General features: G+C 39.9%; 52 protein-coding genes and 1 other annotated feature (1 of these 53 only partly in view). Of the genes, 13 read left to right on the top strand and 39 right to left on the bottom strand.

Going from position 1 to position 56,116, the window contains the following annotated elements; genetic code table 11:
* Positions 1-101: 101 nt before the first annotated feature.
* From uvrA to ACTJJQ_RS12760, 3 genes are all read right to left on the bottom strand, one after another.
* On the bottom strand, positions 102-2,978 hold the full coding sequence (uvrA, locus tag ACTJJQ_RS12770) for an excinuclease ABC subunit UvrA (protein WP_135009642.1): 2,877 nt from the start codon (positions 2,976-2,978) through the stop codon (positions 102-104).
* Positions 2,979-2,985: 7 nt separating this feature from the next.
* Positions 2,986-4,971 (bottom strand): excinuclease ABC subunit UvrB, encoded by a 1,986-nt coding sequence (gene uvrB / locus ACTJJQ_RS12765; protein ID WP_058336968.1) that lies wholly within the window; start codon positions 4,969-4,971, stop codon positions 2,986-2,988.
* Positions 4,972-5,260: 289 nt separating this feature from the next.
* The gene (locus tag ACTJJQ_RS12760; RefSeq protein ID WP_008348197.1) at positions 5,261-5,506 is read right to left on the bottom strand and encodes a CsbA family protein; all 246 of its coding nucleotides are present in this window, start codon (positions 5,504-5,506) and stop codon (positions 5,261-5,263) included.
* Between the two features lie 284 nt (positions 5,507-5,790).
* On the opposite strand from ACTJJQ_RS12760, the gene ACTJJQ_RS12755 reads away from it, so the two are divergent.
* The 8 genes from ACTJJQ_RS12755 (at position 5,791) to ACTJJQ_RS12720 (ending at position 16,991) form a co-directional block, all read left to right on the top strand.
* Positions 5,791-8,316 (top strand): PEP/pyruvate-binding domain-containing protein, encoded by a 2,526-nt coding sequence (locus ACTJJQ_RS12755; RefSeq protein ID WP_440600250.1) that lies wholly within the window; start codon positions 5,791-5,793, stop codon positions 8,314-8,316.
* A gap of 90 nt (positions 8,317-8,406) precedes the next feature.
* On the top strand, positions 8,407-8,979 hold the full coding sequence (locus ACTJJQ_RS12750; protein ID WP_008348201.1) for a TetR/AcrR family transcriptional regulator: 573 nt from the start codon (positions 8,407-8,409) through the stop codon (positions 8,977-8,979).
* 40 nt (positions 8,980-9,019) lie between these two features.
* The gene (locus ACTJJQ_RS12745; RefSeq protein WP_212359823.1) at positions 9,020-10,354 is read left to right on the top strand and encodes an MFS transporter; all 1,335 of its coding nucleotides are present in this window, start codon (positions 9,020-9,022) and stop codon (positions 10,352-10,354) included.
* Positions 10,355-10,622: 268 nt separating this feature from the next.
* Positions 10,623-11,606 carry a YncE family protein gene (locus ACTJJQ_RS12740; protein ID WP_045033991.1) on the top strand — a complete coding sequence of 328 codons (984 nt, stop codon included), beginning with the start codon at positions 10,623-10,625 and terminating at the stop codon, positions 11,604-11,606.
* Complete coding sequence (locus tag ACTJJQ_RS12735; RefSeq protein ID WP_025208049.1) at positions 11,603-12,289, top strand: response regulator transcription factor; 687 nt, start codon at positions 11,603-11,605, stop codon at positions 12,287-12,289. Before ACTJJQ_RS12740 ends, ACTJJQ_RS12735 begins: the two co-directional genes overlap by 4 nt.
* A complete protein-coding gene (locus ACTJJQ_RS12730) occupies positions 12,286-13,704 on the top strand; it encodes a HAMP domain-containing sensor histidine kinase (RefSeq protein WP_058336972.1) in 1,419 nt (472 codons plus the stop codon). The genes ACTJJQ_RS12735 and ACTJJQ_RS12730 overlap by 4 nt, the downstream gene beginning before the upstream one ends.
* Positions 13,705-13,852: 148 nt before the next feature.
* Positions 13,853-15,967 carry an ArnT family glycosyltransferase gene (locus ACTJJQ_RS12725; RefSeq protein ID WP_440600249.1) on the top strand — a complete coding sequence of 705 codons (2,115 nt, stop codon included), beginning with the start codon at positions 13,853-13,855 and terminating at the stop codon, positions 15,965-15,967.
* Positions 15,968-15,998: 31 nt separating this feature from the next.
* Entirely contained in the window at positions 15,999-16,991 is a 993-nt protein-coding gene (locus tag ACTJJQ_RS12720; RefSeq protein ID WP_203143724.1) for a glycosyltransferase family 2 protein, read from the top strand.
* 48 nt (positions 16,992-17,039) lie between these two features.
* Here the strand turns inward: ACTJJQ_RS12720 and ACTJJQ_RS12715 are convergent, their stop codons facing one another.
* A complete protein-coding gene (locus ACTJJQ_RS12715; protein WP_217967799.1) occupies positions 17,040-18,389 on the bottom strand; it encodes an amino acid permease in 1,350 nt (449 codons plus the stop codon).
* A 75-nt stretch (positions 18,390-18,464) separates the two neighbouring features.
* Positions 18,465-18,689: a binding site (T-box leader), on the bottom strand.
* 91 nt (positions 18,690-18,780) lie between these two features.
* On the bottom strand, positions 18,781-19,455 hold the full coding sequence (locus ACTJJQ_RS12710; RefSeq protein WP_160757971.1) for an NAD(P)H-dependent oxidoreductase: 675 nt from the start codon (positions 19,453-19,455) through the stop codon (positions 18,781-18,783).
* A 220-nt stretch (positions 19,456-19,675) separates the two neighbouring features.
* Between ACTJJQ_RS12710 and ACTJJQ_RS12705 the strand changes: the two genes are divergently transcribed.
* Positions 19,676-20,041, top strand: a complete 366-nt coding sequence (locus tag ACTJJQ_RS12705) for a winged helix-turn-helix transcriptional regulator (RefSeq protein WP_045033986.1) — start codon at positions 19,676-19,678, stop codon at positions 20,039-20,041.
* 9 nt (positions 20,042-20,050) lie between these two features.
* On the opposite strand, the gene ACTJJQ_RS12700 is transcribed toward ACTJJQ_RS12705, so the two are convergent.
* The 3 genes from ACTJJQ_RS12700 to ctpB all read right to left on the bottom strand — a co-directional run bounded on the left by ACTJJQ_RS12700 (position 20,051) and on the right by ctpB (position 23,453).
* Positions 20,051-21,238: a PDZ domain-containing protein gene (locus ACTJJQ_RS12700; protein ID WP_440600248.1), complete on the bottom strand. Its 1,188-nt coding sequence runs from the start codon at positions 21,236-21,238 to the stop codon at positions 20,051-20,053.
* A gap of 68 nt (positions 21,239-21,306) precedes the next feature.
* Positions 21,307-21,660: a swarming motility protein SwrAA gene (locus tag ACTJJQ_RS12695; RefSeq protein ID WP_007500014.1), complete on the bottom strand. Its 354-nt coding sequence runs from the start codon at positions 21,658-21,660 to the stop codon at positions 21,307-21,309.
* A gap of 344 nt (positions 21,661-22,004) precedes the next feature.
* Complete coding sequence (gene ctpB / locus ACTJJQ_RS12690; RefSeq protein WP_072367409.1) at positions 22,005-23,453, bottom strand: carboxy-terminal processing protease CtpB; 1,449 nt, start codon at positions 23,451-23,453, stop codon at positions 22,005-22,007.
* A 153-nt stretch (positions 23,454-23,606) separates the two neighbouring features.
* Here ctpB and ACTJJQ_RS12685 point away from each other — a divergent pair, with 153 nt between their 5' ends.
* Positions 23,607-24,347, top strand: a complete 741-nt coding sequence (locus tag ACTJJQ_RS12685) for a sulfite exporter TauE/SafE family protein (RefSeq protein WP_008348223.1) — start codon at positions 23,607-23,609, stop codon at positions 24,345-24,347.
* Between the two features lie 48 nt (positions 24,348-24,395).
* Here the strand turns inward: ACTJJQ_RS12685 and ACTJJQ_RS12680 are convergent, their stop codons facing one another.
* The 5 genes from ACTJJQ_RS12680 to ACTJJQ_RS12660 form a co-directional block, all read right to left on the bottom strand.
* Positions 24,396-25,658, bottom strand: coding sequence for a murein hydrolase activator EnvC family protein (locus ACTJJQ_RS12680; protein ID WP_046344577.1), 1,263 nt, complete (start codon positions 25,656-25,658; stop codon positions 24,396-24,398).
* A 114-nt stretch (positions 25,659-25,772) separates the two neighbouring features.
* On the bottom strand, positions 25,773-26,663 hold the full coding sequence (gene ftsX / locus ACTJJQ_RS12675) for a permease-like cell division protein FtsX (protein ID WP_024719915.1): 891 nt from the start codon (positions 26,661-26,663) through the stop codon (positions 25,773-25,775).
* Positions 26,656-27,342 (bottom strand): cell division ATP-binding protein FtsE, encoded by a 687-nt coding sequence (gene ftsE, locus ACTJJQ_RS12670; protein WP_008348229.1) that lies wholly within the window; start codon positions 27,340-27,342, stop codon positions 26,656-26,658. The genes ftsX and ftsE overlap by 8 nt, the downstream gene beginning before the upstream one ends.
* A gap of 382 nt (positions 27,343-27,724) precedes the next feature.
* Positions 27,725-28,054: a cytochrome c551 gene (gene cccB, locus ACTJJQ_RS12665; protein WP_008348231.1), complete on the bottom strand. Its 330-nt coding sequence runs from the start codon at positions 28,052-28,054 to the stop codon at positions 27,725-27,727.
* A 48-nt stretch (positions 28,055-28,102) separates the two neighbouring features.
* Positions 28,103-28,951 carry a YitT family protein gene (locus ACTJJQ_RS12660; protein WP_035389657.1) on the bottom strand — a complete coding sequence of 283 codons (849 nt, stop codon included), beginning with the start codon at positions 28,949-28,951 and terminating at the stop codon, positions 28,103-28,105.
* A gap of 189 nt (positions 28,952-29,140) precedes the next feature.
* On the opposite strand from ACTJJQ_RS12660, the gene ACTJJQ_RS12655 reads away from it, so the two are divergent.
* Positions 29,141-29,875: an alpha/beta family hydrolase gene (locus ACTJJQ_RS12655; RefSeq protein WP_440600247.1), complete on the top strand. Its 735-nt coding sequence runs from the start codon at positions 29,141-29,143 to the stop codon at positions 29,873-29,875.
* Between the two features lie 215 nt (positions 29,876-30,090).
* On the opposite strand, the gene ACTJJQ_RS12650 is transcribed toward ACTJJQ_RS12655, so the two are convergent.
* The 24 genes from ACTJJQ_RS12650 to ACTJJQ_RS12535 all read right to left on the bottom strand — a co-directional run bounded on the left by ACTJJQ_RS12650 (position 30,091) and on the right by ACTJJQ_RS12535 (position 52,163).
* The gene (locus tag ACTJJQ_RS12650; RefSeq protein WP_440600246.1) at positions 30,091-31,884 is read right to left on the bottom strand and encodes a M3 family oligoendopeptidase; all 1,794 of its coding nucleotides are present in this window, start codon (positions 31,882-31,884) and stop codon (positions 30,091-30,093) included.
* A gap of 124 nt (positions 31,885-32,008) precedes the next feature.
* Positions 32,009-33,110 (bottom strand): peptide chain release factor 2 gene (prfB, locus tag ACTJJQ_RS12645; protein ID WP_098680723.1). Its coding sequence is split into 2 segments (ribosomal slippage): positions 32,009-33,037 and positions 33,039-33,110, totalling 1,101 coding nucleotides; the frame shifts between segments, so codons are not numbered across the junction.
* A gap of 67 nt (positions 33,111-33,177) precedes the next feature.
* Complete coding sequence (secA, locus tag ACTJJQ_RS12640; protein WP_008348240.1) at positions 33,178-35,703, bottom strand: preprotein translocase subunit SecA; 2,526 nt, start codon at positions 35,701-35,703, stop codon at positions 33,178-33,180.
* A gap of 198 nt (positions 35,704-35,901) precedes the next feature.
* Positions 35,902-36,465, bottom strand: coding sequence for a ribosome hibernation-promoting factor, HPF/YfiA family (hpf, locus tag ACTJJQ_RS12635; protein ID WP_007499992.1), 564 nt, complete (start codon positions 36,463-36,465; stop codon positions 35,902-35,904).
* A 189-nt stretch (positions 36,466-36,654) separates the two neighbouring features.
* Positions 36,655-38,340 (bottom strand): methyl-accepting chemotaxis protein, encoded by a 1,686-nt coding sequence (locus ACTJJQ_RS12630; RefSeq protein ID WP_440600245.1) that lies wholly within the window; start codon positions 38,338-38,340, stop codon positions 36,655-36,657.
* A 33-nt stretch (positions 38,341-38,373) separates the two neighbouring features.
* Positions 38,374-38,754, bottom strand: a complete 381-nt coding sequence (locus ACTJJQ_RS12625; protein ID WP_008348244.1) for a hypothetical protein — start codon at positions 38,752-38,754, stop codon at positions 38,374-38,376.
* A 13-nt stretch (positions 38,755-38,767) separates the two neighbouring features.
* A complete protein-coding gene (locus tag ACTJJQ_RS12620; protein WP_142156119.1) occupies positions 38,768-39,109 on the bottom strand; it encodes a flagellar protein FliT in 342 nt (113 codons plus the stop codon).
* Positions 39,106-39,510, bottom strand: coding sequence for a flagellar export chaperone FliS (fliS, locus tag ACTJJQ_RS12615; RefSeq protein ID WP_008348247.1), 405 nt, complete (start codon positions 39,508-39,510; stop codon positions 39,106-39,108). Before fliS ends, ACTJJQ_RS12620 begins: the two co-directional genes overlap by 4 nt.
* Before the next feature lie 17 nt (positions 39,511-39,527).
* Positions 39,528-41,042, bottom strand: coding sequence for a flagellar hook-associated protein 2 (locus ACTJJQ_RS12610; protein WP_440600244.1), 1,515 nt, complete (start codon positions 41,040-41,042; stop codon positions 39,528-39,530).
* A gap of 20 nt (positions 41,043-41,062) precedes the next feature.
* On the bottom strand, positions 41,063-41,404 hold the full coding sequence (gene flaG / locus ACTJJQ_RS12605; protein ID WP_007499987.1) for a flagellar protein FlaG: 342 nt from the start codon (positions 41,402-41,404) through the stop codon (positions 41,063-41,065).
* Positions 41,405-41,557: 153 nt separating this feature from the next.
* Positions 41,558-41,782, bottom strand: coding sequence for a carbon storage regulator CsrA (csrA, locus tag ACTJJQ_RS12600; protein ID WP_008348252.1), 225 nt, complete (start codon positions 41,780-41,782; stop codon positions 41,558-41,560).
* Positions 41,776-42,210, bottom strand: a complete 435-nt coding sequence (gene fliW / locus ACTJJQ_RS12595) for a flagellar assembly protein FliW (RefSeq protein WP_041091474.1) — start codon at positions 42,208-42,210, stop codon at positions 41,776-41,778. Before fliW ends, csrA begins: the two co-directional genes overlap by 7 nt.
* 28 nt (positions 42,211-42,238) lie before the next feature.
* On the bottom strand, positions 42,239-42,817 hold the full coding sequence (locus tag ACTJJQ_RS12590) for a DUF6470 family protein (protein WP_039963694.1): 579 nt from the start codon (positions 42,815-42,817) through the stop codon (positions 42,239-42,241).
* 46 nt (positions 42,818-42,863) lie between these two features.
* Entirely contained in the window at positions 42,864-43,775 is a 912-nt protein-coding gene (flgL, locus tag ACTJJQ_RS12585; protein ID WP_039169789.1) for a flagellar hook-associated protein FlgL, read from the bottom strand.
* An 8-nt stretch (positions 43,776-43,783) separates the two neighbouring features.
* Positions 43,784-45,304: a flagellar hook-associated protein FlgK gene (gene flgK / locus ACTJJQ_RS12580; RefSeq protein WP_368774673.1), complete on the bottom strand. Its 1,521-nt coding sequence runs from the start codon at positions 45,302-45,304 to the stop codon at positions 43,784-43,786.
* Between the two features lie 15 nt (positions 45,305-45,319).
* Positions 45,320-45,802 carry a flagellar protein FlgN gene (locus ACTJJQ_RS12575; RefSeq protein WP_440600243.1) on the bottom strand — a complete coding sequence of 161 codons (483 nt, stop codon included), beginning with the start codon at positions 45,800-45,802 and terminating at the stop codon, positions 45,320-45,322.
* 18 nt (positions 45,803-45,820) lie between these two features.
* A complete protein-coding gene (gene flgM, locus ACTJJQ_RS12570; RefSeq protein WP_003213252.1) occupies positions 45,821-46,084 on the bottom strand; it encodes a flagellar biosynthesis anti-sigma factor FlgM in 264 nt (87 codons plus the stop codon).
* Between the two features lie 79 nt (positions 46,085-46,163).
* A complete protein-coding gene (locus tag ACTJJQ_RS12565; protein ID WP_017357864.1) occupies positions 46,164-46,583 on the bottom strand; it encodes a TIGR03826 family flagellar region protein in 420 nt (139 codons plus the stop codon).
* Between the two features lie 56 nt (positions 46,584-46,639).
* Positions 46,640-47,326 carry a ComF family protein gene (locus ACTJJQ_RS12560; protein WP_368774675.1) on the bottom strand — a complete coding sequence of 229 codons (687 nt, stop codon included), beginning with the start codon at positions 47,324-47,326 and terminating at the stop codon, positions 46,640-46,642.
* Complete coding sequence (locus ACTJJQ_RS12555) at positions 47,323-47,616, bottom strand: late competence development ComFB family protein (protein ID WP_008348267.1); 294 nt, start codon at positions 47,614-47,616, stop codon at positions 47,323-47,325. The genes ACTJJQ_RS12560 and ACTJJQ_RS12555 overlap by 4 nt, the downstream gene beginning before the upstream one ends.
* 64 nt (positions 47,617-47,680) lie before the next feature.
* The gene (locus tag ACTJJQ_RS12550) at positions 47,681-49,060 is read right to left on the bottom strand and encodes a DEAD/DEAH box helicase (RefSeq protein WP_440600251.1); all 1,380 of its coding nucleotides are present in this window, start codon (positions 49,058-49,060) and stop codon (positions 47,681-47,683) included.
* Between the two features lie 119 nt (positions 49,061-49,179).
* Positions 49,180-50,022 carry a DegV family protein gene (locus tag ACTJJQ_RS12545; protein ID WP_007499966.1) on the bottom strand — a complete coding sequence of 281 codons (843 nt, stop codon included), beginning with the start codon at positions 50,020-50,022 and terminating at the stop codon, positions 49,180-49,182.
* Between the two features lie 211 nt (positions 50,023-50,233).
* Complete coding sequence (gene degU, locus ACTJJQ_RS12540) at positions 50,234-50,923, bottom strand: two-component system response regulator DegU (RefSeq protein WP_008348273.1); 690 nt, start codon at positions 50,921-50,923, stop codon at positions 50,234-50,236.
* A gap of 64 nt (positions 50,924-50,987) precedes the next feature.
* On the bottom strand, positions 50,988-52,163 hold the full coding sequence (locus tag ACTJJQ_RS12535) for a sensor histidine kinase (RefSeq protein ID WP_003213166.1): 1,176 nt from the start codon (positions 52,161-52,163) through the stop codon (positions 50,988-50,990).
* 222 nt (positions 52,164-52,385) lie between these two features.
* Here ACTJJQ_RS12535 and ACTJJQ_RS12530 point away from each other — a divergent pair, with 222 nt between their 5' ends.
* Together ACTJJQ_RS12530 and ACTJJQ_RS12525 are read left to right on the top strand one after the other, a co-directional pair.
* Positions 52,386-53,054, top strand: coding sequence for a YigZ family protein (locus ACTJJQ_RS12530; protein WP_017357860.1), 669 nt, complete (start codon positions 52,386-52,388; stop codon positions 53,052-53,054).
* Positions 53,039-54,136, top strand: coding sequence for an LCP family protein (locus ACTJJQ_RS12525; RefSeq protein ID WP_007499958.1), 1,098 nt, complete (start codon positions 53,039-53,041; stop codon positions 54,134-54,136). Before ACTJJQ_RS12530 ends, ACTJJQ_RS12525 begins: the two co-directional genes overlap by 16 nt.
* A gap of 37 nt (positions 54,137-54,173) precedes the next feature.
* On the opposite strand, the gene ACTJJQ_RS12520 is transcribed toward ACTJJQ_RS12525, so the two are convergent.
* Together ACTJJQ_RS12520 and tuaH are read right to left on the bottom strand one after the other, a co-directional pair.
* The gene (locus ACTJJQ_RS12520) at positions 54,174-55,241 is read right to left on the bottom strand and encodes a glycosyltransferase family 4 protein (protein WP_007499956.1); all 1,068 of its coding nucleotides are present in this window, start codon (positions 55,239-55,241) and stop codon (positions 54,174-54,176) included.
* A 134-nt stretch (positions 55,242-55,375) separates the two neighbouring features.
* Positions 55,376-56,116 carry the 3' portion of a teichuronic acid biosynthesis protein TuaH gene (gene tuaH, locus ACTJJQ_RS12515; RefSeq protein WP_440600242.1) on the bottom strand. It continues 507 nt past the right edge of the window, so the window shows 741 of its 1,248 coding nt (coding positions 508-1,248); the start codon falls outside the window, past its right edge; its stop codon occupies positions 55,376-55,378.

Genomic DNA, 56,116 nt, shown 5'->3' with positions numbered 1-56,116 from the left:
GCGGAGCGAATTTCACATTCGTGAGCACCGGCACGCAGGACTGACAAAGAATGCGAGGGTTTGTCTACACGCTGAAACCCCTCTTTCGGAGGGGTTTTTCTTTATGAGGATGTCACACTTTCTGTTTCTTTGACTAACTGTTTCATTCGCTCACGATCACGCTCTAAAATCGGTTTTAAGTATCGACCGGTGTAAGAAGCTTCTTCTTTAGCAATTTGTTCAGGTGTTCCTGAAGCAATAATCGTTCCTCCACCAGCACCGCCTTCTGGTCCTAGATCAACAAGGTAATCGGCAGCCTTAATAATATCAAGGTTGTGCTCAATGACCAATACCGTATCTCCGTTTTCGACCAAGCGTTGGAGCACTTTTAACAACCTAGCAATATCATCCACATGAAGACCGGTTGTCGGTTCGTCTAAAATATACAAGGATCTTCCGTTTGAACGGCGGTGAAGCTCAGATGCCAATTTCACACGCTGCGCCTCTCCACCAGACAATGTCGTGGCAGGCTGCCCAAGTGTAATGTATCCTAATCCAACATCAAAGATCGTTTGCAGCTTCCGCTTAATTTTCGGGATATTCTCGAAAAATTGAAGTGCGTCCTCTACCGTCATTTCAAGCACATCGGAAATATTTTTCCCTTTATACGTGACCTCTAACGTCTCGCGGTTATAACGTTTCCCGTGACACACTTCACAAGGCACATATACATCAGGTAAAAAGTGCATTTCAATTTTAATAATGCCATCTCCACGACACGCTTCGCAGCGTCCACCTTTCACGTTAAAGCTGAATCGCCCTTTTTTATAGCCTCGTACCTTCGCTTCATTGGTTTGCGCAAAGACATCCCGCACGTCATCAAATACACCTGTATACGTAGCAGGATTGGATCTTGGTGTACGGCCAATTGGAGATTGATCAATATCAATGACTTTGTCTAAGTGATCCATTCCTTTGATTTCTTTGTGCTGTCCTGGCTTCGCTTTTGCTCTGTGCAGTTTTTGGGCAAGGGATTTCAATAAAATTTCATTCACAAGTGTACTTTTCCCTGATCCTGACACACCTGTCACAGCGGTAAAGACACCTAAAGGAAACTTCGCATTCACGTTTTTAAGATTGTTTTCTTTTGCCCCTTTAATTTCAATGAATCGGCCGTCAGGCTTTCGTCTCTCAATCGGAAGCGGGATGAATTTCTCACCAGATAAATATTGTCCAGTCAACGATTTTGGGTCTTTCATGACTTCTTCTGGTGTTCCAGCTGAAATCACTTCTCCTCCATGAACCCCTGCACCTGGTCCAATATCAATGAGATAATCAGCGGCAAGCATCGTATCTTCATCATGTTCTACGACAATCAGTGTATTTCCGATATCACGCATGTTTTTCAATGTTCCAATCAATCGGTCATTATCCCGTTGATGCAGACCAATCGATGGTTCATCTAAAATATAAAGAACGCCTGTCAGTCTTGATCCGATTTGTGTCGCCAAACGAATCCGCTGCGCCTCCCCGCCTGATAATGTGCCAGCAGACCGGCTTAATGTCAGATAATCTAATCCGACATTATTTAAGAAGGATAAGCGCTCTTTGATTTCACGTAAAATGAGCTGGGCAATCTGCAAATCTTTCTCAGACAACTCAATTTTCTCATAGAAATCAAGGGCATCAGATACAGACAAATCGGTCATTTCTCCGATATGTTTGCCATTGATGAGAACCGCAAGCGTTTCTTTTTTCAGGCGATATCCTTTACAGGTCGGACATGGCTGATTGGCCATATATTTTTCCATTTGCTCCCGAATATAATCGGAGCTCGTTTCCTTGTAGCGCCGTTCAATGTTACGAAGCACACCTTCAAACTCGATTTCATTTTCACGGACCTGGCCAAAATCATTTTCATATTTAAAATAAATCAGCTCAGAGCCGCTACCATATAAAATTTTATCAAATAAATGCGCCGGAATATCTTTTACTGGAATATCCATGTCAATTCCATAGTGTGTACATACCGCCTCAAGAAGCTGCGGGTAATATTGTGAGCTTTGAGGCTCCCATGGGGCAATGGCATGCTGACGTAAAGTCAAATCCTTATTCGGAATCACAAGCTCTGGATCTACTTCTAGTTTAGAACCAAGCCCATCACAGCTTGGGCAGGCACCGAAAGGGCTATTAAACGAGAACATTCTTGGCTCAAGTTCCCCAATAGAGAATCCGCAGTGCGGACAAGCATGATGCTCACTAAACAACAGCTCCTCTTGTCCGATCACATCAATCATCACACGACCTTCACCAAGTCGGAGTGCCGTTTCAAGAGAATCAGACAACCGTGCAGCCACGCCTTCTTTCACGACAATTCGATCAATCACCACTTCAATGGAATGCTTTTTATTCTTTTCAAGCTCAATCTCTTCTGACAGGTCCTCCATCTCGCCATCAACTCTAACTCGAACGTAGCCCTGCTTCCGAATTTGATCAAGTACTTTCACGTGTGTTCCCTTACGTCCAGATACGATCGGAGCAAGCACTTGCAGTTTCGTTCGTTCTGGATACTCTAAAATACGGTCTGTCATTTGCTCAATCGTCTGTGATGTAATTTCAATCCCATGAATAGGACAAATCGGTTTTCCGACTCGAGCATATAATAGACGCAAGTAATCATAAATTTCTGTAACAGTCCCAACAGTTGATCGAGGGTTCCTGCTTGTCGTTTTCTGGTCAATACTAATCGCTGGAGAAAGCCCTTCAATCGCATCTACATCTGGTTTGTCCATTTGACCGAGAAATTGACGTGCATAGGCTGACAGTGATTCAACATACCTGCGCTGACCTTCTGCATAAATGGTATCGAAGGCAAGCGACGATTTTCCCGAACCAGATAAACCCGTAATGACCACTAGCTGATCGCGCGGGATATTGACATCAATATTTTTAAGGTTGTGGGCTCTTGCCCCTTTCACCTCTATTCGTTCCATAGCCATCTGGCATTCATCCTTCCGCTTTTAGCTCTAGCAATAGATCTCTTAATTCTGCTGCTTTTTCAAAATCAAGCGCTTTTGCTGCATCTTTCATTTCCATCTCGATGTTTTCGATCACTTTTTCTCGTTCTTTTTTGCTCATTTTTGACAACTTTGGTGCTGCTTTTGTTTCGTATTCTTCCGAATCCTCATGTACTTTTGTTGCCTTGATCACATCTCGAATCTTCTTATGGATCGTTTGCGGAGTGATACCAAATTTCTCATTATACGCTTCTTGCTGCTCACGTCTCCGCTTTGTTTCTTGTATGGCAATGTCCATTGATTTCGTCATATTGTCTGCATACATAATAACCCGGCCTTCTGCATTTCTTGCAGCACGGCCAATCGTCTGGATGAGGGATCTTTCTGAACGTAAAAAGCCTTCTTTATCCGCATCTAAAATCGCCACGAGCGACACCTCTGGAATATCCAAACCTTCTCGAAGAAGGTTGATCCCAACAAGCACATCATATTTTCCGAGACGTAAATCACGAATAATCTCAATCCGCTCTAGTGTCTTAATTTCTGAGTGCAGATAATTGACCTTGATTCCGATTTCTTTCAGATAATCTGTCAGATCCTCAGACATTTTCTTCGTTAAAGTCGTCACAAGCACACGCTCATTTTTCTCAACCCTTGCATGAATTTCCCCAATTAAGTCATCGATTTGTCCTTCAATCGGACGGACTTCAATGATTGGATCAAGCAAACCGGTTGGACGAATAATTTGTTCCACGACCTCTGGCGTTTTCTCAAGCTCGTATGGGCCAGGTGTTGCGGATACATGCACAATATGGTTAATGTGCTTTTCAAACTCAGCAAATGTGAGTGGTCTATTATCAAGTGCTGACGGCAGACGGAATCCATGATCAACAAGCACTTGTTTTCTTGCCTGGTCCCCATTGTACATGGCGCGAATTTGCGGGATGGTCACGTGTGACTCATCGACAACAATCATAAAATCATCCGGAAAATAATCAAGCAATGTGTAAGGTGTTGAACCAGGCGGACGTAAGGTGAGATGTCTTGAGTAGTTCTCAATCCCTGAACAAAAGCCCATCTCTCTCATCATCTCAAGGTCATACCTTGTCCGCTGCTCAAGACGCTGTGCTTCAAGCAGTTTTCCGTTTTCACGAAGCTTTTCCAACTGTTCCTCAAGCTCTTTTTCAATATTAATAATCGCTTTTTCCATCTTTTCTTCTCTTGTGACGAAGTGAGATGCTGGGAAAATAGCAACGTGGTCACGATCACCGAGAATTTCTCCAGTGAGAGCATCTACTTCACGAATACGTTCAATTTCATCACCGAAAAACTCCACTCTGATACAATGCTCATCTCGTGAAGCAGGAAAAATTTCAACGACGTCTCCTCGAACTCTGAAGGTTCCGCGCTGAAAATCTATATCATTACGAGAATACTGAATATCCACAAGCTTTCGCAGCAGCTGATTGCGTTCAATTTCCATTTCAGTTCGTAAAGACAGCACAAGCTCTCTGTATTCTTCAGGAGAACCTAAGCCATAAATACAAGACACACTGGCAATGATGATGACATCTCTTCGCTCAAATAATGAGGATGTGGCGGAGTGTCTTAGCTTATCGATTTCATCATTAATACTGGCATCCTTTTCAATAAATGTATCAGTTTGAGGCACATACGCCTCAGGCTGGTAATAATCATAATAACTCACAAAATATTCAACAGCATTATTCGGAAAGAATTCCTTAAACTCGCTGTATAATTGTCCGGCAAGTGTCTTGTTATGCGCAATGACAAGTGTTGGTTTGTTCACTTCTTTGATCAGGTTGGATACAGTAAAGGTCTTTCCCGTACCTGTAGCACCTAACAGCGTTTGATGCTGTTTCCCCTGATGGATACCCTCCACAAGCTTTTCAATGGCTTTTGGCTGATCCCCTTGGGGCTGATAGTTAGAAACTAATTCAAAGCGGTCACTCACATCAAAGCCTCCGTTTCGTTACGAAATCTATCTAATGAATATATTATCATAAAAGAACACAAAAATACGAACTAAAGTTCGTGTCTGACTTGATTTTTATTTCCAATACAACCATACCCTCTCTGCCGTGGCTCATAACCCTCTAAAGAAACCTTCCTTTCAGTATGGAACATTTTGGAGCGAGATATTCGATCAGCAGAAAAACCACAAAAAAGAAGCTGCACTCACTAGAATCGTAAGCACAGCTCCTGCAATCAAAAACATTTTCTTTTCATCAAGAGGGATCACATCAATGATGTTTTTCAGCCTTCTCTCTTTTTTCGACTTCTTTCTTGGCCATAAACAATGCCCCGGCCACTAAAGAAATAATATCTAATCCTACGATAAAGTAGGTTTCTGTATAGCCTTTCATATACGAAGCAAATAAAAGCGCTGCTGTTAATGCAATGCCAACGTAATGATTATAAGTAACCTTTGAAAATAAAATAACGAGCAAGAAAGGAAAAACAAGTGCAAATATGGCTTTTGTAATCACAAAAACCCTCCCTCTACATGGTCTACTCCCTTGATTATAGTAAAGATTGGCATAATGAACAATTCACAGTTTTCAATTTCAGCTTTTTTCTTCTCGGTTGAAGACATTTGATATAGCTGAGGAGGAAAATTAGTGAAAACGTCCCCTTTCTAAAGATAGGTCTTTACGTCTTTGACAGTTACATCCAATAAATTCTATGATGAAAATGATAGTGCGCACTATCATTTTAAAAAATAAAAAGAGACAAATGAAACCATTGGCTATTTGGATAAGGGGGCATTCCCATGTATTCAGTATTATTTCATGCGGCTGAAGAATCCGCATCACTCGCAGGGGCAAAAGGCGTGAATTTAATTAAATTAAACAATCACGGACTGCCAGTTCCAGATGGATTTATTATTAAAACGAACAGCTTTGCAAGCTTTCTTTCATATCACAATTTCCATCCAACTGATCAAAACCTTGCCCGAAAAATCACAGAAGCTTCGTTTCCTTCACAAATGGAGACAGAATTACTTTCATCCTTTCAATCATTGTTGAAAACATATCCATCCGTTGCAGTGCGATCCTCTTCTGTTGCGGAAGATCTCGAAGGCGCCTCCTTTGCAGGTCAATACGAGACCTATTTAAATATCAAAACAAATGAAGAATTCTTGCAAGCCGTCAAAGAATGTTGGTCGTCTTACTTCGCAGCAAGAGTCACAGAATATAAGGAAGAAATGATTGAGAACGAGGAAGAGATGCCGCTCATGGCTGTTGTTGTACAAGGATTGATCCATTCTGACATCTCTGGTGTCATCTTTAGTGAGAATCCTGTATCAGGAAAAACAAACGAAGTCATGATGACTGCAAGCTATGGACTAGGAGAAGCCATCGTCTCCGGCCTTGTGACGCCAGATACATTTATTGTAAACAAAGAAACGTACTCTATTGAAAAATCACTAGGAACAAAAGAAGTCCAAATTGTCCCCTGTCAAGAGGGCGTCATTGAACAACCCGTAGGTGAGGAGATGGCTGGCCAATTTTGTCTTCAAGATGATCAATTGATCCAAATCACGAAAATGACAAAACAAGTAGAAGAACTTTATGGACATGGAGTAGATATCGAATTCGGCATGTCAGATGGTACTTTTTATTTACTTCAAGCAAGACCGATTACTGCTTCTTTTTCCAATACAGCAAATGGCTCCTCAGGTGCAGCCTTTCAAATGAAACCTGAAGAGCTGCAAGACTTCTGGATCTCAATGGACGATCATATGCCTGGACCCACAAGTCCTCTTTTTTCAAGTTTGATCATACCTGCTTTAAAAAACGGGATGAAGAAAAACGGAGAGAAGTATCAAGTACCAGACCTTAATATTAAAGATATCAAGCTTTATAGAGGCCATTTGTATTCTTCACCGTCTATGCCAGAAGCGTCAGAGGAACCAGTTTTTGACGAGAGCCTATTCGAAATGTTTCCTCGTTTAAGCGAAAGAATGTATCGCATTTTAAAACAAAACTTGTTCCCATTATACGAAAAACTTGATCGGCAAATCACTCAACCGCTAACAATTGATGAAGCCATTAATGGTTTTCAAGAATTAAAAGAGATTTATCTAAGAGCGTATGACGACCATTTTGACATTGTCATACCTCAAGTCATTCTATCAGCGATCATTGAAGACATGCTTGTCTCATATACTGGCGATCAAACACAAGTCGTCCTGCTGCATGAAATGATGATAGGTGTGATGAACAAGTCTCTTGAAACAGATCAAAAGCTATCTCACTTGGCAAAAGACGTTCTTCAAGATTCCGAGCTTCTTCAGGCATTTAAAGATCATTCAACGAATGCTGAACTATTATATGCCCTCAATCACACAGATAAAGGAAAAAACTTCATTTCCGACGTAGAAGCTTTTCTCCAAGTCTATGGTTGGCGGTCTGTTAAAAGCCATGATTTTACAGAGGAAACATGGGTGGAAAATCCTGAATTTGTCTTGGACATCATTAGAAACAACATTCGGTATCAATCTGATTTTGATGAAGAATTTGCACAAGCCGTGATCAAAAGGCAAGAAACGTATGAAGAGTTTATCAGTCAAGTGACAGATGAAGCGTTTAAAACAAAATTTGAGGAAATTTATCATTTTGCACTCCATGCAGCCAATATTCGAGATGATCATCACTTTTACATTGATGCCATGTTAGATGCAAAAGCGAGACTCTATCTCTTAAAAATTGGTGAACTTCTTGTTCAAAAAGGAGCGATCCCTCATCAAGAAGACCTTTGGTATCTTTACGATGATGAAGTACTCAATGCGCTCACAACTTCGACCACATACGATTCGATCATTCAGCAAAGAAAAATTGAAATGAAGGAAAATGAATCCATCCAACCACCAGCTTATACAGGAACGCCTTCTGAAGCTGAATTGCAGCAAGTAGAAAGAATGCTCGGTTCGCTAAGGGAAAATGAAAACAACACAGACGATGCAATCTATGGAATTGGTGCATCTAGCGGCATTACTTCTGGAAGAGTCAGAGTCATTACATCTGCTGATGAATTTTCACAATTTGAAAAAGATGACATTTTAGTTTGTAAAACAACGACACCTTTATGGACCAGCTTATTTAGAGACGCAAAAGCAGTCATCACCGATTCTGGCGGCATTTTGTCCCATTCCGCTATTATCGCTAGAGAATATATGATACCTGCTGTCTTAGGTACACGGATCGCAACTGAAAAACTAAAATCTGGTGACCTCGTGACAGTAGATGGAGCCAATGGGCGTATCCAGTTATTAAATCAGCATTCACGGGCATAGTCGTCACCGTTTGGATCATATTGGCGGTCACAGATTTTATCGGTATACTTACTTTGTTGCAAACACATTCATAACCTGAGGTGAGTATGCTTGTTAAAATCAACAAATCAGCGGATCATTCGCGCAACAATGGAATTATTGTCTGAAAAGGGCTATCAAAAAACAACGACAAAAGAAATTGCGACAAAAGCGAATGTAAGTGAAGCGACAATTTTTCGTAACTTTAAAAACAAACGCGGCGTGATTGCTGCCATTATGAAAATGAAATCAACACCGACCAAAACCCTTGAAGCTGAATTTAAAGACGATTTATACACCGATTTAAAATTTCTCGGTAGCTATTTCCTTGAAGATTTGACTTCAAAAAAAGAATTTATCTATATCAGCATGAGAGAACCCGCTATGTTTAAAGATTTAACAGACCATGAAAAAATTTATCCTCAAGAATTGAGAGACATGCTGATTCATTATTTCAAAAAAATGAGTGCTCAGCATCGTGTATTAGAAGGAAAAGAAGACATCTATGCAGATATATTTATTAGCACGTATTTTGGCTTTTTCATTCAACAGCTAGAGCAAGACATTCAGCTTGTTTTAACACAAAAAGAAGACTTTATTGAGACATGCACACACATTTTCATGAGAGGAATTTCCCCCACTTAATTGGGTGAAATTCTTCTTTTTTACAAAGGTGGTAAACACATTGAATCTTAAAAAAGAGAACTTGATCATTTATTCTTTGCTGCTTGGAGCTATTTTAGTTCCAGTCAATTCAACCATGATCGCAGTCGCTCTATCATCCATATCAACTTATTACGAGCAATCCATATCAAACATTACTTGGGTGGTCACAATTTATCTAATTGTCATGGCAGTCACTCAACCTATTGCGGGTAAGCTGGGAGATATATACGGCCACCGCAGCATGTATTTAGCTGGTGTGATACTCTTTTTGGTTGGCTCCATTGGATGTGCTTTCGCACCTAACCTTGCTTTTCTTATTAGCTTCCGATCAATTCAAGCGGCAGGCGGAGCTATATTAACGCCGAACAGCATTGCTTTAATTCGAGCAACAGTATCACATGAAAAGCTTTCTAAAACTATGGGTTTTTTCGGTTTTGGAGCGGGAATTGGTGCCGCACTTGGACCTTTTATCGGCTCTATTCTCATTCAGAGCTTTGACTGGCATTCCATTTTCCTAGTGAATATACCATTTTTGATTCTCACACTTGTGACAGGCGTTTTTATGATTCCGAAGATGAAACATACGCGTTTACAAGCCAATGTAGATATCATCGGTTCGTTATACTTAACAATCGGGATCGCCACACTCATTTTGTTTACTAAAAGCCAATTATTAAACGAATACATGATCTATGGCGTTCTAGCGGTCATTTCCATTCCTTTATTTTTCAAACACGTACGGAAAGTTACAAATCCCATCATTGATTTGACATTATTTAAAAACAGTACCTTTACGAACGCTAACCTTTCTATCATGCTTAGTAATTTTGTGATGTACGCGATTCTTCTCATTATGCCGCTGTTTATGGAGCAAAAACTCGCGCTTTCTCATACACAAAGCGGGATTTTCCTTTCGATCTTTTCACTCTGTATGTCTATTAGTGGATTACTCGGGGCAAAGCTCCATCCAATAAAAGGCGCCAAAAAAATGATTCGATTTTCATTTCTCTGTCTTACTTTATCCGGTGTTATGCTGATCACACTAAGTAGCTACCCAAATTTACCACTCCTTATCATCACATTAGTCGCTGGGGGGATCTCATCAGGTATTGGCATGACTAGCATGCAGATGGCTTCTTTAACATCTGTTGATCAGAGTTTATCCGGCTCTGCATCTGGGATTTTTTCTACCTTTAGATATTTCGGAAGTATCATTTCATCTACTTTAATTGGTATATTAAGTGGTTTTCAATCTTTATTTATCATATTAATGGGCGCAGGTATTCTTGGTTTCCTCCTCTCTCATCGTCTAAAAACGAAACCCACTTCTCATTCATCTGAACACTCTGCTTAATGACTCCCTTCGCTCTATTTAGGGCGGGGGAGCTACGATTATTTGTTACTGTAACCGATTATGGATACAATGATCAAACTGTGAAAATGATCTTTTACTCATGAAAAAATGTCATATGAATAAACGAAAAAGAAATTTCAGCTTTCATTTACCTCTACTTCCCCACCTAAAAACTTCTTTTCATTTCTTCCAGCATTCATAACTTCGATTTTTTTTCACAATTTTTGTGTTATGCTTTTTGAAAATAGAGCACCAAAGGAGCAGAAGGATGAAACGAGTGAAATATTTTTTAATATGCTTGTCAGCTCTACTATTTTTCCTAGCAGGCTGCGGAAAAGACCAGCAATTTACGCCCCCTGGCAGCTCTCAATCAATTGCTGTCATTTCTCAACTAAAAAAAGCCTCCTTTTCAATCGTTGATTTACAAAAAAATAAAATTGTCTCTTCCGTTGATTTAAAACATCCTCTCACTGATCTTGTTCACATCAACAAAGACGTGATCATTGCATCAAGTAAGGAAGGACAATCTCTTATAGAAATCAATTTAAAAAAAGGAACAGCAGCGGACTATATGGATGTGAATAAAGGTCTGACTTCACTTGCGTATGATGCGGATACCAACACTTTACTTGTGACCGATTCAGAGAAAAATGTCGTTTATTTTATCGATACAGTGCACAAGAAAATAAAAGCAACTGTGAAGACCGGGACATTACCCTCTTCTATGGCGTTGTCTTCTTCTGGAACGTTGTTTGTTTTAAATGCAAAAAGTCATTCTGTTTCAGTCATTGATATTGAAAAGAAAAAAAAGATACGAACGATTTCCGTTCTAGAACGGCCATCTGGCATTCATTTTGATGGGCATTCCATTTGGGTTGGAGGACACGGTAAACCGGGCACATTAAATAAGAGCATTTTTGCTTACGACCCTAAAACAGGTAAGAAACAGCGAGAAATCAAACTAGGTGTTATGCCAGTCGCATTTTTTTCAGAAAAAAACTCTTCTACTTTATATGTATTATGTCATGGAGACCATACACTATATAAAGTAAATACCGAGAAAAACAAACTACTTTCCTCTGTTGAGACCGGTCAAAATCCGAATTATATCACTGCTGATTCCTCATCTATATATGTCAGTAACTTAGATGACAATTCAGTATCCGTCATCGACAAACATACATTTATGTTGAAGAACCGACTGAACATCCCAGCAGGACCTTATGCTATCATGTTGGAGGAAAAGAAATGAAAGAACAGATGAATATTTTAATAGTAGATGATGAATTAGATATGCTTGAGTTAATCGGATCCTTTTTGCAGAGACAAGGCTTTCACGTGATAACTGCAAATAATGGCACGGGCGCCTTACATCAGCTTGAAAAAGAGGCCATTGACCTTGTTGTATTGGATATTATGATGCCAGATATGGATGGATTCGAAGTCTGCCAGCGCATTAGGCAAACCTCTCAAATCCCCATTTTATTTTTAACAGCTAGAAGTTATGAAGAGGATCGCATTAAGGGGCTGGAAATTGGAGCAGACGACTACATCATGAAGCCTTTTAGTCTACGTGAGCTTGCAGCTAGAATTGAAACGACATTAAGACGAATTAGAGGTCTTTCTTTAAAGCGCAGTCGAATCATGATTGGTGACTTGGAGATCGATCAAGATGGCAGACAAGTCTATCTCAAGCAAGAGCCCATCAATTTAACAAGAAGAGAATTTGATTTACTTATGTTTCTTCTGCTCAATCAAGGCCAAGTCTTTTCCCGTGAACAGCTCTATCAAAAATTGTGGGAATCACACTCACCTAGTGGCTCTTTAAGAACAGTCGATACACATATTAAAACACTAAGACTGAAATTAAAGGAAGCGGAACGGTATATTAAGACCGTTTGGGGTGTCGGCTATAAGTTTGAGGAGGACAAATGAAGCCATTATCTATTAAAAGGAAAGTGCTTTTCTTAATCCTTTCCGTTATAGGCATCGTTGCTGCCTCAGCTCTTGCCCTGACTTATTACTTATACCAGCACTTATATATAGATAAACAGATTGACTCTTTAAGTTTACAAGGAAAGAAGCTGGCAGAAATCTATCACAAACACGGGAAAGACACATATTTTACTGACAGAATGAAGTGGGCAAATGACTCAAGTCAGGCAAGTGTTATTTTTACTGATGATCCTATGGAGCTTTCAAGCGGTATTCCTTTCGATACGAATACAAACGATAACCTCATTACGTTTAAAGAACGCCAAAAGCTTCTTCAGGGGAAAACAGTTGTGTTAATTAGAGAACACCCCCAGTTTCATCAAGATATTCTCGGAATTGCCATCCCTGTGTTCTCAAACAAAAATGATTTATCAGGAACCATTTTCCTCTCTATGCCTTTATCTGATGTGTATGAACCGTTTGTTCAAATTCGATTAACACTTGGCATCTCTATTTTAATTATCCTGCTTTTGATTTTCTTTATTGGATATAAAAGTTCTAATAAAGTCGTAAGGACGATCAATCAAATGAAAGAAATTGCAATGGAAATGGAATCTGGTGATTTTTCAAAACGCATGGCTGTGACCAAAAAAGGGGATGAGTTAAATCAGCTGAGCCGTTCCTTTAATAAACTGTCCTCTACCTTAGAAAAAGTTGAACAGCATCGCAGAGAGTTCCTTGCCAATGTCTCCCACGAACTGAGAACGCCTTTAAGTTATATGAAAGGCTATGCTGAAGGAATTGAAGAAGGCATTATTGATCAAAAGAAAGGCATGCAGATTATTCAAGACGAATCCACACGATTAAGCCGGCTCGTACATGACCTTCTTGATCTCGCACAGTTAGAGGGGGAATCTTACCCACTAACGATGGAGCCGATCGTCTTTGCGCAGCTTATTCATGATGTTCTTGATCAAATGACATTCATTGCTAGTCAAAAGAGAATCTCGTTCAACCGAGAACTTGAAGAGGACTGTATTATTTATGGTGATAGCGATCGACTTGAGCAAGTCATTCGTAATTTATTGGACAATGCCATCCATTACACGCCTTCAGGAAAATCGATTTCGATTGAATTATTCGTTCACCAACAAACTGCTGAATTGAGAATTACAGATGAAGGCAGCGGAATTCCAAAAGGAGATCTCCCTCATGTCTCTGAGCGTTTTTATCGAGTGAATAAAGCCCGCACAAGAAAAGATGGCGGCTCTGGTCTTGGACTAGCCATTGTTTATCAAATTATAAAAAAACATCGTGGCACGTTCGTTCTTCAATCTGAACAAGGCCTAGGTACGACCGCTATTATACAATTACCAAGTGCAGAGACCTCTGAAACTCCGCCTGTCTCCTCATAAAATAAGATGACATCTTAAACAAAACAGCTCTTTCCTAGAGCTGTTTTTATTCAACAGAAAAATAAAGAATTGGCCTTTTTTTATTAACAATTTATTCATATTTGCTTGTTACACTTTTTTCAAGTTAAGAAAAAGGAGTGACAAGCTTTTGATTAGACGCTTTCAGAAATTTGATCTTTATTTATTTTTCATATTGATTTTATCTGCCATTTTAAACATTTATAACATTTGGAACGACGATACGGTGAACGCTTATTATACAGCGGCGGTCACAAGTATGATGCAAAGCTGGCATAATTTCTTCTTTGCTTCGTTCGATCCCTCAGGTTATGTCACGGTGGATAAACCACCGCTCGCCTTCTGGCTGCAAACGATCAGTGCCAAAATTTTTGGCCTGCATGGCTGGAGTGTGATCTTACCCCAAGCTTTAGCTGGCATTGGATCTGTTTATTTAATCTACCGCCTAGTCAAACCTACATTTGGTCAGGCTGCTGCAAGACTGTCATCGCTCATTATGGCGTGTACACCAATCGCAGTTGCTGTATCTCGTACAAATAACATTGACAGCTTACTCGTCTTTATTCTTTTACTCGCAACAGCCATGATGTTCAAGGCTGTGAAACAGCAGAAAGTGCTTTGGGCGATTGCTTCTTTTGCAATGATCGGTGTCGGTTTTAATACAAAAATGCTACAAGCGTATATGATTGTACCGGCTCTCGTCCTGTTTTACATCATTGCCTATCGAACGACATGGAAGAAAAAGTTGTTATCGCTGATGATTTCAATGATTGTTCTTTTAGGTGTATCTGCTTCATGGTCTATAGCGGTTGATCTCACTTCCAAAGACAATCGTCCTTATATGGGATCAAGTCAATCGAACTCAGCACTAGAATTAGCCTTTGGTTACAATGGTCTTCAGCGGTTGACTGGTCAACAGTCTGGTGGAGGAGGCGGCACAAATCAGGGTGAGGGACAGCCACCTTCACAGCAGGGTGATCAGCAAAATGACACTGATTCATCCACCATGCCTCAGCCACCATCTAATGAAAATCAAAGCAACTCAGACAGTTCAAACCAATCATCCAGTCAGGAACAGCCTTCAATGCAAGGACCACCAAGCAATGCAAACGGCACAACACCACCTGATATGCCTTCAGGCGGTAATGGTGATGGACCGCCAAATGGTGGGGGCGGAAAAATGGGAAGTGGTTCTGGCATGTTTGGAACAGGAACAAAAGGACCATTACGTCTGTTCCAATCTGAACTGTCCGATCAAATCAGCTGGCTGCTTCCATTTGCGCTCTTTGGTGCGATTGGTCTCTTCTTCTCGACAGCCTTTGAAAGAAGACGGCTCAATACAAAACAAAAAGAAACACTATTTTGGTTAGCTTGGCTTATACCCGTTGCTGCATTTTTCAGTATAGCAGGATTTTTCCATCACTATTATTTAATCATGCTGGCACCGCCAATTGCTGTATTAGCAGGAGCCGGATGGGTGTCTATGACTCAATTGTTTCAAACAGGAACTGGCTTTAAAAAATGGCTACTGCCAATTGCGATATTCGTCACAACCGCATTTGAAATCTTTATCCTATCCACATTTACAAGCACAATCGGTCTTGGATTAAGCATTGCAGTCGGTATCATTGGTATTGGAACGATCCTTTCTCTACTTTTGATAAAAGGGAAAGAAAAACTAAAACAATTCATGTCTCTCATTGCCATCCTTGGCATGCTGATCGCACCCCTATACTGGGCAAGCACACCTCTTCTTTACGGAGGAAACAGTATGCTGCCAGAGGCTGGGCCTCAGCTTGCAACTTCAAGTGGGAGCATGAGTTCACAAGTCAATGAAAAGCTGATCAGCTATCTGGAGAAAAACAATACGGGAGAAGAATTCCTATTCGGGACAACAGATGCAACCACTGCTTCGCCTTACATTATTAAAACAGGAAAAGCTGTTATGGCATTAGGTGGATTTAGTGGATCTGATAACATTCTCACGCTTAATGAATTCAAACAGCTCGTTAAAGACGGCAAAATCAAATACTTCTATCTTTCTGGTATGAGAGGCGGCAGCTCTGACATTCTCACTTGGATTCAAAAAAATGGCAAAGAAGTATCTGCTTCTAAATGGCAGAACAGCTCTACATCCAAAACGAATCAGCAAACAGACAGCCAACAATCAAAACAAAATGATCAGTCAAATGGACGAATGGGCGGAATGGAGAGCGGTACTCTTTATGAACTATCCGTTGATTAATTCATCTATTAAAAGGGAGGAACGATGACTGATGGAAAAGAACATACAATACTCTGTTGTAGTCCCAGTGTATAATGAAGAACTTGTGATCCATGAATCGTATCAGCGCCTCAAGACCGTCATGGATTCGACGGGAGAAGCATATGAGCTTCTCTTCGTCAATGACGGCAGTATGGATCGAACAGCTGAACTGATTAAAGGGTACTGCCAGACCGATCCGCATGTGAGACTTATTGATTTTTCTCGTAACTTTGGGCATCAAATTGCCATTACAGCGGGAATGGATTATGCAAAGGGAGAAGCTGTCGTAGTGATTGATGCGGATTTACAAGATCCACCTGAATTGATTTTAGACATGATTGAAAAATGGAAGGAAGGCTATGAGGTCGTATACGCGGTCCGCACGCAACGAAAAGGCGAAACAGCTTTCAAAAAGTACACGGCTTCCCTTTTCTACCGAGTGCTACGTCAAATCACCGAAGTAGATATTCCTATTGACACCGGCGACTTTAGATTGATGGATCGTAAAGTGTGTCATGAAATGAGAAAAATACGCGAGAAAAACCCATTTGTCCGCGGATTAGTGAGCTGGGTTGGCTTCAAACAGATTGCGGTAGAATATGTTCGGGATGAGCGGTTGGCAGGAGAAACAAAGTATCCTCTCAAAAAGATGCTCAAGCTCTCGATGGATGGGATCACATCTTTTTCTTACAAACCTTTAAAGCTAGCCAGCGTGGCAGGTATTGCCCTTTCAGCTATTGGCTTCATTTCGATGTTTCTAGTTTTATATTTAAAGCTTTTTACAAACAGCACCATCACCGGCTGGAGTTCATTAATTGTCATTCAGCTATTCTTTAGCGGGATCATCCTCTTTATGTTAGGCATGATCGGGGAGTATATCGGCCGAATCTACGATGAAGCCAAGGACCGGCCGCTTTATATCGTCAGGGATAGCTATGGCCTTCAGGCAAAGCCACATCCCGTTCAATCCCCTGTCCACTTCAAGCAATATAAACAGCATTAAAAAAAGCGTGCGAGACCCTTCAGAAGGTCCTGCACGCTTTTTAATAAATTAGACGGCTGTTTCAAACCGTTTTCTGTTAATAAAGAAAGATAGTGTAATGATTAAATAAATGCCCATGGTGACCAGCGTTTGAACAATTGGTGTATTGAATACAACGCCGACAAAAATGGCCATGATCGCAATAACTGAAAACCACGTTGTGAAAGGATACAGCTTCACGCGATATCCGCCTGGCTGTGCGACGCTTCGAGATTTCAAATGACCGACGGCAATGATAAACCAGATGAATAGAACTGTGTAACTTAAAGAGCCCATTAAGTAATTAAACGTTTGACTTCCTACAAAAAGAGAAATCAATACAGCTGCATACAAGGTAGATGTACATACAAGGATGGCTCGCACAGGCACCTGCTGTTTTGACAGCTTGGAGAATCCTTTCCATACACGGCCATCCATTGCCTGTGTATAAAGCACCCGTGATGAAGCATACAAGCCAGAGTTCATAGAAGACAAAATCGCTAGTAAGATAATACCATTCATGATGTCACTAGCATACGGTACTCCGATTGTTGCAAACACTGTCACAAATGGACTTACTTGCTCATTGTTTACTTGATTCCAAGGGATTAAGCTGACAATGATAAAGAACGGTAGTACATAAAAACCGATGATGCGTACAAACGTACTTTGAATGGCCTTTGGGATGACTTTTTCAGGGTTTTTTGTTTCTGCTAACGTGACCCCAATCATCTCCGTCCCACCATATGAATACACGACAACCAGCATTGCTGCAATTAATCCACCAGTACCATTTGGGAAAAATCCACCGTGATCCGTTAAGTTAGACAATCCAGGTGCTGCATGCTGTCCGAATGAGACAAATAGCATGGTAAATCCAATGATAATAAATAAGATGATGACAGCAATTTTAATAGAAGCCAACCAATACTCTGTCTCAGCAAACATTTTGACTGAGCAAACATTAATGATTGTGACTACAAGTGAAATGATTAACACAAGCATCCAGATTGGCACTTGTGGGAACCAGTACTGAATAAAGATGGCCGACACAATCGCTTCTGCTGCAATGTTCAGCACCCACATCTTCCAATAGATCCAGTCTAAGAAATAGGCCGGATACTTTCCTAACACAGGTTCAATCAAGTCACGGAATGTTCTTGCTCCAGGTCGTGCAACGGTCATTTCGGCAAGTCCTTGCATAATAAATAATAAAATAATACCACCAATCATGTATGCCAAAATGACAGCAGGACCCGCAATATCAATGGCAGAACTGCTTCCTTTAAACAGACCAGCACCGATGGCCCCGCCAAGCGCAAGCATCATAATATGCCTTGATGTCATTGTTCGTTTTAACTGCACATGTTCCTTTTCCATTTTCTATAGCTCCTTTAAATTTGAATCTTCAGACAAATATGAGATAAAAGCATATAAAAAGGCCAGCCATCTCCTAGAAGAGACGACTGACCTTACAACCGCGTTACCACTCTTATTGATTCAGCCATGGCTGAATCCAACTTAAAACCCGATAACGGAGGTCACACGTAAAGACTTACTATTCATTCAGTCTTACCGCTCTTTGAGCGAGTTCAATGATTCGTTTTACTGCGTTGCACCGACCCGCAGCTCTCTTAAAAAACGGATGTTCATTTACTATTCTCAAGTCAAAGCGTTTATAGTCAAATTTGTATATTCGTCAAAGATTTTATTTTTTAAATATACTGACTAACCACGCAATTGTCAACAGCCTTTTTCAGACAAACAGCTATTAACGAATCCAAACAGCTACTTCATCCATCGGGCGACGTGTTTTGCCGCGTTTTGGCTCAGTGACACGATAACCAAAGGCTGCCATGACAGAGATGTCGTATTGACCATCCTCCAGTAACCCTTCTTCTTCTAAGATACGATGGATGTGATCGTAGCTAAATCCTTCAACTGGGCATGAATCAATGCCGATCTGTGCCGCAGCTGTCATCATGTTACCTAAGGCAATATACGTTTGTTTTGAAGCCCAATCAAATAATGTACGGTCATTTTCTAGTAGATGAAGATCGTTCTCTTGGAATTCTCTGTAGCGCCCCTTGACCATTTCAAACGTTTCGTCTGTCATTCCTTTGATTTGCTTGTTGATGTATTCTGCATATGCTGAATCATAGCGGGCATCTGTTCTTGCCAAGATGATCACAAAATGGCTGGCAGTTGGAAGTTGCTTTTGCGCCCCCCATGTATACTCTTTTAATTTTTCTCTGAATGCTTCATTTTGAACAACGAGGAACTTCCAAGGCTCAAACCCTACAGAGCTTGGAGAAAGTCTTCCTGTTTCTAAAATAAATGCAAAATCATCCTCTGGAATCTTTTCCGCTGGGTCAAACTCTTTTGTCGCATGACGGAATTCATACGCCTCAATGATTTCTTTTTTTAATAGCTCTTTGTCTCGCATATTATTCATCCTTTCTAATGAACAGGTGTGTTCCCACAATCCAATTTCTTTCCATTCCCTAATAGAAATTGTTATGATAGGAAAACAAACAACCCGAATGTGTGATGTCTATCTCTATGGTAAAAGAAAAGCTTTCATTGATTCAAGTACGCACATTTTTGTTCGTTAGGTACAAACATGTTCGTTTATGACCATTTTCGTTTAAGAAAGGAATGTTGAGATGAGTGCACCATCCAATCCAGTCAGTATTGTGAATCATGGCTGTCCCGTGTCTATCACTACAAATGTCATCGGAGGGAAATGGAAAGGCGTCATCCTTTATCATTTGACTTGCGGTCCAAAGCGTTACAACGAAATACGCCGGCTTCTGCCAAGAATTTCGCAGCGTGTCCTGACGTTGCAATTACGAGAACTTGAACAAGACGGAATTGTTCACCGTGAAGTCTATGAGGAAGTTCCTCCTCGTGTCGAGTATTCACTGACTTCTCTTGGAAATACGTTAAAGCCCATTATCTTTGCCATGCGTGAATGGGGCGAATCCTATGGGAAAGAAACGCGCCCAAAAGAAAAAAGCTGCCATCTCTAGCAGCTTTTTTTAAGATGAAATCGCCGTGGGCTCTTGCTGAGGATCGTCCTTAACAAACAGGATACCAAGCTGGTGATGCTCCCCTTCGTAGGAGGCGCGTTTCTCAAACCTTGCCTGACCATTGAGACCAATGATCTCAAGCTTTGTCAGAGCACGATTGGTTTGTAGTGCTTCATAAAATTCTGAAACGGTTTTGATCTCGATTCCATTGACCTTTGTAATAATTTCTCCGATCTCAAGCTTTAAATCAGCCGCAGGGGTATTCGGAATGATACCAAGCACCATAAGCCCTTGATTCCGCTTAGAGAAAAAGAATGGTGCAGCGTTGTCATTCGCCCTCTGCTTCCATGATAAAAAGGCTCTTCCTGCAATCGCTAGAACAACAGCTCCCCACGCAATCGGCTCAAACCAAATACTTGCCGCACCTACTACAGCAACAACTAGACCGAGCATCATTATTCGGCGTGACGTAATTTGAATACTCACAATTGGCAGCGATCCTTGAATACGCTGGCCAAAGCCGATGATGTACGGGATCACAATAAATGAAAAGCTTTGATCGTGCACTTGAAGCACAGGCCACCATGGCAGAGAAGAAGTCCATTCACCTGCCGGCATCAGCAAAACAAGTGGTAGAAGCCACAGACGGTTTGCTCGCTGCTGGCCGATCAAAAGTCCTCTCGCACTCATCACCATTGCAGGCGATGTACGTAAATGCGCCGTTCGATAGGCTAAGATGCCTTCGGTCATTAACAGTAGCCCTAACAGGATCACAACGGCTGATGCATTCATCATTGAAAGCTGCGGCAGCCAAGAATGGCTCACTTGAACAGACATCAGTCCAAATGCCGCAATAAAACTGAAACCGAGTGTGTATGCAGACGAAAGCGCACTCGCCTTAAAGAATAAAGAGAAAACGATGGTCATCGCTGCAATCAGCACGATGAATCCAGGCGGAAGGGAAATCCCTAAGCCTACAGATATGATCGATAGACAAATTCCTGGAACCCATCCCTTTGAATATGTAAATTTCAGTTCATCGTAAACATCTTCTATTCTTGTTTGAAACGCTTTTCTCTCCCGCTTTACGCGGATGTAGCCATATAATAGGCTGATTAATATCATAAAATAAAAAAGAGGATGGATTAAAAACAGACCGACCGCTTTTAATCCGGCTCCCATCCACTCCGAGCTCATTATCGTTCACCGCCCAAGTCAAGCATTTTCTCTTATTCTATCAAATAAATCGATGCTTGACATCAGGTTTATTTCTCCTGATTCATCCAAAGTGTGACATTCGACAGTGAAAAATCTTTTAAATAGTGATTTACATCTACATCTAGTATGCCGCCGAGAAGCTGCATGGACCTCTTGATGTCGGTTAAGTTTATACCAAGTCTCTTATGATTATCCATTAAATAATTGAAGTATATCTCAGCACAGTCTTCATCGATCTCGTCGACTGATTCTACCGTTGTGTAATTGACCAAGTACCTGCTTAACAGCATGAGTAGACTTAATGCCTTTGTAGCCGAAAACGTCACATCTTTCGTACGACTCTTAAGCTCCTCTACCAACTCGTAATATTTTTTCTCTCTCACAATACTTGCCCTTTTCAATTGTGTACCCCCATTTACTAGTTCTTTTAAGAAAAGCGCAAACCTCGGTACAGCTCAATGCTTAAGCTGAATATCCGCAAAAAATAAAATATTTAAAATGAGTGCTACTTTTTATTGTAAGAATTATTTATGTAACATACAACTTTCAAAAGTTTCATTTTCATGACATGTTTAAATCAACAGAAAGTCTCTTATATAAATATGTTATCGGGTAAATTCGAAGGAATGTTATGTTTTTTGTAAAATAAATGAATATATTTCTCGATATAATATATTTTTAAGAATAAATTATTACATGTTCGTAACACTTATGAACCAAAAAAAAGAGGCATTTATTCGCCTCTTTATTTTTTGAGATATAGTGCTTTTAGTGCAGTTTGCAGCTGAAGATCATTCTTTTCATAAGATTTCACTTCATCTACCATCTTGTTCATCATTTTCGCTGTCTTTAAATCAATCACGCCTGATTTTTCGAGATTGTATGTGCTTTGAAATGCGAGTACAGCCTTTTTCGTTTCTTCGTCAAAATATCCATCTACTCTGCCAGGGTCAAATGATAACCCTTTTAACAATGTCTGTGCTTGTCTGACTTCTTCATTGTTCATATCAAGCTGAAGCGGTTCTTTCAGCTGGAGCGGGCCAACGGTGAAGTAATCTGGTTGATGAATCGCAATGGTCGGCACAACGCCTTTTTTGTGAATCCAATTCCCTTTCGGTGTCAGCCACTTATACAGCGTTAATTTAATGTTACTTCCATCTCCCATTGGTACCGCCTGCTGCACAGTCCCTTTACCAAAGGAAACGTCACCTACCACTTCATACTTCCCTGCTTCTTTCATGGCACCAGCCAGAATTTCAGAAGCAGATGCACTTCCTTTATCAATTAAGACATTGATTGGGTATGGTTTTTGTTCTTTTCGTTTTGAAAAATATCGTTTTCGATCGCCATTCCGTTCTGCAATTTGAATATATGGCTGATCCTTTGTGATAAAATGTTTTAAAATGTCTTCCACACTTTGTAGATAGCCGCCAGGATTTCCTCTCACGTCTAGCACAAGGCCTTCCATGCCCTTTTTCTCGAGCTTATTCAAGCTTGCCGTGAAATCCTTCGCCGTATCTTCAGAGAAGCTAGAGATCGCAATATAGCCTGTTTTATGACCATTGACCTCTTTCATTGAAGCCGTTACGGTTTCAAGCGGGATTTCTTCTCGTTTGATATGGAATGTTAGCTCTTTTTCAATTCCATTTCGTCTGATTTTCAAGGCGACAGACGTTCCTTTTTTTCCTCTTATTTTCAGTACAGCATCGTTTAGGCTTTTTTCTTTCATCGACTCACCGTCAATGCTGATGATTTCATCTTTCGGTTTCAGACCCGCCTTTGCCGCAGGGGATTTTTTAAAGGCAGAGACAATGATAATCTTTCCTTCATCCATTCCAACTTCTGCCCCAATTCCTTCAAATGAGGAATCAAGTGAATCCGAAAATTGCTTTGCGGTTTGCTTGTCCATGTATACTGAATACGGATCATTTAAGGTTGAAAGCATTCCTTGAATGGCACCTTCAAGCAGCTTTTGACGATCCACTTCCTCTACATATTCATTCGAAATGAGGTCATAGGCTTTCTCAATTTTCTCCATTCCGTTTTCCTTCGCTCGATCACTTGATTGAGCTTGTCCAGCCACTGCAGCAGCCGCTTTCGGTGACTCCGCCTGAGTCGCCTCTTTATGCGTCACAACCCCTGCACTGATGATGAGAATGACACTTGCCATGATGGATGCGATTTGTTTTTTCATATTTGGCCTCCTTCTTCAACTCTTCCTGATGACCTGAGTTATTATATGCCAGAAGAAGGGATTTCATGTAAAGACATTCTCCTAAGGAGGCTTGACTAATCATTTCATTAGGTGTAATTTTTATTTTGTTACGATCGAGAAGGAGTCTTCGCTATGTATATTATATTGACAATGCTTTTATTAGGAATTTTACTAGGGTTTGTAGGAGCTGGCGGGGCTGGTTTTGTCATCGCATTGCTGACGTTAATCTTTGATGTACCAATCCATACTGCACTTGGAACATCTTTAGCTGCTATGGCATTTACGACTTTATCTGGTGCATACAGCCACTACCGAGAAGGAAATATCCAGCTCAAATCAGGTTTGATTGTCGGTGCACTAGCTTGTATTGCTTCATTTGCCGGAGCAAAAGTGGCTCCTTTTATTCCAGAGGATAGCCTGCACTATTTAACAGCTGGTATGCTCTTTTTATCTGCTGTTTTTATGATGATCAAATTGTTTGTCCTAAAAGAAGATGCTGAACAGCAGCCGCTTTCTTCACGCCAATTGCTGATCAGGGGCATTATATTAGGCCTTGTATCAGGGATGCTTTCAGGGATGTTCGGTATCGGATCAGCACCATTTATTCAAGTGGGGCTTTTGATTTTGCTGAAGCTGTCTATTAGACAAGCTGTTGGCACAACGATGCTAGTGATTATTCCAATCTCTATTGGCGGTGGAATTGGTTATATTTCAGAAGGCTATGTTGACTTTATCCTGCTCGTTCAGATCTTAATCGGTACCGTATTAGGGGCTTTTATTGGGGCAAAATTTACACGCCTTGCGCCAAAACTGTTATTAAAATCCGCTGTGCTTTTAACACCTATTATTGCCGGATTACTGCTGTTATTTTAATTTCATCTACATGAAAAAAGCCGATAACATGCTGTTATCGGCTTTTTTTTAGCGGATATATTGCGCTGGATTGACTGCATTTGATTTCGCGCCATTCCATAATCCTTTATGAATTTCAAAATGAAGATGCTGGCCATAAGACTGACCTGTGTTGCCCATATATCCAAGGAATTGACCTTGCTCGACTCTTTGACCTGTTGACACACTTCTTGTTGAAAGATGAGCGTATACCGTTTGATACGTTTGGCCATTGATGTTATGTGTAATGAACACCACGTTCCCATAACTCGACGAGTAGCTTGAGTTCGTGACTGTTCCAGATGCGGCTGCAACGACAGATACAGTGCCTTTTGCAGCGATATCTAATCCGTAATGCTGTCCGCCAGAACGTCCGCCAAAGCCTGATGAGAAACGGCCTGCAGCTGGTTTAATGAAACCTGAGCTACTTGTTGGTGTATCTGACACTTGATCAGATCCTCCACTTGGTGCAGGTGCATTTTTTTCAGCAGCTGCTTGTTCTGCTTTCTTCGCTTCTTCTTTTTGACGGCGTGCCTCTTCAGACTTTACCGCCGCTTTTTGATTCGCTAAAATTTCTTGTTCATTTTCAAGCTTTCCTAGTTCATCATGTGCATGTTCTTTTTCTTCCGTTACATGACCAAGGACTTTTCCTTTTTCTTTTTGCTGTTTAGATAGGTCCTTTTTCAACGTTTCAAGCTCTTTCAAAGATGTTTCAAGTCCACTTAGCTGTTTATTTAGCTCTGCTTCTTTTTGCTCTACTAGCTCCAAATCATTTTCGTGTTCTGTAATCATGTCTTTATCTGCTTCGACGATGGTTGTAACAGCTCCCACACGACTGACAAAATCACTAAAGCTACGAGCACCTAGCAGCACATCTAAATAGTTGATTGTACCGCCACTTTTTTGCATAGAACGAATTCGATCTTTGAAAATCGCTTTTCTCTTTTCAATTCGCTCGTTGATGACTTCAATCTCTTTTTTTAGTTTTTTGATCTCTTGTTTCGTCTGTTTGACCTCTTTTTCTTTTTCAGCGACTTTTTCAGTTGCGGCACTTACTTTTTGGTCAATTTTTTCAATTTCTTGCTTGAGCTTTGATTCTTTCTTTTCAAGCTTTGCCAGTTCTGATTTCTTTTTCTTCAAGGTTGATTCAGTCTTCGATGTTTTCTCTTCAATTTGTTGACGTTTTTGATCTAGGTCTTCGTATGCGAATGCACGATTTTCGTTCCCTGGAATGTATAGCCACGTTGTTCCAATAAACGCTGCCATTCCAGCCATCATCAGCTTTCTTTTCAAAACGATATTCCCCTCCCATGACAACTGCCTGCATGAAGAGTCGACCGGATGAATTGGATCAACCGGTCACATCTTCTATAGAATCTTCGAGTGCTGCCATCAATATAAATAGATTTATACTTTCAAGAATTTACGGATGGACGTTAAACTTCCCCACACACCGATAATGGCACCGATCAATAGAAGGATCAGTGATACTTGATAGACAAACGGATTGTATGGAAGCATTGAAATAAATGAACCTTGTACCCTTGGTGCCACCCAGCCGACAGCATATTGATACGTGCCAAGCAATACAGCGATTGGTATAATCGAGCCAAATACACCAAGTAGTAATCCTTCGATGAAGAACGGCCAGCGGATAAACCAGTTCGTTGCACCTACTAGTTTCATAATCTCAATTTCTTTACGTCTAGCAAAAATCGTAATTTTGATCGTATTGGAAATCAAGAACATCGCTGTAAATAAAAGCCCAATAATAAGTGCGATGCCGACATTACGCGCCACTCCGACAACATTAAAGAGTCGGCTGACCTCTTCTTTTCCATAAGTGACTTTATACGTCCCTTTTAGGTTTTCTAATTTCTTCGCTACTTTTGGTGTATCGTGGGGATCTGTTGTTTTCACAATAAACGCATCATTCAATGGATTTTCTTGATCAACCAATCCCATAGATTGTCCATTTTCACCAAAGCTTTTAATCAGTGCTTTTAGTTCATCATCCTTGGATGAGTATTTCACATCACTGATTTCAGGAATCTTCTCAATTTCTGCTTTTAATTCATCCTGCTGCTTTTGATTCGCAGTTAAATCGATGAGAACTTTTACTTCTACTTCTTTCTCAGCGTTCGATGCCATGTTATTCAAGTTGAGCATAATAACAAGAAAAACCCCAACTAAAATCAATGTGACAGTGACCGCACTAATTGATGCAAATGTCATCCACGTGTTTCTTCCAAGTGAACGGAAGCTCTCACGTAAATGCCGCGAGAGAGTTTTAATCATAAATTCCGTACTCCCCTCTTGCTTCGTCACGCACAATCATTCCATCTTCGATCGCGATGACGCGTTTCTTCATGCTGTTTACAATCTCTTTGTTGTGTGTCGCCATGACGACTGTTGTTCCGCGGTTATTAATCTCTTCGAGTGTCTTCATGATTTCCCATGAAGTATCTGGATCAAGGTTTCCTGTCGGTTCGTCTGCAATGACAACCTCAGGATGATTGACGATCGAACGAGCGATCGATACACGCTGCTGTTCACCGCCGGAAAGCTGATCTGGAAATTGACGAGCTTTGTGCTTTAATTGCACCAAATCAAGTACCTCAAGCACTTTTTTCTTAATAATACTTGGCTGTTCACCAATGACTTCAAGAGCAAATGCCACGTTCTCAAAGACCGTAAGACTTGGAAGCAGTTTGAAATCTTGGAATACTACGCCAATTTCTCTTCTCACATAAGGAATTTCTTTTTCCTTCATCGAGCCTAAATCTTTGTTATTAATTAAGATTTTCCCTTTTGTTGGTTTCTCTTCACGATACATCATTTTAATGAACGTGGATTTACCAGCGCCACTGGGACCAACAACATACACAAACTCTCCTGGATGGATAGAGACATTGATTCCATTGATCGCCTTTACGCCATTAGGATAGATCTTATAGACTTCCTTCATTTCAATCATGTAATCACCTAATCTTTTCTTATTCGCTGTCAAACAGCTTATCATGATGTTCTGACACTTCTCGTCAAAAAACGTTATGTATGGTCACGCACATACCCTTCGATACGCACAAGCAATTTATGTCCTTTTCATCCAAAAAGATGAAAAAATTGAATCGTCTAAATTTCAACAACTCCAATTATACGTCATGAATCGACGCAATGGTATTACATTTATATTTCAAAACTTATAAATAAAAGGTAAATAGAGCAACAAAAACCGAAAAACGTGTCTTTTTACCCTTATTTTTTAAATAAAATTTAATATAATACGTTTTCATACTATCCAAAAGTCTTTTTCTACAAATAGAAAATAAAAAAACCTTGTCGATTAGACAAAGGTTTTATTTTTTCTCTGCAAGCCACTTGGCGACTTCTTTTGCTTGTTTTTCATCTACCATTCCGCTTGGCATAGATCCTTTACCGTTCTGGGCAATATCTGCAATTTGGCTTTCATTATATTTCTTCCCGACTTCTTTCAGGCTTGGGCCGCCTCCGCCAGATAAGTCTTTTCCATGACAGCCAATACAGTTTTGCTGATAAATCTCTTCACCACTGCTCACACTTGAAGCACTTTTACTGCCTTCTTTGTCACTGCTGCTTGAATTTCCTCCACAGGCCGCAAGTACAAAAAGCATAGCGACAAAAAGAAGCGTTAATCCGCTCTTTTTCATGTATTTCCCTCCCTTACAATCATTTGGTCAACGTTATTATATCCTTGTTTACGCCCTTTTAAAACCCTCACCAAGCACCTCTTTTGCATCCATGACGATGACAAACGCTGATGCATCGATCGCTTTTACCACTTGTTTCAACTTTGTGAATTGTGACTGCCCTACAACACACATTAAAATAGGCCGGTCATGGTCGGTGTACCCACCTACTGCTGAAATCTTCGTTACACCACGATCAATTTGATCAAACACCGCCTGTCTGACCTCATCCTCATGGCCCGTAATAATCATAGCCATCTTCGAGTGACTAAAGCCAGCCTGCACGACATCAATCGTCTTACTAGAAATGAACACTCCGATCACAGCGTACAGTCCTTCTTCAATCCCAAAAACAGTCATGGCCGCCAAAACAATCAAACCGTCCATCATCGCTAAACAAGTACCTAACGTCAGCCCTGTATATTTATTGATGATTTTGGCCGCAAGAGCCGTTCCTCCCGTTGAACCATTGCCGAGGAAAACGAGCCCAATTCCGATCCCAATCACTACACCGCCAAATATTGCGGCAAGCAGTGCTTCATGGGTGACAGGAGCAATGTGTCTTGTTAAGAACACCATTAAAGGTAAAAAGACAGAACCAACGAGCGTTTTTACCCCAAATGTTCCACCTAATAAATAAAAGCCTGCGATAAAGAGCGGAATATTGAGGCCCCATTGTACATATGCAGCTTCAAAACCGAATGACTGCATAATGGTACTGATTCCACTCACACCGCCAGCAGCAATCTGATTTGGTAATAATAACGTATTAAAGCCAACCGCCACGATGGCTGATCCTATTAAAATGAGTACATAATTTTTCACTTCAATCCAAAGTTGAGAATGTTCCTGCTTCATGTCTTTCTTCCTCCGTTACTTCTGAATGCACACCTATTTTAAGCCCTCTCATTCAGATTGTAAATAACAGCCAAATGCAGTGCTAATGGATTAATACTTTATCACACAGCCGGATCAGCGTACTTGCCGTTTGGCAGAAGAGTAAATGATGGTATATTTAATATGTACATGAGAAAGAAGGGACATACGATGAAGAAAATATTGAAGATCACCGGTATTACATTACTTGCACTCATCATCTTAGCTTTTGGTGCTTTCTATACATGGAGCCGTTTTACATATGGACCATCGGAAGCGTTAAAAAAGCAGGTGAAGATTGAACAAGTCGATCATAAAAATGGGGTATATTCATTTGAAGCATCAAAAAGCGATACTGGCATCATTCTCTATCCTGGGGCAAAAGTTGAACCTCTTGCGTATGCCTATATTGGGAATGCGCTGATGAAGAAAGGCTATTCGGTCTTTATCCCAGACATGCCATTTTCTTTCGCGATTTTTAATACGAAGAAGGCAGAGGATATCCTCAAAAGTCATCCAGCCATCAAGCATTGGTACATTGGCGGACATTCGCTAGGCGGGACAGCTGCCGCTATGTATGCAGAGAAAAATCAAAGCAAGCTGGACGGCCTCTTTTTCCTTGCCTCCTATCCTGCATCAGATGATTTGAAACAGGCTTCCTTGCAAGTATTATCTATTTCAGGCGAAAAAGATGGGCTAGCTACACAAGAAAAAATCAAAAAATCAAAAAAGCAGCTGCCATCTCAAACGGTGTATCATGAGATAAAAGGCGGTAATCATGCTCAGTTTGGCATGTATGGCAAACAAAAAGGGGATCAGCCTGCAGACATTCCAGTCCTCACGCAACAAAAAGACATCGTTCAGACGATGCTGGAATGGTTAAAACCAGCAAAAAAGCTCCCGTAATGGGAGCTGCAAGATTGTTGACAAAGGGCTAAAATGAACTTGATTTTAGCCCTTTGTCTTCTTTTCAGCGTGATAGAAAACCTTTGCAGCCCTAGGAAGGACGAGCATCGGTGCGGAGCGAATCTGACATTCGTGAGCACCGATGCGCAGGACTGACACCGAATGCGAGGGTTTGTCTACACGCTGAAGCTCCCGTAATGGGAGCTTTTCATTTTTTATGCCTTCGTCGCTTCTAAAAACTCTTCAGCATCTGCCACAGCCAGTGAAATGGCCTCTTCCCAAAATGCTTTTTGAGTCAGGTCGACACCTAGGTGCTTATATGCCAAATCTTCTACAGTCATTGACGCTGTATCTTTTAATAGCGCAATATATTTCTCTTCAAATGATGCCCCAGCCTGCAATGCTTTCGCGTAAATACCTAGAGAGAACATGTACCCGAAGGTGTAAGGGAAGTTATAAAACGGGACCCCTGTAATATGGAAATGCAGTTTAGACGCCCAGAAATGCGGATGGTATTCATCTAAAGAGTCACCAAAGGCTTCCTTCTGTGCTTCTACCATCAACTCATTCAAGCGGTCAGCTGGCACTTCTCCTTGTTTGCGCTCTTCATAAAAGCGTTGTTCAAATAAGAAGCGTGATTGAATATTCATAAAGAATGCCACACTGCGCTGCAGCTTATCCTCTAGCAAACTGAGACGCTCTTCTTCATTGGCCGCCTCTTTTAATGAAGCATCTGCCACAATCATTTCTGCGAATGTAGACGCAGTTTCAGCTACATTCATCGCATATTTACGATTCAACATCCGAACATCCTGCATGACTTCCTGATGGAACGAATGACCAAGCTCATGTGCTAGTGTCGCTACATTGGATGGAGTCCCTGAGAAGGTCATAAAAATACGTGATTCTCCGCTATCAGGGAAATTCGTACAGAAACCGCCCACTCGTTTGTTTGGGCGATTCTCAGCTTCTACCCAGCGTTCATTAAAAGCTTTTTCAGTAAAAGCAGCAAGCTCTTTTCCAAACCCTGCGAAATGCTTGATAATAAAAGCGGCTGCGTCTTGATAAGAATAGGTCTTTGTCTCACTTCCAATAGGCGCTCCCACATCAAACCAGCTTAGTTTATCAACCCCAAGCATGTCAGCTTTACGTTGTAAATAATCAATGAATGGCTGTTTATGTTCATCAATGACAGACCACATTGTATCGAGCGTCTCTTGTTTCATCCGGCAAATATCAAGGGGCTCTTTTAATATATGATCCCATCCTCTGGCTTCATATACTTGTAAACGAAAACCAGCGAGATGATTGAGTGTGCTTGCAAACAAATGTTCATCCTGTGTCCATGCATGTTCTAAATTATGATACACGGCTTTTCTTACTTCACGATCTGAATCATCCATCGCATTTTCTGCTTGGCCTACAGAGATCATTTGTGTTTCACCATTTTGCTCAAATGGAATGGTAATTTTGTTCACCAAGCTAGAATAAAGTTCATCCCACGCATGATACCCATCTACTGCTAGTTTTTGAATGAGTGTTTCCTGTTCAACAGGCAGTTGATCTTTCACATGTTCTCTTCGTTCATTTAATATGTAACGAACATCTGAGAAAGCGGCTGAATCCATTAATTCTTCCCACTGGCTAGTAGGAATCTCAGCAAGTGATTGATCAAACCCTGCTAGAATGGTTCCTAATTCAGCTTCCAGCTTGGCAATAGACCCTCGGAGACTGCCTGCCTTCATATCCTTTGTATTTTGAGATTGTAGACAAGATACAAATGAACCTGCTTGTGCTAATTTTTTATATGTGATTTCATACGTTTCAAGGACAGCTGTTAACTTTTTTTCAATTTGTGTATCTTCTTTTGAAAAGGCATCTACCTTTAGTCGTAACTCATCTAATAGCTGCTGTATGTGCTGTAAGTATGTGATAAATTCTGATGAAGAACTGCCTCCTTTAAAAAAGGCATCTAAATCCCACGTCTCTTGTAATGGTTTTAATCCCAAATTATTTCCCCCTTTAATTGCTAATTTCATCATACAAAGGATATAGAGTCAGTATGGCATATGTATTCCTTTATATTCATTATATTTTCTCACAATTAAAAAAACCCGGCAAGAAGCCGAGTTTTTATGATAATTTTGAACGTAAATACGCATCGATAAAGGAATCTAAATCTCCATCCATCACCGCTTGAACATTTCCCATCTCCGTGTTGGTACGATGGTCTTTCACAAGAGAATATGGGTGGAAAACATACGAGCGAATTTGGCTTCCCCAGCCAATTTCTTTCTGTTCTCCTCTGATTTCATCCAATTCCGCCTGCTGTTCTTCGATCCGTTTTTGATAAAGCTTAGATTTCAGCATTTTCATTGCACGTTCTCTGTTTTTGATTTGGGATCTTTCCGTTTGGCACGTCACGACGACATTTGTTGGGATGTGTGTGATACGAACCGCAGAGTCCGTCGTATTGACGTGCTGACCCCCTGCACCACTTGCACGATACGTATCCACCTTAATATCCTCTGTACGAATATCGATATCAATTTCTTCATTAAATTCTGGCATGACATCACAGGAAACGAAAGAGGTATGTCTACGGCCAGATGAATCAAATGGAGAAATACGGACTAAACGATGGACACCTTTTTCTGCTTTTAAGTAACCGTAAGCGTTATGTCCTTTAATCAGTAATGTCACAGACTTAATTCCTGCTTCATCACCAGGAAGGTAATCAAGTGTTTCGACCTTAAAGCCTCTGCGCTCTGCCCAGCGGGTATACATTCTGAGGAGCATCGATCCCCAGTCCTGTGATTCCGTTCCACCTGCACCTGGGTGAAGCTCAAGAATGGCATTGTTTTTGTCATACGGTTCACTTAAAAGAAGCTGCAATTCAAACTCGTTAAATTGTTTTGTTAAGTTCTTCAGCTCTTTTTCAAGCTCTGCATGAAGATCCTCATCGTAGTCTTCTTTTAATAAATCATGCGTCATTTGCAGCTCATCATGAGATTCACTGAGCTCATGATATGTATTCACATAATCCTTCAGTGCATTGGCTTCATTAATGACACCTTGCGCTTTTTGCTGGTCATTCCAAAAGTCAGCCTCTGACATCGTGGCCTCAAGCTCTGCAATTTTCGCTTCTTTTGTATCGAGGTCAAAGAGACCCCCTAAAATCAGCTAGCCTGCTAGCCATATTTTCAAGCTCTTGTCTAATTTCTACTAATTCCATATCCTTCACCTCATAGATGTATGGGGGCTGACATGAATAGAAAGAGGTTTTCACCTCTTTCCATTACTTATTCTGTCTTCCCATGACAATTTTTATATTTCTTGCCGCTTCCGCAGTGACATGGTGAGTTTCTTCCGATATCCACCACTTTACGCACCGGCTTTTTCTTCACTGTTTTCTCCTCATCGCCTTCTTGAGGCTGATGAGCAGTTGTTTGTCCTTGAACGACTTCTTCACGTTCTAGGTTGTTTTGGATTTCTGATTTTAGCACATATTTAGCGACGTCATCTTCAATTGAAGCGACCATATGCTCAAACATCGCAAATCCTTCCATTTGATACTCACGAAGCGGATTGGTTTGTGCATATGCACGTAAATGGATTCCTTGACGCAGCTGATCCATTGCATCGATATGGTCCATCCACTTCGAATCTACTGCACGAAGAACGATGACTTTTTCAAATTCACGCATTTGTTCATCGCCAAATGTCTCTTCTTTTGCATCATATTTCTCTTTAATCCGCTCCATGATGAATTCAGTGATCTCATCTGCTTCTTTACCGAAGATATCTTTGACCGAAATGGCACCTTCATCTAAATAGTTCGTGTTGATTAATTCAACAAGACCATCTAGTTTCCATTCTTCTGGAAGTTCTTCTTTCGGCGTGTAAGATCCAACAGCCCGCTCAATAGACGATTGAATCATATTGATCACAATCGATTTCAAGTTATCAGAATCGATAACTTCAAAACGCTGTTTGTAAATGACTTCACGCTGTTGACGAAGAACATCATCATATTGCAGAAGCTGCTTACGGGAATCAAAGTTATTCCCCTCAACACGTTTTTGAGAAGATTCAACAGCTTTTGAAACCATTTTACTTTGAATTGGAGTAGAGTCATCCATACCGAAGCGATCAAGCATCGCCATTGTCCGCTCTGCACCAAATCGGCGCATCAATTCATCTTCCATTGAGAGATAGAATTGAGTAATCCCTGGGTCTCCTTGACGACCAGAACGACCACGGAGCTGGTTATCAATACGGCGTGATTCATGACGCTCTGTCCCAATAACAGCAAGACCGCCTAGTTCTTTCACACCTTCACCAAGCTTGATGTCTGTTCCACGTCCCGCCATGTTTGTCGCAATTGTGACGGCACCTTTTTGTCCAGCTTCCTCAATAATTTGTGCTTCACGCTCATGGTTTTTCGCGTTTAACACTTGATGTGGGATGCCTTTATTTTTAAGCAGTTTTGAAATTAATTCAGATGTCTCAACCGCAACAGTTCCGACAAGGACCGGCTGTCCTGTCATATAACGCTGTGCGACGTCTTCAGCTACTGCTTTAAATTTGCCATCCATTGTGCGGTAAATTAAATCAGGTCTGTCATCACGCACAACCGGTTTATTGGTTGGGATTGTGACAACCTGCATATTGTAAATGTTACGGAATTCCTCTTCTTCCGTTTTCGCTGTACCTGTCATACCAGATAGCTTTTCATACATACGGAAGTAGTTCTGGAACGTAATGGTTGCAAGTGTCATGCTTTCATTCTGCACTTCAAGACCTTCTTTTGCTTCAATGGCTTGGTGCAGACCTTCACTATAGCGGCGTCCTTTCATTAAACGTCCTGTGAAGGAGTCAACGATGACGACTTGGCCATCTTCCACAACATAATCAACATCTTTTTGCATCGCAACATGTGCCTTAAGAGCCTGCGCGATATGATGGTTAAGAGCGACATGTTTGACATCAAACAAGTTCTCAATGCCGAATGCTTTTTCCGCCTTCGTCATTCCGCTTTCAGTCAGCTGTACACTTTTTGTTTTAATATCATAAGTGAAATCGTCTTCTATTTTTAACGTACGAACAAAGGCATTTGCTTGTACATAAAGTTTCGTCGATTTTGCAGCTTGTCCAGAAATAATAAGAGGTGTTCTCGCTTCATCAATTAAGATGGAGTCAACTTCATCGATGACGGCATAATGAAGTGGTCTTTGAACCATTTGCTCTTTGTACAGCACCATGTTATCTCGTAAATAATCAAAGCCAAGCTCATTGTTTGTTGAATATGTGATATCAGCAGCGTACGCTTCTCTTTTTTCATCTTTGTCTAAACTGTTTAAGTTCAAGCCAACTGTTAATCCTAGAAATTCAAAAATCTTGCCCATTTCCTGTGCATCACGGCTTGCCAAATATTCGTTGACTGTTACAATGTGGACGCCTTTTCCAGAAAGAGCATTCAAATAAACAGGCATCGTTGATGTCAACGTTTTACCTTCACCTGTTTTCATCTCAGAGATATTCCCTTCATGTAGGGCAATCCCCCCCATGAGCTGCACCTTGAATGGGAACATTCCTGTCACGCGGCGGGAAGCCTCACGAACCGTTGCAAACGCTTCAACCAAAAGGTCGTCTACAGATTGTCCTTTTTCAAGTTTTTCTTTAAATTCGATCGTTTTATTTCGTAAAGCCTCGTCAGATAATTTCTCAAAATCTTGAGCGAGAGCTTCGATTTCATTTGCCTTTTTTTCATATCGGCTGATCGTACGTTTCGTAGGATCAAACACTTTGTTTAAAATTCCAAGCATATAATAACGCTCCTCTATTTCATGCAATTTTTCGGCATGTCCAAAAGTTTGACAGGTCCATATTTACCTGCATTTATCATACCATACCTTCCTTGATTTCCAAAGAATTTGCAATGATTTAGCACAAAAAACCCGCCCCTAATGAAGGGAACGGGTTTACTTTTTTTAGGTCATTTTCGGATCAAAAGGAACGAATGATTAAGCGTTCGGCTCAATGAGTCCATATTTACCGTCATTTCGGCGGTATACCACATTGGTCAAATTTGTCTCAGCATTTGTGAAGACAAAGAAACTGTGACCTAACATGTTCATTTGGAGAATGGCCTCTTCGCTATCCATTGGTTTTAAATTGAAGCGTTTTTGTCTGACGATTTCTGTTTCATCAATTTCTTCGTCATCTTGAACTGCTACTTCGGAAGCACCGTTTCCTCCAGCAAATAAATGCTTTTTCGCACCTTGCTCACGGAATTTACGGTTCACTTTCGTTTTATGTTTTCTAATTTGACGTTCTAATTTACTGGTTGCTAGGTCTACTGCATTGTACATATCCTCATTATGCACCTCTGCTCGAAGTGCTAGATCAGTCATTGGAATGGTAACCTCAACTTTAGATTCTTGATCGTTGTAAAATTTCAAGTTCACGTTGACTGAAGCATCAACATCTGACTCAAAATAACGCTCCAACTTTCCAATTTTTTTCTCGACATGATCTCTTAGTGCAGGTGTTACTTCGATGTTTTCTCCTCGGACATTGTAATTCATGTAAAGAACGCCTCCTTTAAAATTAAGGATATGTAAACTTATTTCTACTTTTCCCTCCTTTTCTCCTGCTCAAACGTAAAAAAAATGTGAATTTTTATTGAAATTTGTCGAATCCTGCGGTGCTTCAGCTTTTACTTGATAGGTGATGAATATATATTCGATTGATTCTTGAAAAAGACCATGCCGCTGTTAAATCTTGAAAGATGAAATAGATGTTTTCAGTGATTGAGACAAAGTTTTTAAATCTTCCGCTGCTGCTTTCATTTCCTCATTCGCTGCTAGTGATTCTTCAACAGCCGCCGACATGTACTCTGTTTCCTCAGAATTCCGCTTAGCACCTTCTTCAATAACACCAATTGTTTGAGAAATTTCTTCTGTACTAGCTGAGATTTGCTCTGTCGTAGCAGAAAGCTCCTCTGCTTTCATCGAGATATCACGGATGGATTCCAGAATTTCTTGAAAGCTCTGTTCAGACAATTGCGATACTTTCACACCTTCTGCTACATCTCGTTCCACTTTCGTCATAGATTGAGACGATCTTTCAGTATCTTTGTTCACGTTGGCGAGTAACTGACTAATTTGATCAGTCAGTTGACTTGATTCTTCTGCCAGCTTTCTGACTTCATCTGCAACAACCGCAAAACCTCGTCCATGTTCCCCAGCCCTTGCTGCTTCAATGGCTGCGTTTAAAGCAAGTAAATTTGTCTGATCTGCAATGGCATGAATATTCCCCAGCAGGCCTTGAATGCCGGTAAACTGTACTTGTACATTGGCCATTGTAGAATGATGTTCATTCACAGATTCCTTAATAGAACTCATTTGTTTCACGAATTGTTGAATGAGGGATGCGCCCTCTTCAGCCTTTTCAGTCACTGAAATTGAGTGACCCGAAACATCAGACGTATGTTCAGCCGCATTATGCATACCAGTCGAAACTTCTTGAATTGAAGAAGCTACTTTTCCTACTGCATCCGATTGTTCACGTGAAGCTTCGCTGACCTGTTCAATCGAGCTAGACGTCTGTTCACTAGCCGAAATGGTTTGACTGATGGTTTCTTCAAATTGAGCAGCAGAATCAGCTAATTGCCTTGACCCGTTTTGCACCTGTAAGATGAGCTGACGCAAATGAGCTGTCATTTGGTTAAAAGCCGTACCGAGCTGGCCAATTTCATTTTTAGAGGTTACTTCAATCTCTTCAAGTGTGAGGTCACCATCTGCCATTCTTCTTGCTGCATGTGTGACAGAGACAATCGGTTTTGTCATACGATGAACAAACCTTGTGCCAATGACTAAAAAGCCGACTATAATCGCTGCGCTAACGAGAATAAGCGTCAGCAATAATTGGTTACTTTCTTCATTGAGCTGACTGATTTTTTGATCCCGCTGTTTCAATTGTGTTTGGGCAAATTCTTTTGTAAAGGTATGTATTTCTTGTTCGATAGGTTGTAATTCTTGACTGAGGCGGGTGTTGAATTCTTTTTGATTTTGCATATTCAATGAATTAAATAATCGATTTGTTGAGGTGTAGTAAAGATAATTTTTTTCAGAAATTTGATCTAACAGATTTTTTGCTTGTTTAACGGTGCTCATTTTTGATGCTTCAGCTGTTTTCTTATTGATTTCTTCATATGTTTGCTCAATTTTCTGTAAATTTTCAGCATCTTGAACAACCACATACGTTTTAATTTGTGCTTCCTGCTTTTGTAGCAGTGCCTCTAATTCCAGTGAGGTCTGGTACAGCTTTACTTCTTTGGTGAGAAGTGCTTTATACGATTGATCTGTTTTGTAATAAATAAAACTAGAAAACCCCAAAATACTGACAAACAATACACATATGACAATAAGCCCAAATAAAAATTGATTTTTTAGTCTCATAAATTCCTCCGAATGGTCTGAATTGAACAAAAATTAATGAATGACATACGGCCTCATACAGGCATGTATTTCATCCATCCACTTTCTATATTCAGGTATAAAATATGATGTAAGGAATGACTGGAAGTGATTTGAAGGGAATGTATAGAAAGCTAGTATATCGAAACTTAAAAAAATTTGGTCAAACGATCGAATCGTCTTGGCAAAGTGCTCATTTTCAATAATTGAAAGCAGAAGCGGGTGTGTTGTCTCTAAATGAAAGAAGGCATGGATCAGATCATTAAAGATCCGATCCCCTTCTGTTTTAGCGAAATCCTTCTCAATTTCATCTAAATATTTTAGACTCTCTTCTATCGTATATAGAAGGTCATAATATGTGGTTAATAAAATATAGTCATCTGAACGATACGCCACAGGTCTCACCTATTTATTTCCGTTTATCGTAGTATACGCCGTCACTTGTCATGGGCTGATACGGATTTTGATAATTCAGCTGTTTTGTTTTCTTACGTTGAATGGCTTGAATATCTGCCTTGATCCCATTTTGAATCTCTGTTAATTGCTTGGCCATTATTTGATCTGTTTGAATGATTTCTTTGATTTTCTCTTTTTCTTGAACGGAAAGCTCATGTTGAATGTCTCTCATTAGTTCGTCTCTCTCAACTAAAAAAGCATCAAAGTCTTCAACGAGTGTTTCGCTTTGCGGATTGGCCTCTATTTCCGCTGCCATTTTTAACGTTTGGTCGTGCAGTTGGTCCACAATACTCATAGAGATCCCCCAATAGAGTGGTGACGCCCTTTTCGATCGGTTTGAATGACTTCCTTCCAAGCATCTCGGAAATCAGTCACATATTGCTCTACTTCATTCAGGATCTCTTCGTCATTTTGCAGATTGGCTTCAATCAGTCTTCGATAGATGTAGTCATACATACTTGCCATGCTCTTTGATACATCATACGTACGATTTAAGGTGACATTTAATTCTTGAATGATGTTTTGAGCCTTTTTCAGGTTCAAGTTTCTCATTTCAGCATCTTCTTTTTGAATGCCATGCTTTGCTAGTCTAATAAACTTTAAGCATCCTTCATAAAGCATAAGCGTTAACTCGGCCGGTGTTGCGGTCTCAATAGAATTTTTCTGATAGGCGGCATAAGGGTTCTGAATTGCCATATGTTATAAACCTCCAATTATTGTCCAAGCAGTTGAGAAAGATAGCCAGATTGGTTGTTTAGCTTTTGAATCGCACTATCCATGGCGTTAAACTTTTTGTAGTAACGAGCTTCCACCATTTTTAAACGATCTTGGAATGTGCTCATTCGTTGAGTCAAAGAATCAAGGTCCTTACCAAGTCCGTATTCCTTTGATGCCATCGTTGTGCTACCAGCCTTTGTCTGAATGCTCTTTGAGAAGGCTGATAAGGAATTTTTGATACGATGAATGATTCCTTGTTCTTTATATTGCTGCTGCGCTTTATCTTTATCTTTTGAATCTACATTTAGCGAACCTGACATAAATATTTGACTAATCTTCTGTGGGTCTTCTTGAATGGCTTTTCTTAGTTTCGGTTCATCAATGACAAGCTTTCCGCCATCTTTATATTTATCTGAAGTGGCAATTCCGATTTGTGTCATGTGAATTTTATTCCCATCACTTGTCGTAATATCAACATAAAAATCACTTCTTAATTTAGACGCACCAGATCGTAAAATTGAATCACTTCTCAGCAAGCCTGACTTCGCAGTCGTTTCCCATAGCTCGACTTCTTTGTCAGACATGGCTTTTTTCTCTTCAGCTGTTAATGGATAGTAGTCTCTATTTCTTTTTTCATTGACTTTACCATTGATCTCTTCAACAAGTTCATTGTATTTATCAACAAATTGTTTGATTTTATCAAAGATGGCATCGACATCTGTTGAAACGTTCAAACTGACAGGCTTATCTGTTGTTCCTTTCAGCTCATATGTGATACCGGCCTGCGTGAAAGTATTATTATTATTTTCCATTTTGAGACCATTAATTTCGTATTGCGCTTTCTGCCCTTGAGTAGTCGCAACTAATTTATTATCTCCATCCACTTGGAATCCTAATTGCGTTAAAAATGAAGCAGAATTACCATCCGCTGCCTTAATACTGACACCTTCTCCAGTCGTACGGGAAGTCAGAGCGATTGTATCCACGTAGTTGGTCCCATCAAAGATTTGACCTTTATAAGCCGTGACGCCTAGTTGAGCGTTGTTCAATTTTGACACGATTGTATCAAGGGTATCTTTATCAGTCGTATTAATGGTCACTGTTTTAGGTGTCGTAGAATCTGGTGTCGTCACCTCAAACGTAAACGTACCGTTTGAAGCAGTAAATCCAGATGGACTAGAAGATTTGAATACGGATGCTGTCGCTAATTGGGTCACATTAATCGAGCCAGAAGAAGCATTTGTTGAGCCAGTTGCTGTGACAGCAGATTCATTGGAGCTTGTGACCTTTTTTGCGCCATAAGTACTTGGTAATGTTAAATTTAGTTTGTTAATGAGATCATCTAATTCTTTGACCTTTGAATTGACCTCGCGGTAGCTGTCTCTTTGCCATTCAAGTGTTTGTTTCTGGCGTGTCATTTTATCAAGTGGTGCTTGCTCAGTTTTCATTAGCTTTGAGACGATTTCATCAATATCAAATACATTTGAAAATCCAGTAATTCGATTAACCATGGTTTATGTTCTCCCTTCAATTACATTCTTTTATCGACAAATAAACCGACAATCTCTGTCATTGCCGCATAGAAATCAAGCCATTCTTTGGAAGGAATCTCTCTAATGACTTCTTCGGTTTGGTTATCTACGACTTTGACATAATATTCATTGAGTTTTTCATGTAATTCAAATTGAAGATGAAATTGAGTAGGTTCAATCAGCTTATTTGCTCCTTGAAGCGTTTTCTCAATTTCTTCTTTTGAAACGACTTTTCCATTTGCTTGTAAATCAGTGTTTGCATTGTCATTTTGATGATTCGTAACACGGGTTTGAAATGCATCAATCAGTGGCTCTAGCGAAGTCAACTTACCAACAGACATAGTTATTCAGCTCCTGTGCTTTAATCTATCTTTTATATCGGCTTTGAATTATTAAATTAAATATAGATGGACCGATTTGTTAAAGTTTCATATAGATGGTGTACTTCTACGGTTTCACACGGAGGAGGATAGACAAATAGGATAAAAAAATCCTCACTTTTTTTGTGAGGATAATTGAGAAAGTAGATCAAAGGACAAGCTAGCAGCACGGCTGTTTTCTTCTTGAATAGATAGGTATACTTCCTTCCTGTGAATATCAATATGCTTAGGAGCCTCAATTCCGACTTTTACTTGGTCGCCTTCAATCGCAATAATTTTAACTTCAATATCGTCGCCTATTTGAATCGATTGATTTAATTTACGAGATAGAACTAACATGAGGAAGCCACCTCTAGCAAATGTTTTGTATGATAGGCTGAATCATGCAAAATGACCTGCTTGGCTTTCATGTTTTTCCGATTCACAATAATAGGCGCTCTTAAATTGGCTGTCGTTTTTTCAATAGAAGATCCCATTGTTAAAATAACCATGACTTCCGCATCATTGGCATCTTCTACCCCAAGAATGTCTACAACCGATTCTTCTAAGTCAAATTCATATTGATTGAAGAACAAAAATGGGCTGCTGACAATAAAGCCTAGTTCTGCATTTTTCAAAGATTGAAGAACTAAAAATGGGGATTCCTCTGATAAAGGTAAAATGACAAATTGTTTTTGATCCAGAAATCCTGGTATCCCATTAGAGAAGTGAATGATTTGCTCCTCTTTAATCGTCACTTCACCATGGTATTTTGTTTGAATGATCATAATTCACGACCTTTTTCATTTTTCTTAACTATACCTTATCACCATTTTGACCTGTTTCGTCAACTTCTATTTTTAATTCTGGGTATTGTAACATATCAATATGAACTTTACCTGGCTGGTAGTTAACAATTGGTTTATGAGGTGTTGCCTCTATAATAGCTTTTTGCGGCTCCACATCAATTTTAAGTTCAGATGGCTGATAGTGAATTTTCACACTAAAAAATGAAGGAATCACACCGATGTTGAATTGTTTTGCTGGAGGACTGCCGTTGATTTTCGCAAACTCAGCAATCGCATTCCCACCATTCTCGATCTTGATGAGTTCACTTCCTTCTTCCGCTCTACGCCCCATTCCTTCTCCAATCGCACGTTTCCCCTCAGCCGCCCATTCCTCTGAACGTCTAAAAATCGACTTAATATCCATATCGGCAAACGCCTCGGTTTGATCTATGGTTAATTTCGACGGTGTCCTTGTGATATTCATGACAGCTCTTGGCTGCTGAATGTCAAGATCCGCTCTTGGCTGCTCTACTTCTTGCCTGGAAGGGGTAGTCGACATTTGCAGCTTTGCATAAGTTTGCTCCATTAACAATCTAGGGATTTGCATAAGTTCACCTCCATGATGCAAAAAAGCACCCAATGGATGCTTTTTCTTATCTTAAGAAATCGACAAGGGATGGCTGAATCACTTTAGCTGTCGTCGCTAAAGCAGCCCTATTCACAGTCTCTTGTTGAAGAAGATCAAGAATGGCTTTTTCACTTTCTACATCTTCGGCATCTGATTTAGCCTTTTTCAGCACTTCAAATTGCGAAGTCAAACGGCTCCCGACTAAGTCAACACGATTCGATCGCGCACCAAGATCTGAACGTTCAGCACTCATCACTTCTTTAAACTGATCGATATCCCCTAATGCATCGTCAGAATTCGCAAACGTTCCATTTTTAAATGAGTTTTCTAAGTCAGTCAGCATTTCAATGACATTTTGACCACTGGCAGATTGTCCACCAAAAGCTGAAAGAGGATTTGAATTCACATTTAATGTGATTCCATCAGAAATGTTCGACTGAACCACGTTTGCATCTGTATAGTTTTCAAAGTTAAATGTAAACGTACCATCTGCATTCTCTACAACTGGTTTAACATTTGTATTCGTCCCATTAAAAACAAACTTACCTAACATCTGCGTGTTCATTGCATCAATGATTTGATTCTTCATCTGACCAATTTCCACTCCGATAGCAGCTAAATCTTCTGGCTGTTTTGTTCCATTGGCTGCATCAAGTACTTTATCACGTATATTTGACATGATATCAATGATTTCAGTGACACTTGTTTCAGATGTATCAATCCAGTTTCGTGCCTCATTTAAATTAGTTTGGTATTGCTCATTTCGAAACATGGCTGTACTATACTGAAGACTTTTCACTGCTGCAACAGGATCATCAGACGTTTTTGTGAAACGTTTTCCAGACTGTGCCTGCTCATTAATTTTAGAGAGTTTTTCATAACTTTTACTAATATTTCGAAGTGAATTTTGAGAAATCATACTTTGCGTGACTCGCATCAGTTACCCTACCTTCCTACGACTCCCATGCCGTTTATTATTTTATCTAATACTTCGTCTTGCATCGTCATAATTCTTGCTGCTGCATTATACGCATGCTGAAATTGGATCATATTCGTCATTTCTTCATCAAGAGATACAGCACTAGTTGACATCCTGCGTTCATTGGCTGAATTCACAAGAGCTGCTGAACTGCTTTCAAGGGTCATGTTCTTTTTAGCTTGTATCCCCATTTCGGCAATGACATTCTGATAGTAATCCTGAATCGTTGTGGTATTTCCGCCGATTGGTAGCTTTAAGTTTTGAATATTAGCTAATTTCGTAGCATTCGAACCATCACCTTGCGTTTGATTAAGAGATGCAGCAATGTTATCTGTCGATGCTAAAATCACGTCACTCACTTTGATACGGGCTGCCAAGCCTTTATTCAAATCATTGTTATTCTCAATATCGAAAAAATCTTGTCCACTTGTGCCATTTAACGTGTATCCTTGCTTATGGACGTCGTTAAAAGCATCCATAAATATTTTTGCTACTTCATCCAGCTCAGCAAGCATATCCGGGTACATGCCTTTTTCATCTCCATTAGACATGTAGCCATACGCCTCAACAAGTGCTTTTACTTTACCATTCACTTGTAATTGATCAGCTGCGATGGTTGTCGTTCCAAATTGGAGTGAGTTAACAAGTCCTGTCGTATTATCATAGGAAAGTTGCAATTCAGATTTTTCATTGGTAATGCCATTTAAAATTGTTCCAGCAGATTGCCCATTAGCACCGATAATGTCGATGTTAACGGTTCCTTCAGCAATTTCCAGAGCATTTCCTCCAGAAGGGTTGTAACTCACTTTAATATCAACAAGTGAGGAAAGCTGATCTATAAGAGCGTCTCGCGTATCATAAAGATCATTGGGAAGATAACCATTTGGCTCAACTGTTGCAATCTGTTTATTCACTTCATCAATTTGAGTTAATAGGGTGTTCACATTTTTTGCCGTTGAATCGAGTTCAGTTTTTAAATTCTTTTGTATCGTTGTTAAAGAAGAATTTAGCAGGCGGAATTGATCTACTAAAGCCTGAGCACTTGTCTTAACAACTGTACGGGCTGAAGCAGTATCAGCATTTTTCGATTCTGATAAGACTTGTAATGATTTCCAGAGATTATCGAAGGCTCTATTCAAGCCTTCATCTGTCAAATCATTCATCACTCCTTCCATTTGTGAAAGAGCATCAGACTTCGTCGCATAATAAGACAAATTATTGTTATGATCTCTATACTGAAGATCTAAAAAGCTGTCTCGAATTCTTTCAACAGTTCCAACTTGGACACCTGTCCCCATTTGGCCATATGTCTTGCCATCATAAACAGAAATCACTGGGTAAGGATTCTCTGCTTTAAAGGTAACTCTCTGTCTTGAGTAGCCATCAGTATTTGCATTGGATACGTTGTTTGATGTGACATAAAGCCCTGCACGCTGGGCTGTGATTCCTCTTTTTGCCGTTTCTAGTCCCATGAATGTAGAACCCATAGATATCCTCCTTGTTTACGCCTTTGAATCAAACAAAGCCCTATGCTGTTTAGGCTTTGAACTCTCAAGACCATTTTGTCCGTAATTCATATTTTCTTTGTTAGGATTCACAAGATCGAATGTCAGTGAAATAAATTGAAGTGACTGCTGAATAAGCTGTTTGTTCAGTTCGTTTACATCTTTCAGTTCCACCATGATGTCATTCAGCTTCTCATATAACGAAATAAGCTCTTCTTGATCCGTTCCTGTAGCTTTTTCGATGCATGCGGTGATTGTCGGCGATTGATCACTTTGTAAAAATTGAACTGCTGCTTCAATCCGCTTTTCTTCTAATTGTGAAATGGCCTGAATATATTTTTGCTCAAGGTTCAGAATCTCTGAAAGAGCATCGATCTCATTATTTTTCAGCATTTCTGTTTTATTCTTAGACAGCTTTAGAAGCTGTTCATGTAATCCGTAGAGACGGTGCAGTTCTTCAATCATTATTTTTACTGACATTCACGCTACTCCCTTTTGTTATTGTTGTTTATAAAAATTCAACATTTTATCTGCAATGCCTTTGGTATCTACTTGATATGTTCCGGCTTCAATGCTTTTTTTAATTTGGTCTATTTTATCTTGACGTTCTTTCATGATATTCGGCACCTTTTGCATTTCGATTGCCTTTTTAGAAATTTCGACTTTGTCAGTTGATTTTGCTTGATTCGATTGCAACGTTTGTTTCTCATATGTTTTCTTGTAAGGATTTACTGGTTGTGTTCCATATCGATTAATTTTCACGGGATTCCTCTCGCTTTCCGTTACAGTCTGTCTTGATTCTATCCATTTTATCGACCAAACTGCAACTTAGTTTAGGGAATCAGTCGTTTTTAGGATTAATGGCATAATAGGTGTCTTTTTTCCTAGATTCAATCTCCCTTTTACGCTCTTCTTCTTGGTCCATTTGGCTGATTTGTGTCTTTATATCCTTTTCACAATGGCTACACAGCTTGTTTTTCCTGATCGGTTGGCCGCATCTTTCACAAGGATAATTGATATTAGGGAATTGACTAATTTGAAGTCTTTTCAAACGGATAAATTTCAGGATTAATTCTTCATCAACTTCTGTTGCGTCTACTATTTCAGCAATGGTTGATTGTCTATTACTTTGCTTACGCAAGAATTTATAAACGATATCAAAAGAACGTTCTTCTTCTTCAAAGCATTTGTTACAAACCGTTTGGATGGTGGTTTTTAAAAATAACTGATTACATTGTGGACAGTTTGCCAATTGATTCATAACCAAAACCCCTTACGTTATTTTCTTTTCTTAATATCGGTTGATTGTCATGATTTTTAACTACGAATCAACGTAAAAGAGGAAACACTTTTGGCGCCTGAGTCTTTTAAAATTTTTGCTGCATGATAGACTGTCGCCCCAGTTGTATAAATATCATCGATTAATATGATATCCTTTAGAACGATCGGGTTTGACTGCCTTAATTGGAACAAATTCTGTTGATGTAAACGTTCATTTTTTCTTTTCTTAGACTGCTTACTTTGATGTACTTTTATAAGTGGCTCCAATATAGGTCCGCCAATCATGGAAGCAAGCATCATTGACTGATTGAATCCTCTTTCCTTTAATCTCTCTTTACTCAAAGGAATTGGGACAAGCACCGGTTCTTTGATTGAAAAAGAACGTTTAAACGCTGACTGTACATCTTTTTTAAATAGATCAGCTAAAGCCGTATCACCTCGAAATTTAAATCGAGCTAGAATATCTTTCATAAAGTCGTTGTAAGCATAAACAGATCGATTCATCACAAGAATCTCAGCAAAATCCCATCGTTTATTCCACCTTGAACAATCCTGACACAATTGATCATTTGATTGCGCTCTTCCGCATTTGGGACAAGTAGGACCTTGAATCTTCATCAGGTGGTTCTTACATGCTACACATAAACGATCTTCATTTAATAGTAGGAATGATTTCCATGTAAAAGCAGCCACAAAATGGCTCTCACAAATTGGACAAATCAACGCTTTTCTTTGTTCAACGGCAAATGATTTTCGCACCTTGGATATGTAGTGACCGTTGAAGCAGCTTCTGTCAGAATGACAAGCATCGCCGTATTTTTCTGTTTATCCACCATCTCGGATTTACTGTAGGATATTTTATCGATATCTGTTATATATTGCGGTTTCACTTGATTTAGAGAAATGGCTAATACATCTTCTATACATTTTTCACAATGACAAATCATGTTTAATTGGTTGAGATATTGATAGAGAATTTCTTTAAGTAGAATTTCTTTTGCGTTGAGTAGCATATTTTGTCTCTCCTGCCATTTGTGTTTTGTGAATATAATGTACCATGATTTAGTTGAACCCACACTATTTTTCAGAAAACTCTTTTTCAGCTGTATTATTCATTTTTACGATATGTTTCTTTGCTTGTTTCATACTTCTCGTTAAGCCAAAATGAAAAAAGTACACGTCTCCGTTAAAAAAATCTGGATGTCTCCCTGCTCTACCAGAAATTTGAACAAGTGCACTTTCTGTAAAAATAGGAGATTCCGCACCTAATACGCCCACTTGAACATCTTGAATGGTAACGCCTCTTTCTAGAATAGTTGTTGTAACCAATACATCGTATCTATGATCTCTGAAATGCTGGACTTTTTGCTTCCTTTCTTGATCATCCGCAGAAACACCCTGTACATTTACATCTTGACCTTGAAGAATATGAGTTACCTTCTTCATAGTAGAAATAGAAGGAACAAAGAGTAACACTCTTTTTTTCTTTGTGATATGTTCATGCAGCCAGTTCATTGCAGATGCTGGAAGCCGATTTCTTTTTAATCTCTTTTTCCAATCTCCAACCCATTGAAATGTTGGGACAGGTAACGGTTTTTGGTGGAAGCGCAGAGGAATTTTGATCGCTTCTAATTGTCTACGAGCAACATCTTTTTGCATTTTTTTAGATGGTGTGGCACTTAAGTAAATTCTAACTCCTGTTTTTTTCATTGACTTTAAAACAGCAAACTGAAGCCGTTCATCGATTGAATAAGGAAAAGCATCGACTTCGTCTACAATGAGGACATCAAAGGCGTTTTTATATCTCATTAGCTGATGGGTTGTAGCGATCATAAGCGGTGCCATTTGAAATCTTTGAGAACTCCCGCCATAAAGTGCAGCTATATTCAGTCCTTGAAATGCCTTTCTCATTCGAGGTTCAAGCTCAAGTACAACATCGGTTCTAGGCGTCGCAATACAAACACTCATTCCGTTATTTAGCGCATATTTTATTCCATGAAAAAGCACCTCCGTTTTCCCCGCACCACAAACAGCCCAAACGAGCAGATCAAATTTGTTTTGGATTGCTTCTACTAGCCTATCGGACGCTCTCTTTTGCCCTTTAGAAAGCTCTCCCTGCCATGTTAATTCAACTCGTCTTGTTTCTTTCATTTGTGGACCCGTCCATTCGTAGAGAAAGCCACATTCGCTTACTTTTCCCAGCATGATGCAGGATCTACAGTATACACAGTCTTTTTTACATGTTTCACACGGAGAGAGGGCAAAGTAGCGCTTGTTTGATACACCGCACCGGCAGCAGATCAAACCACTCGCCACCCTATCGACTGCAGGTGTTCTATGGATAAATCCTTGATTCTCCAGCCACTCCAATTCGGACTGTGTACATTGACATTCAACAGGAAGAAGGTGCCTTGATTGTAGCTTGTGACTGAGTTCCCATGCTTTTTCCAGATTCAATTTCACGCACTACCTTTCCATTCATGTTGACCCATTATGTACAAAGAGAAGGCCTTTCGTCTAATTGTAAAAATAGAAAAACAAATCCCCTTTTCCATGAGAAAAGGGGATTTTGATATCTATCTGATGATCCAGCCAAGTGCTAAAGAGCCTTCGCCTAGATGAGTGCCAATCACGGCACCAAAGTAGCTTTTATAAAATTCAACATGAGGATACTTTTCTAATAAGTGCGCAATTAATTCATCTGCTTCTTCTTCTCTATTACCATGTATCAGAGTTGCTCTCATTGGAACACCACGTGATGCATCTTCATCAAATAATTCAAAAATACGTGAAATGGCTTTTTTGCGTGTACGAATCTTCTCAAAAGGGACAATTAGCTTGTTGTCAAAATGCAAGATAGGCTTTACCTTTAAGAGGCTTCCAATAAAAGCCTGAGCACCATTTAATCTGCCGCCTCGTTGTAAATGAGTTAAATCGTCTACCATAAAATAAGCTCTTTGATTTTCTTTCAGATAATTGAGATGGGAAATCACTTCTTCTGGAGAAGCACCATCTTGGATTTTTTCAGCAGCTTCTAACACATAAAAACCTTGCGCCATACAGCTAGTCTCTGTATCAAACGGATAAATGTCGATTCCGTCAACTAGTTCATTCGCTGAGGCCGCACTATTGTATGTTCCACTAATTCCGCTTGACAGATGTATACTAATCACAGCATCATATGTTTCGCTAAGTTTTTCATATAATTCTATAAGTTCACCGAAAGCAGGCTGAGAGGTTGTTGGAAGATCTTTATGTTTCTTGACTTCTTCATAATATGTCTTCCAATCCATTTCTACTTCTTCACGGTATGATTCAGTACCAAAGATGACATTCAGAGGGATCATATGAATATGATGTTTATCACGTAGTTCTTGTGGTATATAAGCAGTACTGTCTGTTACAACGGCTATTTTCATTCTTAAATACCTTCCTTATCCGTTAAGTTGCTTTTTAAAAAAGAATGATCATTGTTTTTCACTAGATTTATAATACTAATCAAAAAAGCTTGCCTAATCAATAGGCAAGCCCGCTATATCCGAAAAAGACTCCTTACCTGCCTATCATTGCTCTCTAACTTGAATGTGAGAGAACTAAAAACAGGCGAAAAAGGAGTACTTGTCCGGAACATTATCTCATTTCTACCCAGCCGTTTTTAATTGCTACAACAACAGCTTGAGTACGGTCATTTACATTCATTTTTTGCAAAATGTTACTCACGTGGTTTTTGACTGTTTTCTCACTAATAAAGAGCGACTCACCAATACCTCTGTTGCTCTTTCCGTCAGCTAACATTTGAAGAACTTCACATTCACGTCTTGTTAAGATATGAAGTGGTCTGCGAATTTCAGGATATACCTCGTGCTGTGGATGTGCTGAAACGCCGCTTGTTGCTAAGCGTCGGAATTCATTTACTAAGTTATGAGTGACTTTCGGATGTAAATAAGAGCCTCCGTCAGCTACTACTTTTACTGCTTCAATGAGGGTATCTGCATCCATTTCTTTTAACAAGTAGCCTCTTGCTCCTGTTTTTAATGCATGTGTCACATAGTTTTCATCGTCATGAATAGATAGGATAATGACTTTTGATTCGGGATAAAGCTCTACTAGCTGTTTTGTAGCCTCCACACCATTTACATTCGGCATATTAATGTCCATAATGACAACATCCGGATGATAGTGTTCTACGATACGTGCAGCTTCGTCACCGTCGTCTCCTTCTGCAACTACTTCAAAAGTAGGTTCAAAATCTAAAATCCGTTTGACACCTTCACGGAATAATTGGTGGTCATCGATAATTACAATATTTACTTTAGTCACAAGCTACGCCTCCCCATGTTTATTGTTCTACACCTGAACTTTATGGTCAATATGTCTTTTGTCTCTATTTTACAATTTTATTTTGTAATGTTAACGGTACTCTAATCATGATGAATGTCCCTAGACCTATTTTTGAGTCTATGGTCATTTTACCTTCTAGTAAGTCTACGCGCTCTTTCATACCAAGTAACCCAAAGGATTTGTTTTTATTTGTTTTAACATCCTTCATATCAAAGCCTTTTCCATCGTCTTTGATAATTAAGGTGACAAAGTCTTTCGTCACTTCAACCTTCACAGAGATTTCTTCAGCTTCAGAATGCTTTAAAGAATTTGTGACAGCTTCTTGAGCTAGTCTAAATAGTGCCACTTCAAATTGAGAAGCAATTCTTTCGCTTTCAGTATCACCTAAGCACTGGAACGTAATTTTGGTTTTTCCATCATATTCTTCAATTGTGTTTAAGTATTTTCGCAGTGTCGGAATGAGACCCAAATCATCTAAAGCCATCGGTCTTAAATCATAAATGATTCTTCTCACTTCGTACAGTGCATTTCGCACATTCTGTCTTAGACTTCTAATTTCTTTAAATCCTTCTTCTGTTCCACGGTCTCTAAAAATTCGTTCAATTAGTTCTGAACGCATCATCACGTTTGCCAGCATCTGAGCAGGTCCATCATGGATTTCTCGTGATACCCTTTTGCGCTCTTCTTCCTGGGCTTCAATAATTCTTAGTCCAAAATCTTGTTTTGCCTGAGCATCTTCAAGTAAAACACCGACCTGACGTAAATCTTGGTTCAAGTAGTTGAGGACGACCGTGATCTGGCTCACAAGCGTTTCTGAACGTTCAATGACGTCTTGTAAGCTTAACAATCGTCTTTCGAGATCATCTCTTCTTTCCCTCAGCTGTTTTTCGCGCTGCTGGATCATGGTCAATTCTACTTGCAGGTTATGTGCTTTTTCATAGGCTTCTCGTATTTCTTCTTCGCTGAATTTGTTGAAGTTTCTGCTGACTTCAGATAAACGATTTCTAGCATGTCTCGTATGTACTTCTAGTTTATCCCCAAAATCAATTACTTCGTTGACTTGCTGTTTAATTTGCTTAAGCTCTTCTACTAGGCTTTCATATTGTTGACGGGACTGTTCGCCGATTCTAAATACTTCGTCCTTACTGCCATCAACTGTACTTAGCATTTTCATGATGATTGAATCCAATAACTTCGGATCCATTTTAGGTGTTGTCATGGCTTTTCCCTCCCGTAACAGTGATGTCATCTTTTTTTATTATAAATGTCATTGATCTGCATTTTATGTCGAATTATAATGAAAGAATGCGTATAAATCATGAAATTTTTATGACGACCCTTTTTCCGCTCCTATCATCATAACAAAATACGCTGTAAAATTCTAAAACCAATGCAAATTTTCTCTAGCCTTACAATTTGCTTGTCAGGAGGGGTATGTCTTTTGCTGAACCGCTATCTCACAGTCAAAAGCCGTGGCGAGCATGAGATCGTCATTGAAAAATCACGTTTTATTTGTCATATACAACGTGCTGTCTCAGAAGAAGAAGCACAAGCCTTTATACAATCCATAAAAAAACAACATTGGAACGCCACTCATAATTGTTCCGCCTATTTGATCGGTGAACATGATCTGATTCAAAAAGCAAATGATGATGGTGAACCAAGCGGTACGGCAGGGGTACCCATGCTTGAAGTGCTTAAAAAACGCAAGCTGAAAGATACAGTTGTTGTCGTCACTCGTTATTTCGGCGGTATTAAGCTAGGTGCCGGTGGATTAATTCGCGCGTACGGAAAATCTGTGTCTGAAGCAATTAATCATGTTGGTATGGTAGAGCGCTGTTTAATGCGTACGATGCACACAACAATAGATTATACATGGCTTGGAAAGGTAGAGAATGAGCTTAGAGCCTCATCTTTTCAGCTAAAAGACATCCATTATGCAGAAGATGTGATTTTTGAAACGTATGTAGAAGAAACACAAACAGAGCAGTTCATTGAATGGATGACTGAGTTAACTAATGGAAAGAGTGTTACTAAAGAAGGCGAATTGATTTATTTAGAAAAGGACGTTGGTCCGATAAAGGAGACAGATGAATGGCACAACGAGTAAAAGTGCGTGTACGAAAGAAAAAGAGTAAGAAGAAAAAGATTTTCAAACGGATTCTGGTCTTATTTTTGCTTCTCTTCATCTGCATGGGCGGATTTGCAGTTTATAAGATTGTGAATACACTCCAGGCTGCTGACAAAACTTATGATGAATTAGAGCGTGGGGAGAAATCGAAACTCCGTGATGCTGTCATTGATATAAAGAAAAAACCTTTCTCTGTCCTATTTGTTGGTATAGAGGATTACGCCACAAATGGTGATCACGGCCGCTCAGATTCACTCATCGTCGCAACGATTAATCCTCAGGATAAAACGATGAAAATGGTCAGTATCCCCCGTGACACACGAGTACAGCTTGCTAGTGACACAACGGGAAATAAAGTAAAGATCAATGCGGCATTTGCTAAAGGCGGTAAAGACGAAACGATTGAAACTGTCGAACAATTCTTGCATATCCCAATTGACAAATATGCAACAGTAGACTTTGACGGTTTTAAGGATGTCATTGATGAAGTTGGGGGAATCGATATAGACGTTCCATTTGACTTCAATGAAAAAAGTGACGTCAAAAAATCGAAAAAGATTTACTTTAAAAAAGGGAATATGCATTTAAACGGGGAAGAGGCACTTGCTTATGCGCGAATGAGAAAACAAGATCCACGTGGTGATTTCGGGCGTAACGATCGTCAGAAACAAATCTTACGTGCCATGATTGATCAAATGGCGAAACCTCATAACATTGCAAACGTGGATAATATCGCAAAAGAAGTAAGTGATCATATAACAACCAACTTCCGCATCACAGAAGGACTTGCTCTACAGCAAATTTACAGTGGTTTTAAAGGAGACGATACTGAAACACTATCTATTAAAGGATCAGACCTTTATTTAGGACCAAATCGAACATACTTCTTTGAGCCAGATCAAACCAACTTGGCTGAGGTGCAAAATGAGTTAAGGACGCATTTAAAGCTTCCTGCTGAGTCATCTTCCTCAACTGAAACAAATACACAAACCGATTCATCTTCTGATGCAACAGGGTCAGCCGATACCCAGGCCCCTTCGACCAGCACATCAGGACAATAATAGGAAAACAGCCCGTTCCTTGGAAGCGGGCTGTTTTTTATTGTCTTTTGACCATACGTTTGTAGAATTTCGTAAATGGTTTAAACTCTTCGTTCACCAAACCAGTGACTTCAGCGATAACTTGCATAAACATGACCAGTAAAAAGATGATGATCAATGACAGCCAAATGGTGGCACTTGTCAGCAAAATCGCGCTTAAGCTGAAGACTAAGCCAATCATGTAAATCACAATCACTGCCATTCGATGTGATAAGCCAAAGGCCATCAGTCGATGATGGATGTGTGATTTGTCAGGTGCTGAGATAGGCTGTTTATTCAATATTCGTCTGATGATCGCAAAGGTCGTATCAAAGATAGGCACACCTAAAATAATTACAGGGACAACAACACTAAACAAAGTAACACTTTTGTACAATCCTAAAAGTGACAGGACCGAGATCATATAGCCTAAAAATAACGAACCTGTATCACCCATAAATATTTTTGCTGGATGGAAGTTATAAAAAAGAAAACCGATGGTACTGCCAATGACGACAAGAGATAACGAAAGAATCAGGATCTTGTCCGCAGAAAATGCCATGACGGCAATCGTGGTTAAACCGATAACCGATATTCCGGCAGCCAGTCCATCTAATCCGTCAATTAAATTGATCGCATTTGTAATCCCAACAATCCATAGTACAGTCAGGGGATACGCCATCCAACCTAACTCCAGTCGATCTGTTAAGAAAGGAACAGAGAAAAAGTCCATTTTTAAGCCCGTGCTCACGATTAAGCAAGCAACGAGAACTTGCACAAGAAATTTAAATTTTGCACTTAAATTATATTTATCATCAAATATACCTAAAATGACGATGAGTACAGCGCCAACTGATATAGCTGTAATTTTATTATGTAGAAACAGCCCGCCTGCTAGTGCTCCAGCCGCTACCCCAATAAAAATCGCCAAACCGCCCATTCGAGGCATTACTCTATCATGAACTTTTCGTTTATTCGGCTGGTCCACTGCACCAATCTTAATTGCAAACTTTTTGACGATTGGTGTCACAATTAAAACTGTAGCCAGAGAGACAAAAAACGCTAATAAGGCGCGTTCGTAATCCATAGGTCAGTCTCCTTCTAAATTGAAATCTGTATTTTGTATATTGGCCGCTCTTTCCATTATACAATTGAATATAGGATGATCACAAGCTCCCCCTAAGAAGAAGAAACAAATAAAAACGCACAATCCTGAATGAATTATGCGTTTTCTTTAATATTCGTTAATTCCACCATGTTTGTGAACAGTGCGTGCCAATCTTTTTTCTTTGCCCGGCTTTGTCTTAGATGTCTGCATGTCATGTCATCTTTTTTACTGATCACTTTCTGGCAGGCTTCGACGAAGAGAGCTGGATCTTCGCCCTCTACATATTCATACACATCATTCTCTTTTAGCCTTTCCGTTGATGGAAGATTTAAACCAACAACAGGGATTCCGGCAGCTAAAAATTCATACAGCTTGAGCGGAAAAACCGCTTGATTGTAAGGAGACTGTTTGTATGGCATCATCCCTACATCAATTAATTTCATATAAGCAGGCACTTCTTCTGGTGCGACTGCTCCTGTCCATATGACATTGGGCAGTTTGAGTGCATGCTGAAAAGATGGATCTCCATTCGTTCCATCCGGACCGACAAATAAAAATGTCCAATCTGGCTGCATGCGAGCAGCTTGAGCGATCATGTCAAAATCGAGCTTCGGCTTGATCCCACCTATAAAGCCAAGAACCGTTCCCTCTCTTCCCTCTAGCACGTCTTCCCTGCTAGGGAGGTTGCTTTTTGCAAACACATCATACTCGACGCCATTTTCGACTGTAAAGACATCTTTCGGTTCACCCATGAGCCTTTTTTTGATTTGATCATGTAAGTATTGTGAAGAGCACGTAATGCTGTGTGCATATTTAATAATGCGGTTTTCTGCTTTTACAATGACTCGCTGTCT

Origin of the sequence: Bacillus sp. 22483 (assembly GCF_052044605.1) — a bacterium.
Classification (GTDB): domain Bacteria; phylum Bacillota; class Bacilli; order Bacillales; family Bacillaceae; genus Bacillus; species Bacillus altitudinis.
This window is presented reverse-complemented; position numbering and strand designations above follow the sequence as displayed.

Excerpts from the sequence above, each read along its gene's own strand:
- uvrA (WP_135009642.1), bottom strand. The coding sequence starts at position 2,978 with ATGGCTATGGAACGAATAGAGGTGAAAGGGGCAAGAGCCCACAACCTT.
- ACTJJQ_RS12755 (WP_440600250.1), top strand. The coding sequence starts at position 5,791 with ATGTATTCAGTATTATTTCATGCGGCTGAAGAATCCGCATCACTCGCA.
- ACTJJQ_RS12740 (WP_045033991.1), top strand. The coding sequence starts at position 10,623 with ATGAAACGAGTGAAATATTTTTTAATATGCTTGTCAGCTCTACTATTT.
- ACTJJQ_RS12735 (WP_025208049.1), top strand. The coding sequence starts at position 11,603 with ATGAAAGAACAGATGAATATTTTAATAGTAGATGATGAATTAGATATG.
- ACTJJQ_RS12730 (WP_058336972.1), top strand. The coding sequence starts at position 12,286 with ATGAAGCCATTATCTATTAAAAGGAAAGTGCTTTTCTTAATCCTTTCC.
- ACTJJQ_RS12720 (WP_203143724.1), top strand. The coding sequence starts at position 15,999 with ATGGAAAAGAACATACAATACTCTGTTGTAGTCCCAGTGTATAATGAA.
- ACTJJQ_RS12715 (WP_217967799.1), bottom strand. The coding sequence starts at position 18,389 with ATGGAAAAGGAACATGTGCAGTTAAAACGAACAATGACATCAAGGCAT.
- ACTJJQ_RS12710 (WP_160757971.1), bottom strand. The coding sequence starts at position 19,455 with ATGCGAGACAAAGAGCTATTAAAAAAAGAAATCATTGAGGCGTATGAA.
- ACTJJQ_RS12705 (WP_045033986.1), top strand. The coding sequence starts at position 19,676 with ATGAGTGCACCATCCAATCCAGTCAGTATTGTGAATCATGGCTGTCCC.
- ACTJJQ_RS12700 (WP_440600248.1), bottom strand. The coding sequence starts at position 21,238 with ATGAGCTCGGAGTGGATGGGAGCCGGATTAAAAGCGGTCGGTCTGTTT.
- ctpB (WP_072367409.1), bottom strand. The coding sequence starts at position 23,453 with ATGAAAAAACAAATCGCATCCATCATGGCAAGTGTCATTCTCATCATC.
- ACTJJQ_RS12685 (WP_008348223.1), top strand. The coding sequence starts at position 23,607 with ATGTATATTATATTGACAATGCTTTTATTAGGAATTTTACTAGGGTTT.
- ftsX (WP_024719915.1), bottom strand. The coding sequence starts at position 26,663 with ATGATTAAAACTCTCTCGCGGCATTTACGTGAGAGCTTCCGTTCACTT.
- ftsE (WP_008348229.1), bottom strand. The coding sequence starts at position 27,342 with ATGATTGAAATGAAGGAAGTCTATAAGATCTATCCTAATGGCGTAAAG.
- cccB (WP_008348231.1), bottom strand. The coding sequence starts at position 28,054 with ATGAAAAAGAGCGGATTAACGCTTCTTTTTGTCGCTATGCTTTTTGTA.
- ACTJJQ_RS12660 (WP_035389657.1), bottom strand. The coding sequence starts at position 28,951 with ATGAAGCAGGAACATTCTCAACTTTGGATTGAAGTGAAAAATTATGTA.
- ACTJJQ_RS12655 (WP_440600247.1), top strand. The coding sequence starts at position 29,141 with ATGAAGAAAATATTGAAGATCACCGGTATTACATTACTTGCACTCATC.
- secA (WP_008348240.1), bottom strand. The coding sequence starts at position 35,703 with ATGCTTGGAATTTTAAACAAAGTGTTTGATCCTACGAAACGTACGATC.
- hpf (WP_007499992.1), bottom strand. The coding sequence starts at position 36,465 with ATGAATTACAATGTCCGAGGAGAAAACATCGAAGTAACACCTGCACTA.
- ACTJJQ_RS12630 (WP_440600245.1), bottom strand. The coding sequence starts at position 38,340 with ATGAGACTAAAAAATCAATTTTTATTTGGGCTTATTGTCATATGTGTA.
- ACTJJQ_RS12620 (WP_142156119.1), bottom strand. The coding sequence starts at position 39,109 with ATGAGTATTGTGGACCAACTGCACGACCAAACGTTAAAAATGGCAGCG.
- fliS (WP_008348247.1), bottom strand. The coding sequence starts at position 39,510 with ATGGCAATTCAGAACCCTTATGCCGCCTATCAGAAAAATTCTATTGAG.
- ACTJJQ_RS12610 (WP_440600244.1), bottom strand. The coding sequence starts at position 41,042 with ATGGTTAATCGAATTACTGGATTTTCAAATGTATTTGATATTGATGAA.
- flaG (WP_007499987.1), bottom strand. The coding sequence starts at position 41,404 with ATGTCTGTTGGTAAGTTGACTTCGCTAGAGCCACTGATTGATGCATTT.
- csrA (WP_008348252.1), bottom strand. The coding sequence starts at position 41,782 with ATGTTAGTTCTATCTCGTAAATTAAATCAATCGATTCAAATAGGCGAC.
- fliW (WP_041091474.1), bottom strand. The coding sequence starts at position 42,210 with ATGATCATTCAAACAAAATACCATGGTGAAGTGACGATTAAAGAGGAG.
- ACTJJQ_RS12590 (WP_039963694.1), bottom strand. The coding sequence starts at position 42,817 with ATGCAAATCCCTAGATTGTTAATGGAGCAAACTTATGCAAAGCTGCAA.
- flgL (WP_039169789.1), bottom strand. The coding sequence starts at position 43,775 with ATGCGAGTCACGCAAAGTATGATTTCTCAAAATTCACTTCGAAATATT.
- flgK (WP_368774673.1), bottom strand. The coding sequence starts at position 45,304 with ATGGGTTCTACATTCATGGGACTAGAAACGGCAAAAAGAGGAATCACA.
- ACTJJQ_RS12575 (WP_440600243.1), bottom strand. The coding sequence starts at position 45,802 with ATGTCAGTAAAAATAATGATTGAAGAACTGCACCGTCTCTACGGATTA.
- ACTJJQ_RS12565 (WP_017357864.1), bottom strand. The coding sequence starts at position 46,583 with ATGAATCAATTGGCAAACTGTCCACAATGTAATCAGTTATTTTTAAAA.
- ACTJJQ_RS12555 (WP_008348267.1), bottom strand. The coding sequence starts at position 47,616 with ATGCTACTCAACGCAAAAGAAATTCTACTTAAAGAAATTCTCTATCAA.
- ACTJJQ_RS12545 (WP_007499966.1), bottom strand. The coding sequence starts at position 50,022 with ATGAAAATAGCCGTTGTAACAGACAGTACTGCTTATATACCACAAGAA.
- ACTJJQ_RS12535 (WP_003213166.1), bottom strand. The coding sequence starts at position 52,163 with ATGACAACACCTAAAATGGATCCGAAGTTATTGGATTCAATCATCATG.
- ACTJJQ_RS12525 (WP_007499958.1), top strand. The coding sequence starts at position 53,039 with ATGGCACAACGAGTAAAAGTGCGTGTACGAAAGAAAAAGAGTAAGAAG.
- ACTJJQ_RS12520 (WP_007499956.1), bottom strand. The coding sequence starts at position 55,241 with ATGGATTACGAACGCGCCTTATTAGCGTTTTTTGTCTCTCTGGCTACA.